Origin of the sequence: Paraburkholderia sp. SECH2, from assembly GCF_030464795.1 — a bacterium.
Classification (GTDB): domain Bacteria; phylum Pseudomonadota; class Gammaproteobacteria; order Burkholderiales; family Burkholderiaceae; genus Paraburkholderia; species Paraburkholderia aspalathi.
This window is the reverse complement of the sequence record NZ_JALPRH010000013.1, coordinates 173,014-222,060: the sequence shown is the minus strand read 5'-3', so window position 1 is coordinate 222,060 and position 49,047 is coordinate 173,014. Positions and strand designations below refer to the sequence as shown.

The 49,047-nt window shown below is 61.8% G+C and carries 49 protein-coding genes and 2 tRNA genes (1 of these 51 only partly in view); 23 read left to right on the top strand and 28 right to left on the bottom strand.

Annotated elements, in window-relative coordinates; genetic code table 11:
* Nucleotides 1-105 precede the first annotated feature (105 nt).
* Nucleotides 106-528 (bottom strand): hypothetical protein, encoded by a 423-nt coding sequence (locus M0D66_RS22110; RefSeq protein ID WP_093632601.1) that lies wholly within the window; start codon nucleotides 526-528, stop codon nucleotides 106-108.
* Between the two features lie 192 nt (nucleotides 529-720).
* Nucleotides 721-1,680 (bottom strand): LysR family transcriptional regulator, encoded by a 960-nt coding sequence (locus tag M0D66_RS22105; protein ID WP_093632600.1) that lies wholly within the window; start codon nucleotides 1,678-1,680, stop codon nucleotides 721-723.
* A 203-nt stretch (nucleotides 1,681-1,883) separates the two neighbouring features.
* On the opposite strand from M0D66_RS22105, the gene M0D66_RS22100 reads away from it, so the two are divergent.
* Nucleotides 1,884-3,296 carry a M20 family metallopeptidase gene (locus tag M0D66_RS22100; RefSeq protein WP_266211583.1) on the top strand — a complete coding sequence of 471 codons (1,413 nt, stop codon included), beginning with the start codon at nucleotides 1,884-1,886 and terminating at the stop codon, nucleotides 3,294-3,296.
* A gap of 72 nt (nucleotides 3,297-3,368) precedes the next feature.
* On the top strand, nucleotides 3,369-4,652 hold the full coding sequence (locus M0D66_RS22095; protein ID WP_093632598.1) for an MFS transporter: 1,284 nt from the start codon (nucleotides 3,369-3,371) through the stop codon (nucleotides 4,650-4,652).
* A 77-nt stretch (nucleotides 4,653-4,729) separates the two neighbouring features.
* On the opposite strand, the gene M0D66_RS22090 is transcribed toward M0D66_RS22095, so the two are convergent.
* Entirely contained in the window at nucleotides 4,730-5,782 is a 1,053-nt protein-coding gene (locus tag M0D66_RS22090) for an NADP(H)-dependent aldo-keto reductase (protein ID WP_093632597.1), read from the bottom strand.
* A 139-nt stretch (nucleotides 5,783-5,921) separates the two neighbouring features.
* Here M0D66_RS22090 and M0D66_RS22085 point away from each other — a divergent pair, with 139 nt between their 5' ends.
* On the top strand, nucleotides 5,922-6,134 hold the full coding sequence (locus tag M0D66_RS22085; RefSeq protein WP_006048800.1) for a DUF3820 family protein: 213 nt from the start codon (nucleotides 5,922-5,924) through the stop codon (nucleotides 6,132-6,134).
* On the opposite strand, the gene M0D66_RS22080 is transcribed toward M0D66_RS22085, so the two are convergent.
* From M0D66_RS22080 to M0D66_RS22070, 3 genes are all read right to left on the bottom strand, one after another.
* The gene (locus M0D66_RS22080; RefSeq protein ID WP_266211582.1) at nucleotides 6,120-6,779 is read right to left on the bottom strand and encodes a trimeric intracellular cation channel family protein; all 660 of its coding nucleotides are present in this window, start codon (nucleotides 6,777-6,779) and stop codon (nucleotides 6,120-6,122) included. The genes M0D66_RS22085 and M0D66_RS22080 overlap by 15 nt on opposite strands.
* Before the next feature lie 107 nt (nucleotides 6,780-6,886).
* Nucleotides 6,887-7,462: an adenylyl-sulfate kinase gene (gene cysC / locus M0D66_RS22075; protein WP_200620442.1), complete on the bottom strand. Its 576-nt coding sequence runs from the start codon at nucleotides 7,460-7,462 to the stop codon at nucleotides 6,887-6,889.
* Entirely contained in the window at nucleotides 7,459-9,051 is a 1,593-nt protein-coding gene (locus M0D66_RS22070; protein ID WP_266211581.1) for a sulfotransferase, read from the bottom strand. The genes cysC and M0D66_RS22070 overlap by 4 nt, the downstream gene beginning before the upstream one ends.
* A 351-nt stretch (nucleotides 9,052-9,402) precedes the next feature.
* Between M0D66_RS22070 and M0D66_RS22065 the strand changes: the two genes are divergently transcribed.
* The 3 genes from M0D66_RS22065 (at nucleotide 9,403) to M0D66_RS22055 (ending at nucleotide 11,041) form a co-directional block, all read left to right on the top strand.
* Nucleotides 9,403-9,750, top strand: coding sequence for a hypothetical protein (locus tag M0D66_RS22065; RefSeq protein WP_266211580.1), 348 nt, complete (start codon nucleotides 9,403-9,405; stop codon nucleotides 9,748-9,750).
* Between the two features lie 111 nt (nucleotides 9,751-9,861).
* Nucleotides 9,862-10,863: a tRNA dihydrouridine(20/20a) synthase DusA gene (gene dusA, locus M0D66_RS22060; RefSeq protein WP_200620440.1), complete on the top strand. Its 1,002-nt coding sequence runs from the start codon at nucleotides 9,862-9,864 to the stop codon at nucleotides 10,861-10,863.
* Nucleotides 10,864-10,965: 102 nt separating this feature from the next.
* Nucleotides 10,966-11,041 (top strand) — tRNA-His (locus M0D66_RS22055).
* 118 nt (nucleotides 11,042-11,159) lie between these two features.
* Here the strand turns inward: M0D66_RS22055 and M0D66_RS22050 are convergent.
* On the bottom strand, nucleotides 11,160-11,579 hold the full coding sequence (locus tag M0D66_RS22050; protein WP_054034585.1) for a type II toxin-antitoxin system HicB family antitoxin: 420 nt from the start codon (nucleotides 11,577-11,579) through the stop codon (nucleotides 11,160-11,162).
* Nucleotides 11,580-11,656: 77 nt separating this feature from the next.
* Nucleotides 11,657-11,842: a type II toxin-antitoxin system HicA family toxin gene (locus tag M0D66_RS22045; protein WP_054034691.1), complete on the bottom strand. Its 186-nt coding sequence runs from the start codon at nucleotides 11,840-11,842 to the stop codon at nucleotides 11,657-11,659.
* A 513-nt stretch (nucleotides 11,843-12,355) separates the two neighbouring features.
* Here M0D66_RS22045 and M0D66_RS22040 point away from each other — a divergent pair.
* Nucleotides 12,356-12,625 carry a hypothetical protein gene (locus M0D66_RS22040; protein WP_093632578.1) on the top strand — a complete coding sequence of 90 codons (270 nt, stop codon included), beginning with the start codon at nucleotides 12,356-12,358 and terminating at the stop codon, nucleotides 12,623-12,625.
* Between the two features lie 135 nt (nucleotides 12,626-12,760).
* Here M0D66_RS22040 and M0D66_RS22035 read toward each other — a convergent pair whose 3' ends face one another.
* From M0D66_RS22035 to M0D66_RS22025, 3 genes are all read right to left on the bottom strand, one after another.
* Entirely contained in the window at nucleotides 12,761-13,141 is a 381-nt protein-coding gene (locus M0D66_RS22035; protein ID WP_093632577.1) for a glyoxalase superfamily protein, read from the bottom strand.
* A gap of 77 nt (nucleotides 13,142-13,218) precedes the next feature.
* The gene (locus M0D66_RS22030; protein ID WP_093632576.1) at nucleotides 13,219-13,461 is read right to left on the bottom strand and encodes a DUF6566 family protein; all 243 of its coding nucleotides are present in this window, start codon (nucleotides 13,459-13,461) and stop codon (nucleotides 13,219-13,221) included.
* A gap of 107 nt (nucleotides 13,462-13,568) precedes the next feature.
* The gene (locus M0D66_RS22025) at nucleotides 13,569-13,766 is read right to left on the bottom strand and encodes a hypothetical protein (protein ID WP_054034588.1); all 198 of its coding nucleotides are present in this window, start codon (nucleotides 13,764-13,766) and stop codon (nucleotides 13,569-13,571) included.
* 140 nt (nucleotides 13,767-13,906) lie between these two features.
* On the opposite strand from M0D66_RS22025, the gene M0D66_RS22020 reads away from it, so the two are divergent.
* Entirely contained in the window at nucleotides 13,907-14,188 is a 282-nt protein-coding gene (locus tag M0D66_RS22020; RefSeq protein ID WP_093632574.1) for a hypothetical protein, read from the top strand.
* Nucleotides 14,189-14,235: 47 nt separating this feature from the next.
* Here the strand turns inward: M0D66_RS22020 and M0D66_RS22015 are convergent, their stop codons facing one another.
* Genes M0D66_RS22015 through ssuD form a run of 4 tightly spaced genes read right to left on the bottom strand, consistent with a single transcriptional unit; the run spans nucleotide 14,236 to nucleotide 17,573 of the window.
* On the bottom strand, nucleotides 14,236-14,451 hold the full coding sequence (locus M0D66_RS22015) for a molybdopterin-binding protein (RefSeq protein WP_054034589.1): 216 nt from the start codon (nucleotides 14,449-14,451) through the stop codon (nucleotides 14,236-14,238).
* Between the two features lie 49 nt (nucleotides 14,452-14,500).
* Nucleotides 14,501-15,502 carry an ATP-binding cassette domain-containing protein gene (locus tag M0D66_RS22010; RefSeq protein ID WP_266211579.1) on the bottom strand — a complete coding sequence of 334 codons (1,002 nt, stop codon included), beginning with the start codon at nucleotides 15,500-15,502 and terminating at the stop codon, nucleotides 14,501-14,503.
* Nucleotides 15,499-16,356 carry an aliphatic sulfonate ABC transporter permease SsuC gene (gene ssuC / locus M0D66_RS22005; RefSeq protein ID WP_054034591.1) on the bottom strand — a complete coding sequence of 286 codons (858 nt, stop codon included), beginning with the start codon at nucleotides 16,354-16,356 and terminating at the stop codon, nucleotides 15,499-15,501. The genes M0D66_RS22010 and ssuC overlap by 4 nt, the downstream gene beginning before the upstream one ends.
* A gap of 56 nt (nucleotides 16,357-16,412) precedes the next feature.
* Nucleotides 16,413-17,573, bottom strand: a complete 1,161-nt coding sequence (ssuD, locus tag M0D66_RS22000; protein ID WP_211701668.1) for an FMNH2-dependent alkanesulfonate monooxygenase — start codon at nucleotides 17,571-17,573, stop codon at nucleotides 16,413-16,415.
* A gap of 508 nt (nucleotides 17,574-18,081) precedes the next feature.
* Here ssuD and M0D66_RS21995 point away from each other — a divergent pair.
* Entirely contained in the window at nucleotides 18,082-18,507 is a 426-nt protein-coding gene (locus tag M0D66_RS21995; RefSeq protein ID WP_097392287.1) for a hypothetical protein, read from the top strand.
* Between the two features lie 19 nt (nucleotides 18,508-18,526).
* On the opposite strand, the gene M0D66_RS21990 is transcribed toward M0D66_RS21995, so the two are convergent.
* On the bottom strand, nucleotides 18,527-19,663 hold the full coding sequence (locus M0D66_RS21990; protein ID WP_266211578.1) for an enoyl-CoA hydratase/isomerase family protein: 1,137 nt from the start codon (nucleotides 19,661-19,663) through the stop codon (nucleotides 18,527-18,529).
* Between the two features lie 46 nt (nucleotides 19,664-19,709).
* Complete coding sequence (locus M0D66_RS21985; protein ID WP_211701669.1) at nucleotides 19,710-20,621, bottom strand: TetR/AcrR family transcriptional regulator; 912 nt, start codon at nucleotides 20,619-20,621, stop codon at nucleotides 19,710-19,712.
* 135 nt (nucleotides 20,622-20,756) lie between these two features.
* Between M0D66_RS21985 and M0D66_RS21980 the strand changes: the two genes are divergently transcribed.
* Complete coding sequence (locus tag M0D66_RS21980; protein WP_266211577.1) at nucleotides 20,757-21,767, top strand: NAD-dependent epimerase/dehydratase family protein; 1,011 nt, start codon at nucleotides 20,757-20,759, stop codon at nucleotides 21,765-21,767.
* Between the two features lie 73 nt (nucleotides 21,768-21,840).
* Here the strand turns inward: M0D66_RS21980 and M0D66_RS21975 are convergent, their stop codons facing one another.
* Entirely contained in the window at nucleotides 21,841-22,125 is a 285-nt protein-coding gene (locus M0D66_RS21975; RefSeq protein WP_200620433.1) for a DUF1488 domain-containing protein, read from the bottom strand.
* Between the two features lie 266 nt (nucleotides 22,126-22,391).
* On the opposite strand from M0D66_RS21975, the gene M0D66_RS21970 reads away from it, so the two are divergent.
* Both M0D66_RS21970 and M0D66_RS21965 read left to right on the top strand, forming a co-directional pair.
* Entirely contained in the window at nucleotides 22,392-22,583 is a 192-nt protein-coding gene (locus M0D66_RS21970) for a hypothetical protein (protein ID WP_093632567.1), read from the top strand.
* Nucleotides 22,584-22,647: 64 nt separating this feature from the next.
* Nucleotides 22,648-23,031: a hypothetical protein gene (locus M0D66_RS21965; protein ID WP_200620432.1), complete on the top strand. Its 384-nt coding sequence runs from the start codon at nucleotides 22,648-22,650 to the stop codon at nucleotides 23,029-23,031.
* A gap of 14 nt (nucleotides 23,032-23,045) precedes the next feature.
* On the opposite strand, the gene M0D66_RS21960 is transcribed toward M0D66_RS21965, so the two are convergent.
* Together M0D66_RS21960 and M0D66_RS21955 are read right to left on the bottom strand one after the other, a co-directional pair.
* Nucleotides 23,046-23,384 (bottom strand): multidrug efflux SMR transporter, encoded by a 339-nt coding sequence (locus M0D66_RS21960; protein ID WP_154561341.1) that lies wholly within the window; start codon nucleotides 23,382-23,384, stop codon nucleotides 23,046-23,048.
* Between the two features lie 4 nt (nucleotides 23,385-23,388).
* Nucleotides 23,389-23,886 (bottom strand): heme-degrading domain-containing protein, encoded by a 498-nt coding sequence (locus M0D66_RS21955; protein ID WP_200620431.1) that lies wholly within the window; start codon nucleotides 23,884-23,886, stop codon nucleotides 23,389-23,391.
* Nucleotides 23,887-24,146: 260 nt separating this feature from the next.
* Here M0D66_RS21955 and M0D66_RS21950 point away from each other — a divergent pair.
* From M0D66_RS21950 to M0D66_RS21920, 7 genes are all read left to right on the top strand, one after another.
* Nucleotides 24,147-24,223 (top strand) — tRNA-Met (locus M0D66_RS21950).
* Between the two features lie 322 nt (nucleotides 24,224-24,545).
* Nucleotides 24,546-25,091, top strand: coding sequence for an NUDIX hydrolase (locus tag M0D66_RS21945; RefSeq protein ID WP_093632565.1), 546 nt, complete (start codon nucleotides 24,546-24,548; stop codon nucleotides 25,089-25,091).
* Between the two features lie 9 nt (nucleotides 25,092-25,100).
* Nucleotides 25,101-25,838 (top strand): leucyl/phenylalanyl-tRNA--protein transferase, encoded by a 738-nt coding sequence (aat, locus tag M0D66_RS21940; RefSeq protein ID WP_054034598.1) that lies wholly within the window; start codon nucleotides 25,101-25,103, stop codon nucleotides 25,836-25,838.
* A 119-nt stretch (nucleotides 25,839-25,957) separates the two neighbouring features.
* Entirely contained in the window at nucleotides 25,958-26,779 is an 822-nt protein-coding gene (locus M0D66_RS21935; RefSeq protein ID WP_200653635.1) for an arginyltransferase, read from the top strand.
* Nucleotides 26,780-26,865: 86 nt separating this feature from the next.
* Nucleotides 26,866-27,927, top strand: coding sequence for a quinone-dependent dihydroorotate dehydrogenase (locus tag M0D66_RS21930; RefSeq protein WP_266211576.1), 1,062 nt, complete (start codon nucleotides 26,866-26,868; stop codon nucleotides 27,925-27,927).
* A 123-nt stretch (nucleotides 27,928-28,050) separates the two neighbouring features.
* The gene (locus M0D66_RS21925) at nucleotides 28,051-28,845 is read left to right on the top strand and encodes a cystine ABC transporter substrate-binding protein (RefSeq protein ID WP_054034599.1); all 795 of its coding nucleotides are present in this window, start codon (nucleotides 28,051-28,053) and stop codon (nucleotides 28,843-28,845) included.
* Nucleotides 28,846-28,952: 107 nt separating this feature from the next.
* Nucleotides 28,953-29,612, top strand: coding sequence for an amino acid ABC transporter permease (locus M0D66_RS21920; protein WP_054034600.1), 660 nt, complete (start codon nucleotides 28,953-28,955; stop codon nucleotides 29,610-29,612).
* 42 nt (nucleotides 29,613-29,654) lie between these two features.
* On the opposite strand, the gene lepB is transcribed toward M0D66_RS21920, so the two are convergent.
* From lepB to M0D66_RS21895, 5 genes are all read right to left on the bottom strand, one after another.
* A complete protein-coding gene (lepB, locus tag M0D66_RS21915; RefSeq protein ID WP_200620430.1) occupies nucleotides 29,655-30,353 on the bottom strand; it encodes a signal peptidase I in 699 nt (232 codons plus the stop codon).
* A gap of 118 nt (nucleotides 30,354-30,471) precedes the next feature.
* On the bottom strand, nucleotides 30,472-31,470 hold the full coding sequence (locus M0D66_RS21910; protein WP_266211575.1) for a Gfo/Idh/MocA family protein: 999 nt from the start codon (nucleotides 31,468-31,470) through the stop codon (nucleotides 30,472-30,474).
* Nucleotides 31,471-31,612: 142 nt separating this feature from the next.
* The gene (locus M0D66_RS21905) at nucleotides 31,613-32,329 is read right to left on the bottom strand and encodes a FadR/GntR family transcriptional regulator (RefSeq protein WP_093632559.1); all 717 of its coding nucleotides are present in this window, start codon (nucleotides 32,327-32,329) and stop codon (nucleotides 31,613-31,615) included.
* Between the two features lie 348 nt (nucleotides 32,330-32,677).
* A complete protein-coding gene (locus tag M0D66_RS21900) occupies nucleotides 32,678-34,258 on the bottom strand; it encodes a mannose-1-phosphate guanylyltransferase/mannose-6-phosphate isomerase (RefSeq protein ID WP_266211574.1) in 1,581 nt (526 codons plus the stop codon).
* Between the two features lie 304 nt (nucleotides 34,259-34,562).
* Nucleotides 34,563-35,096: a GNAT family N-acetyltransferase gene (locus tag M0D66_RS21895; protein ID WP_200620444.1), complete on the bottom strand. Its 534-nt coding sequence runs from the start codon at nucleotides 35,094-35,096 to the stop codon at nucleotides 34,563-34,565.
* Between M0D66_RS21895 and M0D66_RS21890 the strand changes: the two genes are divergently transcribed.
* Entirely contained in the window at nucleotides 35,092-35,568 is a 477-nt protein-coding gene (locus tag M0D66_RS21890; protein ID WP_266211573.1) for a hypothetical protein, read from the top strand. The genes M0D66_RS21895 and M0D66_RS21890 overlap by 5 nt on opposite strands.
* A gap of 687 nt (nucleotides 35,569-36,255) precedes the next feature.
* The gene (locus M0D66_RS21885) at nucleotides 36,256-36,990 is read left to right on the top strand and encodes a Crp/Fnr family transcriptional regulator (RefSeq protein WP_200620428.1); all 735 of its coding nucleotides are present in this window, start codon (nucleotides 36,256-36,258) and stop codon (nucleotides 36,988-36,990) included.
* 324 nt (nucleotides 36,991-37,314) lie between these two features.
* Here M0D66_RS21885 and M0D66_RS21880 read toward each other — a convergent pair whose 3' ends face one another.
* From M0D66_RS21880 to M0D66_RS21870, 3 genes are all read right to left on the bottom strand, one after another.
* Complete coding sequence (locus M0D66_RS21880; RefSeq protein WP_266211586.1) at nucleotides 37,315-37,422, bottom strand: group II intron maturase-specific domain-containing protein; 108 nt, start codon at nucleotides 37,420-37,422, stop codon at nucleotides 37,315-37,317.
* Between the two features lie 8 nt (nucleotides 37,423-37,430).
* Entirely contained in the window at nucleotides 37,431-38,327 is an 897-nt protein-coding gene (locus M0D66_RS21875; protein ID WP_301772952.1) for a glycosyltransferase, read from the bottom strand.
* Nucleotides 38,328-38,563: 236 nt separating this feature from the next.
* Entirely contained in the window at nucleotides 38,564-38,806 is a 243-nt protein-coding gene (locus tag M0D66_RS21870; RefSeq protein ID WP_200620425.1) for a hypothetical protein, read from the bottom strand.
* Nucleotides 38,807-39,023: 217 nt separating this feature from the next.
* On the opposite strand from M0D66_RS21870, the gene M0D66_RS21865 reads away from it, so the two are divergent.
* A complete protein-coding gene (locus tag M0D66_RS21865) occupies nucleotides 39,024-39,734 on the top strand; it encodes a 4'-phosphopantetheinyl transferase superfamily protein (protein ID WP_266211571.1) in 711 nt (236 codons plus the stop codon).
* Nucleotides 39,735-40,273: 539 nt separating this feature from the next.
* Nucleotides 40,274-49,047, top strand: partial view of a non-ribosomal peptide synthetase/type I polyketide synthase gene (locus tag M0D66_RS21860; protein WP_266211570.1) — the 5' portion only. 1,123 nt of this gene lie beyond the right edge of the window; the window shows 8,774 of its 9,897 coding nt (coding positions 1-8,774); the start codon lies at nucleotides 40,274-40,276; its stop codon lies beyond the right edge, outside the window.

Genomic DNA, 49,047 nt, shown 5'->3' with positions numbered 1-49,047 from the left:
CCGCCCCGCACAGGGGCAACACTAATAGACCACTAACAAAACAAGGAAAGGCCAACGCCCTAAGCACACTGACAACAAGCGTCGCGCAGACAAAAAACCCAACCATCAATCCTCATCATCCGTCCAAGGAATATCAACATCAGAAATAAAAGCGACCGTCGCAAACGGCCCCCCATCCTGACGCCCGATCTTCCCATCAGCCCGTTGCCATTCAACCCTGAACACCGTCGCCGGATCATCGGCGATCAACCGCACCGTCCGAATCTCATCCGGGTCCTGCTCCTCAACAGGACCATCAAGCGACACTTGCAATTCCTGTGGCCACAACCCATCAGTCGGATCGTAAATCCTGTCGCCGTCCGGGATCAGCGTGAATGCCTCTACGCCAATCGTCGCCGATGCCTCGACGATCATCTTGCCCAACGCGCGCAGCAACGCCGTCGCCCGTGCCGAGTTGGCCTGGCGAATTGCAAGATCCCCGCGCGTCAGCGCCTGCTCAAGTTTTGGGTTTGTTTTTTGTTGCGCCATTCGATGTCCTGAGTCCTATCGCTCTGTTGTGGGCGGCACGCCCATTCATCGCGCACCGTGCTCCATTTTTCGGGCTGAATCCTACCACTGGTATGGGCCACAGCACCGCCAGCCGTGCAGCAGAGGCCGACCAGCCCGCCCCGTCCCCACAGTTTAGGTCGTGATTCGCCGTCCGGCAGGGAGATTTGCCTTTCAACGCGCTTCGCCGCGCTTTCGACCTGGCTTTGGCACTGCAGCATTCGTGGGCCTGGCGCCGCCGATTTCTGCGATCAGGTGGTCGCGGAACGCCTTCACCGACGGCGGCAACTCCCGTCCGGCCATCGTCTGCACCTGAATGCTGCGCTGGCGCAACTGCGGATGCGTCAGCGGCATCGCGACGAAGCCGTCGCCGGCGTAACGGTCACGCACCGACAGCAGCCCCGTGAACATGATCGCGCCGGACTTCTGCGCGTAACGGTACATCGCGCCGCTATTGTTGCAGGTGAGATCGGGCTCGAGCAGCACGCCTTCAAGCGCGCAAGTGATATCGATCAACTGCCGGATCGTCGTGCCAGGCTCTGGCAGCACCAGCGGATAGCGCTGCAGGTCGGCGAGCGACACCTTCGCTCGCCCGGCCAGCGGATGATCGGCGCGCAGCAGCGCCAGCACCGGCGCGCGCTCGGTGTGTTCAACCTTGACGCCCTTTTCCGGCGCGAGACTGAACGTCAGCGCGAGATCGGCATCGCCATCGCGCACCCGGCGAGTGGCCTCGCCCGGTGGCATCACGGAGAGCGTGAAGTCGATCCCCGGGTAGTGGCGACGGAACGCAGCCATCGCGCTGGGCAGGAAATCCGCGGCAAAGCCCTCCGAACTGGCGACCTTGATCATGCTGCCATGCAAGGCCTCGAGGCCGCCGATCTCCTTCATCACATGCTCCGCCTCGAGCAGGCTGCGCTGTGCATAGGCGAGCAGACGCTCGCCCGCTTCGGAGAGCGACATGCCGCGCGGCCGCCGCTCGAACAGCGCAACGCCGAGGTCGCTTTCGAGCCGCGCGATCTGCCGGCTGATCGCCGACACGGCCACATGCAGCCGCGCGGACGCATCGCTAATCGAGCCGGTGCGCGCCACTTCGACGAAATAGCGCAATGCGATGCCGTGTAATGAAAGTGCCATGAGCGACGCCTTTTGCAAGCGGATGTGGCCGTGTGCCAGTGTATCGAGCTTTGCCTTTTCGGCAACGCAAGCTTCGAAAGATGATCATTGTGACAAAAATATCGGCCTCCTAGAATCGTTTCGAAGTTGATGGCCGCGAACCCGACGTGCCACGCACGACGCCGCGTCGCCACTATCCCCCGCACCCCGCATCGGAGACAGATATGAGCCGCAACCAGGCCATCGAACACGCAACGCATCATTTCGAATCAGGCGCTTTCCTCGAGAACCTCAACCGGCGCGTCGGATTTCGCACGGAAAGCCAGGAAAACGATCGCGCGGCTACGTTGCTGTCGTATCTGACCGATGAGATCACGCCCGAAGTCGAAGGGCTCGGCTTCAGCACACGCATCGTCGATAACCCGGCGGAAGGATTCGGGCCGTTCCTGTTCGCCAATCGTCACGAAGACGACAGTCTGCCCACCGTACTGATCTACGGCCACGGCGACGTCGTGCGCGGCTACGACAGTCAATGGCGCGCGCCGCTGACACCTTGGGCCGTGACGATCGAAGGCGAACGCTGGTATGGCCGCGGCACCGCCGACAACAAAGGCCAGCACACCATCAATCTCGCCGCGCTGGCGAGCGTGCTGGCCGCGCGCGACGGCAAGCTCGGCTTCAACGCAAAGCTGCTGATCGAGATGGGCGAGGAAACCGGCTCGCCGGGGCTCGACGCGATCTGCCACAAACATAAAGAAGAACTGGCCGCGGACGTGCTGATAGCCTCCGATGGCCCGCGTCTCGCCGCGCGCCGCCCCACCGTGTTCCTCGGTTCGCGCGGCTCGGTGAACTTCAAGCTCTCGCTAAATCTACGCGACGGCGCGCATCACTCGGGCAACTGGGGCGGTTTGTTGCGCAACCCGGCCACCGTGCTGGCGAACGTACTTGCAAGCCTCGTCGATGCGCGTGGCGTAATCGCTGTCGACGGCTTGCGTCCGCCGCCGATTCCGGAAGCGGTGCGTCGCGCATTGGCGGATATCACGGTAGGTGGCGGTCCGAACGATCCGGCCGTCGACGATAACTGGGGCGAGCCCGGTCTCACGCCGCCAGAACGTGTGTTCGGCTGGAACAGCTTCGAAGTGCTGGCGTTCAAGGCTGGCAATCCCGAGAACCCGGTCAATGCCATCCCGTCATCAGCGTTCGCGCATTGCCAGTTGCGCTTCGTGGTCGGCACCGACTGGGAAAACCTGGAACAGCACCTGCGCAAGCATCTGGATGCGAATGGCTTCTCGTTCGTCGAGATCAGCGTCGAGCGCGGTGCGCCGGCCACGCGTCTGAATCCCGACGATCCGTGGGTCACGTGGGCCATCGCTTCGCTCGAACAGACCACCGGCAAGAAGACGGCCGTGCTGCCGAATCTCGGCGGCACGCTGCCCAACGAAGTGTTCGCCGACACGCTCGGACTGCCGACCATCTGGGTGCCGCATTCGTACCCGGCCTGCTCGCAGCACGCGCCGAACGAGCATCTGCTCGGACCGGTGGTGCGCGAGGGTCTGCAGATCATGGCTGGGCTCTTCTGGGATCTCGGCGAGAACTCGCCGCGCTCGACCGCAACGACCCCACAAGCCGCGGCCTAAGCGATCAACGCAGTACGCCTGCCGCCAACCCGCAGTTAACTGTTAGCCGCATCCGCCACGAGACACGCCACGATGAGCACGTCCACCTTGCAAGCCAGCGCCGCGCGGCCGTCCGCCGCAAAGGTCCATCGCATCATTCTCGCGGCGTCGATCGGCAATGCGCTTGAATGGTTCGACCTCGTCGTCTATGGATTTTTCGCGGTGACGATCGCGAAGCTGTTTTTCCCGGCGAGCACCGAAGCAATTTCGTTGATGCTCACGCTCGGCACCTTCGGCATCTCGTACATGATCCGGCCGCTCGGCGGACTCGTGCTCGGCTCGCTCGCGGATCGTGCGGGGCGCAAGGTGTCGCTGCTGCTGTCGATCGGCTTGATGATGATCGGCACGTTGACGATCGCCGTGATGCCGCCGTACGCCGCGATCGGTCTATGGGCGCCAGCCGGCATCATGCTGTCGCGACTCGTTCAAGGCTTCTCGGCGGGCGGCGAGTTCGGCGCTTCCACCGCGTTTCTGGTCGAGCATGCACCCGAGCGGCGCGGCTTCATGGGTAGCTGGCAGTTCGCCAGCCAGGGCATGGCGACGCTGCTCGCCTCCGGCTTCGGCGCGTTGCTGACAAGCCAGCTCACATCTGCGCAACTCGAATCGTGGGGCTGGCGTATTCCGTTTCTGTTCGGCCTCGCGATCGGCCCGGTCGGCTTCTATATTCGCCGCTACGTGGACGAAGGCGCCGAGTTCAACACGGAGCCGAAAACCCGCACGCCGCTGCGCGATCTGTTCGGCACGCAGAAGGTCCGCATGCTGCTCGCGGTCGGTTCGCTGGTCATTTCGACCGCGGCCAACTACATGATTCTGTACATGCCGACCTATGCGATCAAGCAACTGCATTTGCCCGCTTCGACCGGCTTCTCAGCGACGCTCGCAACGGGAATCGTGCTGACGGTGCTCACACCGTTCGCCGGCCACCTGTCCGATAGCCTGGGACGCATCCGCATCATGGCCGTCGCCGCGACGTTGATGCTGCTGACGGTCTATCCGACCTTCGTGTATATGAATGCGCATCCGTCGTTCGCCACGATGCTGCTGGCGTTGATCTGGATCGGCGTATTGAAGGCGACGTACTTCGGCGCACTGCCCGCGCTGATGTCGGAGATTTTCCCGACGCAGACACGCGCAACCGGTCTCGCGGTCAGCTATAACATCGGCGTGACGGTGTTCGGCGGCTTTGCGCCATTCGTGATCACGTGGCTGATCGACGCGAGCGGCAACAAGCTCGCGCCCGGCTTCTATCTGATGTTCTGCGCGGTGGTGAGTTTGCTGGCGCTCAATGCGGTGCGCTCAACGCTGAAGATCCGCTGAGCGAGCCTCGGCGACGTTGATTGAATTCGAGGCAAGCAAGGCGCGGATCAACTCGCCTTGCCGCCCCGCCAGCTACATCAAGGCGCCGGATTAGGCTGCAATTCATGCAGCTTATCGATCTCCGCGAGCACTTCCGGCGAAAGTTTCACCTCGGCACTGGCGATGTTTTCCTTCAACTGATCGAGCGACGTCGCGCCGATCAGATTGCTCGTCAGGAACGGCCGGCTATTGACGAAGGCCAGCGCGAACTGCGCGGGCGACAAACCGTGACGCTTCGCCAGTTCCACATAGCGCGTGGTTGCCTGAATCGCCTGCGGCTTGCTGTAGCGTTGAAAGCGCTCGAACAGCGTGATACGGGCGCCGTCCGGACGCGCGCCGCCTTCATACTTGCCCGACAACCAGCCGAAGGCCAGCGGAGAATACGCAAGCAGACCAATGTTGTCGCGATGCGCGTATTCGGACAGACCCACTTCGTACGTGCGGTTCAACAGGCTGTACGGATTCTGGATACTGACGATGCGCGGCAAGCCGAGCTTCTCCGCCGCGCGCAAAAACTGCGCGACGCCCCAAGGCGTTTCGTTCGACACGCCGATATGGCGAATCTTGCCTGCCTTGACGAATTCGGCGAGCACCGACAGCGTTTCTTCGATCGGCACCGTATATTCGTCATCGACCCACGGATAAGCCGGACGGCCGAACGTCATCGTGCTGCGATCCGGCCAGTGCAACTGATACAGATCGACGTAGTCCGTTTGCAGACGCTTCAGACTATCGTTGAGCGCTTCGGTCAGGTTCTTGCGGTCGAACTGATTGCCCTCGCCGCGAATATGACGCGGATTGTGCGGCTGACGCGCCGGGCCGGCGATTTTGGTGGCCAGCACGATCTTCTCGCGCGCGCTGCGATGCTGCGCGATCCACGTGCCGATATAGCGCTCGGTCGAGCCTTGCGTCTCGGGACGTGGCGGCACCGGGTACATTTCCGCGGCGTCGATCAGATTGACGCCATGATCGAGCGCGTAATCGATCTGCGCGTGCGCTTCCTGCTCGGTATTCTGCTCGCCCCATGTCATGGTGCCGAGACCGATCAGGCTAACCTTCACATCCGAGTCGCCGAGTCTGCGGTATTCCATCGAACCTGTCCTGTTGATTGTGAAAACGGAAAACGCTGACGTTACCATGCCGGCGCAATGCCTGCAGCGCAGCTAAAATGCTGCTTCAGCGAGCGCTCGCACCACCTCGCCCAATGAACTTTCCGTCGACCCACTTGCGATGAATCCCGAACACCTCGAACTGCTGGTCACGCGCGTGATGCCTTACGGAAAATACAAAGGCCGGCTGATCGCGGATCTGCCCGGCCACTATCTGAACTGGTTTGCGAGCCAGGGCTTTCCACCGGGCGAAATCGGCCGTCTGCTGGCGTTGATGCACGAGATCGATCACAACGGCCTGTCCTCGCTGATCGAGCCGTTACGCAAGCGCTGAGAGCGACGCCTTCGGCAAATGCCAGCCATAGGTCACTGCCAGTACGCGCAAGACGAAGCACACCGCGCCGCCTGCTAAAGCCGCGACGCCCGGCGGCAAGCCGGCACGCCGCGCGACCACCACAACGAATGCGCCGGCAAAAGCAGCGGTCGCATAGATGTCGGCATGCAGCACCAGCGGCACGCGCGCCATCAGCACGTCGCGGATCACGCCGCCGCCCACACCGGTGACGGTGCCCATCAGCATCGCGATAAACGGACGGATTCCGAACAGCAGCGCTTTCTCTACGCCCGCGACAGCAAAGAGCGCGAGACCGGCGGCGTCGAGCACGGTAATCAGCGCGACAGGAAACTGCTGCACTGTCGAATGGAAAATGAACGTGAGCAGACCGGTGACGAACGTCAAGGCCGGATAACGCCAGTCGCGTATCGCGTTAGGCGGTGAGTCGCCGATCAACAAGTCGCGGATCACCCCGCCGCCGAGCGCCGCGACAAACGAGATCACCATCACGCCCAGCAGATCGAGACCGCCGCGCATCGCGCTCACCGCGCCCTCGATCGCGAAAACAACCGTGCCGGCCAGATCGGCCGCGAGAACGAGCGTTTCGACTTTCGGCTTTATTTTTTGTATCGACAATGTCGGCATCGACGCATCACCCTTTCTGTCTACGAGTAGGCGAAAAGGTATAGCGAAATGCGCCGCGCCGGGTGGAAAATTTGCGCGGCCGAATACAGACGCATGCCACGCGCCGACTATTTCGCGAGACGAGGTCTGCCGAGCCCGCTTTCTTCCCTCGGCAGGCAACCCATGGCGCTCAGATGCATCAGCAGACGGCCTACTGCCTCTTCGATCGACATCCGATCGGTTTCGATCATGACATCGGGGTCGAGCGGCACATCGTACGGTCCTGAAACACCCGTGAAATTGGGTATTTCACCGCGCCGCGCACGCACGTAGAGGCCTTTGACATCGCGCGCTTCGCACACGGTCAGCGGCGCATTCACGAACACTTCGACGAAACCAGCGCCGACGATCTCGCGAGCCATGCGCCGATTCTCATGCTCGGGCGAAATCACCGCGGCAATCGCGATAAAGCCCTGTTGCATGACCAGCGCCGCGACGTGCGCGATCCGCCGCAGATTTTCGGCGCGGTCTTCGGGCGTAAAGCCGAGGCCCGCGGTCAGGCCGCGCCGCAGCACGTCGCCGTCGAGCACGATCGAGGCATGTCCGGCTTCTTTGAGACGTTGATGCAAGGCCTCGGCCACGGTCGATTTACCGGCGCCGGATAAACCGGTCATCCAGATGACGGCTCCACGCGTTGCGCTCACGATTTCCGCTCCGTCCCGTTGCCCGCTGTCCCGGCATCTGCAAGAAGCGCCCGCCCCTGCCGGCTGACGCTGCCGGCGGGCACCAACTCTGGCCCCAGACCGTCGAACAAGGGTTGCAGCAACGCCTGCTGCGGCTGCCAGCGTTGCAGCGCCGTCCTGTAGAGCGGACGGCGCACCTGTGCCGCGCTTGCCGTGTTCACCTGCCGCGTAGTCTCGTGAAACGCCAGACAGCGCTCGTCCCAGTCGAGCCCGCAATGCGCGAGCAGGCGGCGGACATTCCCTTCGAAATCTTCGATCAATTCTTCGTATTTGACTTCGATCATCGTGCCCTCGGGTAACACGCGTTGCCAATGGGCCATCAACGCGCCGTACGCACGATAGTAGCGGCCCAGTTCACCAAGATCGTAGCTGAACGGCACGTCATGAAAAATTCGAGAAAAAATCGACAGACAAGTTTGCAATGGCGAGCGGCTGCTATGAATGAAGCGCGCATTCGGCAACGCCAGATGAATCAGCCCGACGTTGATGAAATTGAACGGGTATTTGTCGGTGAAGCGTGCGTAGCCTCGCGTTGCGTTTTGCATTTCCGGCAGTGACGTCCGCATGCGGCGCAAATAGTCGGCGCCGAGCGTGCGCAATTGCGCGGGGCCGACGCCCTGCAAGGCTTCGATATCGATACGCAAGGGATCGTCGAGATCGCGGCCGATACAGTTCACCAACGCCTCGCCGAATTCCGTGCGCTCACCCGCGCCGAAAACCTGCGGATGACTCGCGAGAATCTGTTCGATCAGTGTCGACCCCGAGCGTGGCATGCCGACGATAAAGATCGGTGCGTCCGACGCATCGCCCTGACCGCGCCTCGCCGCCAGCACCTCTGAAGTCAGGAGTTCCGGCAAATGCGCGAACAGACCGAGCGACGCGGCTTCGTCATAACGCACGCCGGTGCGGTACAGCGCGTTGCCCTTCAGGAAGTGTTCGAACGACGCATCGTTGCGCCCCAAATCAGACAGCGCCTGACCATACGCGAAGTGGATCTCCGCCTGATTGGCGGGTGTCAACGAGGCGGCATCGCCGACGAGTTGCTCCAGCGCGGCGAACACCGGATCGTCGGCGCCAAGGCGCCTGGACTGCACGAAGTTGCGGTAGTACAGCGGCACCCGCGGAGCGGCCTCGATCGCGCGGCGATAGGCTTCGTGAGACTCGTCGAAACGACCGAGAGACTGCAAGCAGTTGCCCATGTTGTTGTACGAACCATCGGCTTTGGGATTCAGCCGGACTGCTTCGCGATACGCGTCTACCGCCTGCTCGAGTCGATGCATCTGTTCGAGCGACCAGCCGAGGCCGTGACGCAAATCGGTGTTGCGCGGATCGAGCCCGATCCCTTCGTGATAGCGAACGACGGCTTCGGGAAAACGGTTCAGCGCAGCGAGCGTCGCGGCGAGACGCTCAAGCACGACGACATCAGCGGGATCGAGCGAGCGCGCTGCGTCGAAACATTGGAGTGCGGCCTCAAGATCGCCGCGAGCGGCACAGGCGTCGCCTTCGGCGCGCCATGCTGATGCGGTCGCAGGCTGTGGATCGTGCTTCATTGACGGCCAGGTTCTTGCAGGCTTCGCATCAAGCGGCCCGGGCAATGTGGAGTGCGTTCTTCTTCGTCCAGCGTCAGCAGCAGCATGAGTCTGGATTCAAAGGGAAATTGTCTGACGGGAAAGTATCAGGCGCGCCCTACAGTTACGTTGCGAAAATTTAACCAACTGTTACAGCACGATGAATCCGTCATAGTCTGGAAGGATCGCGTAACGGGCGACCGCTATGGCGTTGGGTTGCGGTGCATGCGTCGCGGAAGCCAGGCGGTAAATGCGGGCAGTAATTTGCGGACACAAATCCTGCTGAACTCCCGGGTGCGCCGTTTTTCTCATTCACATACGTGGGAGAAAATCGTGAGCAGGCTTATTGCATCAATCGCGATGTTAGCTGTGGCGGCAAGTCTCACCGGGTGCGTGGTCGCGCCAGGATACGACTATGCCTATGCGCAGCCCTATTACCCCGGCTACGGTTATGCCTACGGGCCGGCGTATGGACCGGCTTACGGTGCGGTCGACATCTGGGGTGGTTGGGGTGGCTCGTGCTGTTACTACCATGGACGTGGCGGGTACTGGCACGGCGGAGGCTGGCATGGTGGGGGTTGGCACGGAGGCGGCGGCTGGCATGGCGGCGGGGGCTCCCACGGCGGCAGCGGGGGCAGTTCGTGGAGCAGCGGCGGCCATAGTGGGGGGCATGGGCATTGATGCGGTGAGCGGCAGTTGACCTGCCCTCGCCTTGCCCAATCTGCGGACCGAACGGGAGATTTTATGCCTTGCGGTAAAATCGGGTTTTGATTGATGCCGTCCGTCCGCCCCATGTCTTCAGCTCAAACTCCCAGTCCACGCCGCGTTTCCGTCGCGCCCATGATGGACTGGACCGATCGCCACTGCCGCTCGCTGCATCGCGTGATATCGCGTCATACGTGGCTTTACACCGAAATGGTCACCACCGGCGCGTTGCTGCACGGCGATGTGCCGCGCCATCTGGCGTTTACGCCCGAAGAAGCGCCGGTCGCCTTGCAACTCGGTGGCAGTGAGCCTGACGACCTTGCGCGCTCGGCCAAGCTCGGTGAGCAATGGGGCTATGACGAGATCAATCTGAATTGCGGCTGTCCGTCCGAGCGCGTGCAGCGCGGTGCGTTCGGCGCTTGCCTGATGAACGAGCCGAAACTCGTCGCCGATTGCGTGAAGGCGATGCGCGACGCGGTGTCAGTACCGGTGACTGTCAAGCACAGAATCGGTGTCGATGCGGTCGAGGAATATAGCTTCGTGCGCGACTTCGTCGGCACGATCGCGGATGCCGGTTGCAACGTATTCGTCGTGCACGCGCGCAATGCGATTCTCAAGGGCCTGAGCCCGAAAGAGAACCGCGAGATTCCGCCGCTTAAGTACGACTACGCGTATCAGTTGAAGCGCGACTTCCCGCATCTGGAGATCATCATCAATGGCGGCATCAAAACGCTTGATGAGGTAGAGACGCATCTTCAGCATATCGATGGCGTGATGCTTGGGCGTGAGGCATATCACAATCCTTATGTACTCGCAGATGTAGATGCACGCTTCTATGGTTCGACAGATGCACCGCTCACGCGCGAGCAGATCGAGGCAAAGCTGATCGAATATTGCGCGGCTGAAATGGCACGCGGCACGTACCTTGGTTCCATCACGCGTCACGCGCTTGGCCTCTATCGTGGTGAAGCCGGGGCACGTGGATGGCGTCGCGTGTTGTCCGATAGCAAGCGTCTTGCGGCGCGCGATCTGACCATCTTCGATGAGGCAAGACAGCATCTGCGTGAGCCCGTCGAAATTTTTGAATAAAGGACTAGGCAAACGGGATTCTTGTTCGTATAATCTCGTTTCTTCATCGACGAGCCAAGTTTCTCAGCAATGAGTTGCCGGCAAGTCAAGCAGATGTCAGTGGTGGCTGTAGCTCAGTTGGTAGAGTCCAGGATTGTGATTCCTGTTGTCGTGGGTTCGAGCCCCATCAGCCACCCCAAAGAATTCAAGCAGTAAAAAGTTTGACCAAACGGCGTTGTGAGAAATCACAACGCCGTTTTTGTTTTACCTCGCGCTTTGCGACGCCGCGAGGGTTTCAATTGGGAAAGAGAAGCGGATCAAACCAGCCGCACTTCCAGGCGCCTGCCAAGAACGGCGAATGCAGACTCGACCATCTCGATCTTCGATGAATGGCGGAAATTCAAAAGACGATCGACCTGCACCTGGTTGACCTTCAATCGACGCGCCAACTCCGCCTTACGCACGTTCTGTTGCAGCATTTCGTTTGCAAGCAGGACCTTCGAGGTCACGAGAGCAGGAAGCGTTACGACTCGCTGGCCACGCTTTGCCTTCGACGGCAAAGGAATGAACCGCTTTTCCGAAAAGTAGATCTCAAGTGCGGCCTCCAGTGCGTCGAGGGCCTGCACGTCTGCATCATCTTCGTTCTCTCCAACGGTGATCGCTTCAGGCACGTCCGGAAACGTGACGAGGAGCGTGCCATTAGAATCCGGCGTCAGCTCGATGGGGTACGACAACATTACGGTTCTCCAGTGGGACTGCTTCAAGAAAAACACAAAGCCTGCGATTATCGGGAGAGGCCGTCCGCCTCTCCTGCTCATTTAATACCAAGCTGCCTCTTGATCGCCGCGACGAGATGGGTGCCCATTTCCTTGGCGCCGTGATCCGGGAAGATGGTTGTCTTGCCGTTGAGCGTGACCCGGTAGTGACTTGAGCCGCTCCTGTGCTTTTCAAAAGTCGCACCTTGTTTCTTCAGCCACTTCCTAAACTCGCTGTACTTCATGTTCCTCCTCTTGTTGAGCAAGACGAGGAAGAATACAACACAAATGTTGTATCAAAAAACTAAAAAACACAACATCTAAGTTGTATCTTTTTGGGACGTAAGCAGGGCACGAAAGGGAACATCGGGCTTGCGCAATAACTGCAAGCGGCATCGGCGTGCGCTGCGGCCATGATGCAGCGGCGTGATACGAATCAGCGCATTTAATGGCCGGGCGGCAGGCATCCCAAGCGTCGAATCCAAGCGCGGTTGGCTAGTAAACACCACCAATAATCCGCCCTCCCAACCGGGTCTTTGCCCGCCGAAAACGCTTGACAGACGGGGTCGGACCACCGCTGACGCCTGTCGCACAGCCCTCCGCTCGATTATTTCAATACCGAGAATAGTAATTTCAGATTATCGGTACAAATTTTCAATAGTAGGGGTATACACTGCTTTCCATCGACGTTGCAGACACACCTCACCGGCTCCTGCGACGCCTTCCTGAATGAAATCGAAACTTATCGGAGTCACACCATGAAGACCAAGCTCATCGCCGCCCTGTTGGTTGCTGTTTCTGCCTCGATCGCTGCTCCCGCATTCGCTAGCGGCTACGGCCCGGCACCGTTCTACCGTCCGTCGGTCGGCGCACCGGCTTCGCAACAAGGTCAGAACGCGCAAACCGTTGCAGCTGAACGCGCTAATGCCGATTCGAATGCATACGGTGGCGTGAACACCGTGTCGTCGCAATCGGGTACGCGTGCACCGGCTGAATCGGGCCCGCAATCGGTTTTCTTCGGCCACTAATCGGTCGCCGTTGAAGGTTGCCGTTCACAAGACGGCAGCCGAACTGGGCGCCGCGCATGCAGCAATGCATGCCGGCGCCCAGTTCCGTTTACGAGGCGGCCCCTCCCGCGGCGTCAAGGCACGCCCCTTTCGTCATCACGCCTCGCGCACCTCCTCTCTCGGCGCTTCAGAAAAACGAATCCGGTTACCAAACGGATCAATCGTCTCCAGCTCTTTGCCCCACGGCACCTCCTCAATACCCGGTTTCCCGTACTTGTAATCTTTGCGCTGAAGTTCGGCATGCAACGCATCGATGTCCTGCACCCGCACGAAAATCGTCGAGCCCGGCGTCGCGTCGCCGTGATGCTCGCTCAGATGCAAAATCAGGTCGGAGCGGCGCACCTGCATGTAGAGCGGAAAATTGGCCTCGAAGCGGTGTTCCCAGTCGACGGTGAAGCCGAGAAAGTCCACGTAAAACTCTCTGGCTTTCTCTTCAGAAAAGATGCGGATGATCGGAATGGCAGGCGACAGGTGCACAGCGGTCTCCAGCAAGGCGAAAGATCGTCAGCTTAATCGAATGCGCTTGCCGGCCCACGTGCTTGTGGCGCTTGTGGCTATGAGGCGAACCCGGCATCGATCGTTTCGCGCGCCGCCTTGAAGCCCGCGAGAGCCGCGGCATGCTCGGTGGACCACAGCGTGTCGATGTGCACAAGCCGCCAGTCAACGACCACCGCATCGTTGCGCAACACCCGGAAATGCGCTTTGACGCCGGTGAGCACCTGTTCAACCGCGACTTCAATCTCGTAGTCCTGATAGCGCTCCTGGTAGTCGCCCATGTCGAGGCCCTTCGGCTCCATGATCGCCTCCTTGGTGTCTTGCGTGCCCTTGAATGTTGGCGGCCATACTTTTCCACCGGGCCGTCGTTACGGCTCGGAGCATGCACCGGCCCACCCTCGCCTGACGATCAGTCGCAATCGCCAGAAAGGTACTGCCGGCCGCTACAGGTGATTTCGACTTCGCCGCCGCTTGCTTCTGCAGCGAGCCCGTTTGTCAGCAACTCCGCCGTGACGGATTGCTCAAACTTCGGCATGGGCTGTCCGACGCCGACATCATTCAGGCGCCGCAACGCTTCAACCGCTTCCGGACTTAATGACTTCGACATGGCCGTCTCCGTCGTGGTGCTCAATTCATCCTAGCAAGTTTCGCGGATGCACGCAGGGGCGCGTCGAGGCATACGGGTTGCGTGCCGTACAGATGTGTCGCGTCAGCAAACCGGCAAGCGGTATCGGAAAGGAGGACGAGATGGAGCGAAACAGAAACAGAATGGCGGCGCTGACGGCGGGCGTCGCGCTCGCAATGTTTGGCGCAGTCGGCACGGCGGCGTTCGCACAAACGCCGAACCCGGCGCCAAAAACACCAGCGGCGTCGCAGAACGGCGGCGCCTCGATGGTCAAGCCGCCCGAGGCGGCCCCCGATTCAGGCGGTTCGAGCAATCCGGACAATATGCCCATCAAGCGTCCGCGCCAGGCGACCAACGACAAGATGATGCACGAGCCGCCCGCCAGCGGCGCCAACGCAAAATAGCGTCGGCGCGCGTGACGGTACGAGCAGCGCGACCAGTGCAGTCGCGCTTACAGGCGCGCGATCGACACCTCTGTCGACTTCACCAGCGCGACCACTTCCGAGCCGACCTTCAGGTCGAGTTCGTCGACCGAACGCGTGGTGATCACCGAGGTGACGATACCGAACGGCGTCTCCACATCGACCTCGGACACCACCGACCCGCGGATGATTTCCTTGACCTTGCCTTTGAACTGATTGCGTACGTTGATTGCGGAAATGGTCATATCGAGTGACTCCAGAAAAGCGATTGAAAACAGTCAGTCAAAAGGGATGTCAGACGGCCCAGCGGACGTCTGTCGGCCGCGTGAGGCGGCCCTCGTCACGTGCGTCGTAAGCGCGATGGGACAGCGCGTCGTCATTCGGCGCCGTCTTCAGTACGCGTTGCAACACATGTTCTTCCAGCGCGGCAAAACCGGCCGACGCACGCGCCCGTGGGCGCGCCAGCGGCACCGGCTGATCGAGCGCGATGCGCCCTTCTTCGATCAGCAGAATCCGGTCGCCGAGCGCGACGGCTTCGTGCACGTCGTGCGTTACCAGCAACGCGGTAAATTGATGTTCGCGCCACAGGCGTTCGATCAGCGCGTGCATTTCGATGCGCGTCAACGCGTCGAGCGCGCCGAGCGGTTCGTCCAGCAGCAGCAATTGCGGCCGATGCACCAGCGCACGCGCGAGCGCCACACGCTGACGCTGGCCGCCGGAGAGCTGCGCGGGCCAGTCGTTGGCGCGTTCCAGCAAGCCGACTTCGTCGAGCACGGCGCGCGCATCTTCACGAGCGCTGCGGCCGAGGCCGAGCATCACGTTTTGCAGCACGCTCTTCCAGGGCAGAAGCCGCGCGTCCTGGAACATGATGCGCGTGTCGAGCGGCTGGCCGTCTTCGGCGCGCTTTTCGAGCACGCCCGTCGTCGCCTTCTCCAAACCCGCCACCAGGCGCAACAAAGTCGATTTCCCGCAGCCGCTGCGGCCGACGATCGCCACGAAACTGCCGCGCTCAATCGACAAATCAAAATCGGACAGCACCGTGCGCTCGCCGTACTGCTTGCCGACGCCGCGCAATTCGACCGAAAAATCGCCAGAGCGGCTGGCGTCGTTGCGCGCCGATGCACCGGTCGCCGCAGGCACGGCATCAGCGCGCTGGCGATCGTGCGCCGGGTCCGCACGGTCGAAGCCGGCAGCCTCGTCCGCGTTGTGATCGACAGTACGCGGTTGCGCCAGTTCGGCTTCGAGATCGCTGCCCGCGATGCCGCCGAACGAGGTCGACAATGTCGTTGCGCTCATGTTTTCGCTCCTCTTTGATAGGCAGGATGCCAACGCAGCGACACACGCTCGAGAGTCTTGGCCAGCACGTCGGCAAGTTTGCCGAGCGCCGCGTACAGCAGGATGCCCACCACCACCACATCGGTTTGCAGAAATTCGCGGGCATTCATCGTCATGTAGCCGATGCCCGACTGCGCGGAAATGGTTTCAGCGACGATCAGCGTGACCCACATCAGCCCGAACGCAAACCGCACGCCGACCAGAATCGAGGGCAACGCCCCCGGCAAAATCACATGCCGGTACAGCGCGAAACCCTTCACGCCGTAGCTGCGCGCCATCTCGATCAGGTTGGCATCCACCGAACGGATGCCGTGAAACGTGTTCACGTAGACCGGAAAAAACACCCCCAGCGCGACGAGAAACACCTTCGCCTCTTCTTCGATACCGAACCACAGGATCACCAGCGGGATCATCGCCAGCGCGGGAATGTTGCGGACCATCTGCACCGTCGAATCGAGTGCGATTTCGGCCGGTTTGAAGAGACCCGTAGCAAGGCCGAGCACGAGTCCGATGCCGCCGCCGATCGTAAAGCCCGACACCGCGCGCCACGTGCTGACCTTCACGTCCGCCCACATTTCGCCGGACTGGATCAGCGACCACGCTGCCTTCACGACGGCAAGCGGTTCGGGCAGCACACGCGTCGAGAGAATGCCGCTGCGCGCGGCGAATTCCCACGCCAACAGAATCGCCAGCGGCACGAGCCACGGCGCGAGAGGCGCGCCGATGCGCCGCAATGCGCCGACGAGGCCCGCGCCGAAAGCCGCGCCCGAGCCTGCCTGTGTGCCTCGTTCCGCACTCACAGTGGATTGAGCCATGATGATTGTCCTCGTTGCTTATCGATGGGCGTCATTGCCGAACCGGGCGCAAGCGCTCAGCTCGAACTTGCCGCCTTCGGCAGATAGTTGTTGCCGACGATCTCGCCGAACGGTCCCGACAGCGGACCGCCGGCGACCTTGCTTTGATGACCCGGCAGCAGCGGGAACACCAGTTCAGCGAAGCGATACGACTCTTCGAGATGCGGATAGCCGGACAGGATGAACGTGTCGACACCGAGCGCCGCGTACTCGTTCATCAGCGCGGCCACCTGCTCGGGATTGCCGACCAGCGCCGTCCCCGCACCACCGCGCACGAGACCGACGCCCGCCCACAGATGCGGATATACCTCGAGTTCCGCGCGGCTGCCGCGCTTGCCGCCGTGCAACGCGGCCATGCGGCGCTGTCCTTCGGAATCCATCTTCGAGAACGAAGCCTGCGCACGGGAAATGGTTTCGTCGTCGAGCTTGCTGATCAGCTTGTCGGCGGCGGCCCATGCCTCTTCTTCGGTCTCGCGCACGATGACGTGAAAGCGAATGCCGAACTTGATCTTGCGGCCACGCGCTTCGGCGCGGGCGCGAATGTCGGCGATCTTCTTCGCGACGGCCGCGGGCGGCTCGCCCCACGTCAGATACGTGTCGATGTGATCGCCCGCAATGTCGTGCGCAGCCGCCGACGAACCGCCGAACCACAGCGGCGGATGCGGGTGCTGCACGGGCGGATACAACGCCTTGCCGCCCTTCGAGGTCAGATGCTTGCCGTTGAAATCGATCGCTTCGTTGGTATGCGCGGCGGTCAGCAGCTTGCGCCAGATATGCAGGAACTCGTCGGTGATTTCATAGCGCGTGTCGTGATCGACGAACACACCGTCGCCTTCCAGTTCAGCCGAATCGCCACCGGTCACGACGTTGATCAGGAGACGCCCATTCGACAGGCGGTCGAAAGTCGCCGCCATGCGCGCCGCCAGACCCGGCGATGAGATGCCCGGACGGATCGCCACCAGAAACTTCAGACGTTTGGTCGCGGCGATCAGGCTCGACGCGACGACCCATGCGTCTTCACACGAACGACCGGTCGGCAGCAGCACGCCCTCGTAGCCGAGCGTGTCGGCGGCGACGGCGATCTGCTGGAAATAGTCGTAATCCGCTGCGCGTGCGCCTTGGGACGTACCGAGATAGCGGCTATCGCCGTGAGTCGGAATGAACCAGAACACATTCATTTGCTGCTCCTGCTTGTTCGAAACTGGATTGAATGGAAACGGTGCGTCGAGTGAACGCGCGTACGCCGGCCGCGCGCATCCCTCCGGCACAAGAGCCGGAGACGCAGGCGCAAAAAAGGAACGGAAAAACTGCGGCGAAAAGCGGACTAGTTCCGACAGCGCATCCGCAAGCGCGTGTGTGCCATGGAGCGGCTGAAGATCGGCATCAGGCAGGACATCGCGACGGCTTCCCTCGACCAGACGTGCGCGTGATGCGCTCGATTAAATGGGCGACGGCGGCAAACACCGTCTGCATGGAGAAACAGTCTATGGATCGAGGCGCGGCTTTTGAACGATTTTTTTTAGCTTAGGTTTTCCACTTTCGTGATTAGCCCGACGCTAAAGCATACGGATGTTGCGCCTTACCTACGCTGGAAGCGGGGTACCCCTATATATAATGGCGCCACGTTTCCAATAATCCGGTGCAGGCCGCGTGAACCACGCCGCCTGATCTCTCGCGGTGCAATGCATGCAAAAACTCATCCTGCCGTTCGTCGCCGGTTTTCTGGCTTCTCTGTTTTTTCATGAATCGACTCTGGCGCTGCTGCACGCAGCCGGTCTGATCGACCCAACCGGTTTTTCAACCGCGCCGTTTTTGCCGCTCGGGCTGCCGGAGTTTATTGCCAATGCGATCTGGAGCGCATTCTGGGCTGTGCTCATGGCGTGGCTGTTGCGCGTTGCACCGGGGCGCCGCGCGCCGTGGGTGCCCGCCTTCGTGTTCGGTGGTCTCGCGTTGACGGCGGCGAGCGTGTTTGTGGTCGATCCGTTGCGCGGCATCTGGCCGAGCGGCAACATGCTGCCGCGCCTCGCGGTGGGTTTCGCGGCGAACGCGATGTGGGGCTGGGGCGCGCTGGTGTTCATGCGCGCATTCATGGCGAGCGAAGACGAAGACTGAGGGTCTTACTGGTGCCTGCTTAACCGCGCAGATCGTGCAACGGGTGTTCGTTTGCCGGCCACGGGCTTTCGAACATCTTCGCCACATCGGCGGCGCTCACGTCTTCGATGCGTGCAAAACGCCAGCGCGGCGCGTTGTCCTTGTCGATAATGCGTGCGCGAATCCCTTCAATCGTGTCGCCATGCGCGAAGCACGTGCGCGTCAGATCGAGATCGCCGCGCAGCACGTCGGCCATCGAACCCTCCGCGCGCGTCACCACTTCCAGCGACACAGCCATCGACAACGGCGAACGTTCGCGCAACACGGCAATCGTCTGCTCAGCCCAATCGGCAGAATCGCCGCCGTGCTCGCGTTCCTGCTCCAGCGACGCGAGAATCCGCGTCATGTCGGGTAACGCGAAATGCCGATCGATCAACGCGCGCGTGCTCGCGAGCGGTGAAGCGTCGGGTTCCGGTACGACCTGATGCCTGGCGGCCTCACGCTCGATACACGCCACCACGTCTGCACCTCGTTCAAACGGCTCGCTGCGCAATGTATCGACTAGCGCGGGCAATGCCGCGTCGTCGATATAGGCGTCGGCGAGACCTGCGTAGAGGGCGTCTGCTGCGCCGATCGTCTCCCCTGTGACCGCCAGATATCGGCCGAGCGCGCCCGGCGTGCGCGCCAGAAACCAGCTCGCGCCGACATCGGGAAAGAGGCCAATGCGGGTCTCCGGCATCGCCATCTTCGTCGAGTTTGTCACCACCCGCAGGCCGCCGGTACGATGCGCGCCCTGCGAAATCCCCATGCCGCCGCCCATCACGACACCGTTCGTCAAGGCGATATACGGCTTCGGGTACGTGAAAATCGCGTGATTGAGCCGGTATTCCTCGGTGAAAAACGTATCGCGCGCATCATGCTCGCCGCGCTGCGCCGACTCGTACAGAAAGCGCACATCGCCGCCCGCGCAAAACGCGCGCGGATGCTGGCTGCGCACTACTACGGCAAGCACGTCGGGATTTTCGCGCCACTGCTCGAGCGCCGCGTGCATCGCGAGAATCATGCCGGTAGACAGCGCGTTGAGCGCCTTCGGTCTTTCCAGTTCGATGAAGCCGATGCCGTTGGCTACGTAAGTCGCGACTTCGTCGCTGACGGCGGGCGAGGCGGAAATAGACATGGAGAGCTTGGCGCGATGGCGCGAAATGAACCGGAACTGAACGTTATCACGCGCTCGCGGCTTTGGGCTTGGTGGCGGGTTTGACGCCCGTCTCAGCGGGCGATTCTGCGTGCGCTTCGGAGTGCGATTGCGCTGGCGCTTCAGCGGACTTTTTCTTGCCGGCACGCGTGGATTTTGCGGCGCCTTGCGGTTGCCCGGCGGGTTGCGTACCTAGCCAGGTATCAAGCGCGACGCCCACCACCGTATCCAGCGGCGCGCTCGGAAACACGGGGCATGTGAGGTTGAGCGCGACGATGCCATGCAGGGTCGCCCAGAACGCCTCCGCCCACACGGCCACGTCCATCGATGCAGACAAGCGCCCTGCTGCTTTCAACTCTTCGAGCGCGCGCAGCATGATGTGTAACGCGGCATCGCCGGGGTCGTCGTCTGATTTCGCGGGCGCGAGGTTCGCTTTTCCTGAGGCGGTTGTTCCTGCTGCGGCTGTCCCAGCGACCGTAGCCTCCGCCGTTTCGTTCGCGGCACCAGCGCCTGCATCCACGACCGCTGCCAGCGCCCCATCCACACCCTTGCGAGCCGCACCAGCCGCCCCGCCCAGCGCCGCGCCCGTGTAGCTCGGGTCTTCCATGAAGATCAGCCGGTAGGTTTCCGGATGCGCAACACCGAATGCCACATACGCACGCCCGAGCGCCTTCAGGCGTTCAGCCGGATCGGCGATCTGCGCGAGCGGCACGAAGGTAGCCAGCAATTGCGCATAACCTTCAGCACACAAGGCCTGCGCAATTTCATCGCGGCTCGCGAAGTGAAGGTACAGCGTGGCGGGTGAATACTCGATGGCGTCGGCAATCTTGCGCATCGAAAGCGCAGCAAAGCCTTCGCGCATCACGATGCGCCGCGCTGCATCGAGGATGCGTTCGCGCAGCGCCTGTTTCTGACGGCTTTTTCGTTCGACGATTCCCATGCCGCGCATTTTCGGCTTGACAAACTGAAAAGTCAAATTAAACTGAACACCGTTTACTGAACAGTGTTCACTAAATTCTCATCGATCAGACAAGCTCATCCAGGCGCGATGCGGCGCCGTCTTCAGGAGTCGTTCATGCAAGCTACAGGGAAAGTGGGTTTATTCGGTGCTGCCGGCGCCGCCGGTCAAATCATCGGGGCGGCGCTGAGCGCGGCGGGCCGGGATTATCGGGTAGTCGGCCGCTCGCGCGCGCCGCTCGAGGCGGCCTTCGGCCACGACCCGCATGCGGAAATCGTCACGTGGAATCCGGACGACCCGGCTTCGATCAGCGCCGCTGCGGCCGGTTTGCAGACGGTGATCTACCTGGTGGGCGTGCCCTACGATCAGTTCGCCTCACATCCGCCTCTCATGCAAAAAACCCTCGACGGCGTGACGGCGGCAGGCGTCGAACGCTTCATTCTGATCGGCACCGTGTATCCGTACGGCCGCGCGCGCAGCAATCCGATTAACGAAGATCATCCGCGTGAGCCCCATACGTTCAAAGGCAAGATGCGGCTCGAGCAGGAAAAACTGGTGCTGGCGGCACACGGACGCGCGAGCGGGTCGACCAGTTTGTCGACCCTGGTGCTGCGCCTGCCGGATTTCTACGGCCACTGCATCGAACGCAGCCTGATCAACGGCATATTCGAGGGCGCGGCGCACGGCAAGCGCGCGCAGGTGATCGGGCCGGTCGATGTGCCGCACGAATTCATCTACCTGCCGGATATCGGCCCGGTGGTCGAGAAACTCACACGTACGCCGGAAGCGTACGGCCGCTGGTGGCATCTGGCCGGCACGGGCACGATCACGCAGCGCGAAGTGGCGAGACAGGCCTATGCGCTGGCGGGCCGCGAGCCGAAACTGATGGTGGCCGGCAAGACGCTGCTGCGCGTGTTCGGCCTCTTCAATCCGATTATGCGAGAACTGGTGGAGATGAACTACCTGATGACCGAGCCGGTTGTGCTCGACGACTCGGCACTGACACAGTTGATCGGCCCGATCGCCAAAACCTCGTACAAAGACGGTATCCGGCAAGCGTTCGACGCCGCGCGCGCAGCGGCATCGGTGAATACGGACACGCACCGGGACGCCGCGAAAACCGCCTGATTGTCGATGTGGACGGCTTTCGCAAGCGAGCGGATGTGAAGCGCGTGATTCGTGCGTGTGCGAACGAACAGGATCAGCCCGCCATATTGCCGGGCGGAAAGTGGCCGCTCTTGAGCAGGACAGGCGTGCCATTGCTGATCTGCAAATGTTCGCGCGCAACCGCCTCGATGCGCGGACGCCCGGCGTCGAACGCGCGCATCCAGCCGTCGAGATCCTCGGTGTACGCGCCGAAGTGGTCTTCGAGCGCCTCGACGGAGATCGCGCACGGCACCGGTTCGCCGTCCACAAGCGCGCGAAAGACCACCGTCAGATTGGAGTCGCGGTAAGCGGGCGCGTCCGCGGGAAACCGAATTTCCATGGTCGCCTCATCAGAAGGATCCGGCAGGAAATGGACACCGGGGAGAACCGGCCGCCCCCGGATATGCCCGATATGTTACTCGCGCGCCTGGACCGCGGTCCACCCTCCAGCGTCTGCCCGATCAACGGCGCGCGCCCCATGCCCGTAAGCTACGGATGCAAATCGACACACCGGATTGCACTTGTGCCGACTACCCCTGTCGAACTGGTTCACCGGCACGATCCGTGCTGACGCAATGACGCCATTTCGAGGTCAACGAGCACAGTATGGGAAAATATTTTCTGCAGAACCACGAACTGCCTGAGCCGGATGCGGCAAACACCTGGTTTGCCTATGCCGAAAGCCACGGCATCGACATTCCTAAAGCCATTAGCATCTGGGAAGACGCAGCGACCGAAAGCGGCTCGGAAAGCCGCCAAATGGTCCGCGCGGCAGGCATCACGATCGAAACGCCTTAACCTTGTGGGCACACCGCCGGTGTGCGTGGCGAGTCTCGATACCTATTTGAAAGGAAACATCACGATGCATTTCATGACGCAACTGCGCCGCTCCGGCCGCTTCCGACCCAGCAGCGCCGCGCTTGCTCTCGTGCGCAGGGCTTCCCTGTCTGCCGCGCTGCCCGCCGCTGTGCTGCTCGGCGCGGGTCTCACCGGCTGCGCATCGTCGAACACCACCTCGCTGATCAATCTGCCGAACGGCCAGACCGGCTTTGCGGTGAACTGCAGCGGCGCCGACGCCGCGTCCAGTTGGGCTTCCTGCTACGTGCAGGCCGGCAAGGCATGTGGCGCAACCGGCTACGACATCGTGTCGAAAGACAACGACGAAGGCGGCACCGCGGGCGGCAGCGTCACGAACGTTGTCTCGGCCAACGTGAAAAACCGTTCGATGATCGTGCGCTGCAAGTAACGCTCAGTGGGCGCTCAGTGCGCCTGCATCTTCGAGAACATATTGAGCACGGCGACCCCGGCAATGATCAGCCCGAGTCCGATGATGGCCGGCACGTCCGGCACTTGCCGGTACATCACGACCGCGACCAGCGTGATCAGCACGATGCCGGCGCCTGACCACACGGCGTAGACGATGCCCACCGGAATAGTCTTCAGCGTGAGCGACAGGCAATAGAACGCGATGCCGTAGCCGATCACCACGACCGCTGCGGGGAGCAGCCGCGAAAAACCTTCCGAGGCCCGCATCGCGGAAGTCGCGATGACTTCGGCAACGATCGCAATAGCGAGCAATGCATAAGGAGGCATCCGCATCGCCTCAGGCCTTTGCAAGCGCGAGCTTGCTGTAGTCGTGGCCGAGGTGCGCGCACAGCGCTTCCACCACCAGCTCATGATCGGCGCGTTGCGGCAAACCGGACACCGTGATCGAGCCGATCACACCGGCGCCCGCCACCGTCAACGGAAACGCGCCGCCGTGGGACGCATATTCCGTGACCGGCAAACCGTGCTTGTCGGCGAGCGTGCTGCCCGCCTGTTGCATCTTCAAACCGATCGCGTACGAGCTGCGGCGGAAATGCGCGACCGTGTTGCCCTTGCGACGCGCCCAGTCGACGTTGTCCGGCGTCGCGCCTTCGAGCAAGCTGAAGAACAGCGGTTGACCGAATGTGCGCACGTCGATAGCCGCTGCAATGCCGCGTGCTTTCGCGACTTCGTGCAGATAGGCGCCGATCTGCCATGCACGGTCGGTATCGAATTGCGGGAACACCAGCGCTTGTTCCTGAGCGGCAATCACCTGTAGATCGTGAGCGATATCCATGGAGTTCTGAACAAGGTAAGAAGTGAAGCGCAGGCCGTTGCACATGCATCCCGGCGCGCGAAGAGAACCTGGATTCTAGCGCAGCGCGCTACGCGGGCCTTCCGGCATACGACGCTGGCAATTCATGCCGCGACTTTGGAGGCTGCTGCGCTTTGGCGTTCCGCTTTAAGGTCCACACCCCAGCGATGCGTATTGAAGTCGCTCCTTAACTAGCTATTGCGTTGGTCTCCGCTTTGTTCTATAATCTTTTCTTCGACGGACGCGGGGTGGAGCAGTCTGGCAGCTCGTCGGGCTCATAACCCGAAGGTCGTAGGTTCAAATCCTACCCCCGCAACCAAGTAGCACTAAATTGGTTCGAAGACGTCGAAAAAACTTCAAAGGCTTGCCCAACCGGCAGGCCTTTTTTGTTTTCTGCCTCCTGCTTTCCGCTTCGAGATTGCGCGTGCTCACACGCCCGCTCGTGCTTTGCACTCGTTGATCCGGACTCCAAACATATCCGCATTTTTCCTCTGCGGTATTCGCAATACCGTCGCGTCGACGGGGCGCCTGATCAGCGAAATCTCCTCACTCCGCACCGACTGGCAGACACCGCCATGGCCCGCTGCTGACAAAGCGCGCCCCAGTGATAAACTCCCATCACCCTTTCTCGTCCCCTTCCTATGAAATTCTGTTCTGTCTGCGGCCACGGCGTCAGCCTGAGCATTCCGCCGGGTGACAACCGCGAGCGCTTCGTGTGTGGAAGTTGCGGCACGGTGCATTATCAGAATCCGCGCAACGTGGTCGGCACCGTCCCGGTCTGGGACGACAAAGTGCTGCTGTGCCGTCGCGCAATCGAACCGCGCTACGGCTACTGGACGCTGCCGGCAGGCTTCATGGAAATGGGTGAAACCACCGCCGAAGCGGCTTCGCGCGAAACGCTGGAAGAAGCCGGCGCGCGCGTCGAGGTGCAGAGCCTGTTCTCGCTGCTGAACGTGCCGCACGTGCATCAGGTGCATCTGTTCTATATGGCGCGCCTGCTCGACCTCGACATCGAAGCCGGCGAGGAAAGCCTCGAAGTCAAACTCTTCGAGGAACACGAGATTCCGTGGGACGAGATCGCCTTCCCCACCGTCGGCCAGACCTTGCGCTTCTTTTTCGCCGACCGTGCGGCCGGTAGTTACGGCCTGCACACGGGCGACATCTTCCGCTCGCTGCGCGAAGGTTGAGCGGCGCGCATGGTTCCCTGGCTCGGACCTGACGATCCGTTTCCCTCCGTCGAGCGCGCGCTCGGCGCGGCAAGCGGCGCACCCGGCCTGCTCGCCGCCAGCGGCGACCTGCTGCCGTCGCGGCTGATCGACGCCTATCGGCGCGGCATCTTCCCATGGTATTCGGACGGTCAGCCGGTCTTGTGGTGGAGTCCCGATCCGCGCATGATCCTGCGCCCTGCCGAGTTCAAACTCTCGCCGTCGCTGCGTAAAACGCTCAAGCGCGTGCTGCGCGAGGACGCGTGGGAAATCCGCGTCGACCATGATTTTGCCGCCGTGATGCGCGCCTGTGCGCAGGCGCCGCGGCGCGGCCAGCGCGGCACGTGGATCACCGCGGACGTGGTCGAAGCGTATTCGTCGCTGCACCGGGTCGGCGATGCGCACAGCATCGAGACCTGGTTCGAAGGCAAGCGTGTAGGCGGTTTATACGGGGTGTCGTTCGGCCGGATGTTCTTCGGCGAATCGATGTTCGCCGAGGTCACCGATGCGTCGAAAATGGCGCTGGCCGCGCTTGTCGGACACTTGCGCTGTCACGAAATAGAAATGATAGACTGCCAGCAGAACACGTCGCATCTGGCGTCGCTGGGCGGTCGCGAGATAGCGCGCAAAGCGTTCATCGCGCATGTTCGCGCGTCTGTCGACGCACCGCCGATTCCCTGGCGTTTCGACAAGACCGTCTTGCGCGATGTCGTCGCGCCGGCGGCGTAGGAAGAATCAGGCCGAATCCGGATCCGTCGCCTACCGAGCCGCGGGTCACGAGCCGCGGGTTTCAAACCGCAAGGCGCCGGGTTTGCAATACCAGAGACGCTTCGACGAGAGCTGCCAACGTGACTCATCCCAACGAGCTGCCTCTTTCTCCGCTTTCCGCGCTGCAATTTTATGCAACGGCGCCCTATCCCTGCAGTTATCTGGATGGACGCATTGCGCGTTCGCAAGTCGCCACGCCCAGTCACCTGATCAACTCCGACGTCTATACCGATCTCGTCAAAGCTGGCTTCCGTCGTTCGGGCGTGTTCACTTACCGCCCGTATTGCGATGGCTGCCGTGCCTGCGTGCCGGTGCGCGTGCCAGTCGATCATTTCGAGGCGAACCGCACGCAACGCCGGGTCTGGAAGAAGCACGGCGAGCTGATCGCAACGGTCGCCCCGCTGCACTACGACGAAGAACACTACGCGCTCTATATGCGCTATCAGTCGGCACGGCATGCCGGCGGCGGCATGGACCGCGACAGCCGCGACCAGTACGAACAGTTCCTGCTGCAGAGCCGGATCAACTCGAGGCTAGTGGAATTCCGCGAGCCGCTGCCGGACCATCCGTCAGCGCCGGGCATTCTGCGCATGATCAGCATGATCGACATCCTCGGCGACGGGCTCTCGTCGGTGTACACGTTCTTCGAGCCGGGTCTGCCGCACACCAGCTTCGGCACCTACAACATCTATTGGCAGATCGAGCAGGCGCGGAGCCTCAAGCTGCCCTACGTCTACCTCGGCTACTGGATTCGCGAGAGTCCGAAGATGGCCTACAAGGCGAATTTCCGGCCGCTCGAAGGTTTGATCGATGGTGTCTGGAAGGTGCTCGATCCAGCCAGCATCGATCTGCCGCCGGTCGATCTGGCGATTCAGGGCAGGCGCGGGCCGCTGCGGCCTTAACCTGGCAATAACGTAGCCATAACGTGCACAACCTGGCCACGTCAGTCCCTCCCCGTTAGTCTCATTAACGCCCTAAAGCCGGTAAAATGGCGGGTTCCCATTTTCCGGCCGCCCGGCTTCGTCCCGTGTTCAGTTCCCTCTACCCGCTCGTACGCGCCCAACTCTTTCGCATGGACGCGGAAGACGCTCACCACCTGACTTTGCGTGCGCTCGGCGCCGCGGGCCGCACCGGCCTCGCAAGCGCGCTCGCGCCACGCGTGCCGGATTCGCCACGCACCGTAATGGGGCTGACGTTCAAGAACCCGGTCGGACTTGCCGCGGGTCTCGACAAGGACGGCGCGTGCATCGACGGTCTGGCGGCGCTCGGCTTCGGCTTCATCGAAGTGGGCACGGTTACGCCGCGCGCCCAGCCGGGTAATCCGCGCCCACGCATGTTCCGCCTGCCCGAAGCGAATGCCGTGATCAACCGGATGGGCTTCAACAACGCGGGTGTCGACCAGTTCGTCAAGAACGTGCAGGCCGCGCGCTATCGCGGCATTCTCGGGCTGAACATCGGCAAGAACGCCGACACGCCGATCGAGCGCGCCGCCGAAGACTATCTGTACTGCCTCGAACGCGTTTACCCGTTCGCGAGCTACGTGACGGTCAACATCTCGTCGCCGAATACGAAGAATCTGCGCCAGCTGCAAGGCGCGGGCGAACTCGACGCGCTGCTCGCCGCGCTCAAGGACAAGCAGCAGCGTCTCGCCGACATGCACGGCAAGCTGGTGCCGCTCGCCCTGAAAATCGCACCGGACCTCGACGACGAACAGATCAAGTCGATCGCCGATACGCTGTTGCGCCACAAGTTCGAAGGCGTGATCGCCACCAACACCACGCTGTCGCGCACCGCCGTCACCGGCATGCAATACGGCGACGAAGCCGGCGGTCTGTCGGGCAAGCCCGTGTTCGACGCGTCGAACGACGTGATCCGCAAGCTGCGCGCCGAAGTCGGCGAAACGGTGCCGATCATCGGCGTGGGCGGGATTTTCTCGGGCGAAGATGCGCGCGCCAAGCTCGCGGCAGGCGCTTCGCTGGTGCAGCTCTATACCGGCTTCATCTACCGCGGACCCGCGCTGGTGGCCGAATGCGCGCAGGCGCTGCGCTAAGCCGCCCCAATCCGCCCAAGCCGCGCCCGCAATATAGACATAAACAAACGGTATTTAGGTTTCGATAGTCTGCTTTGTTATGCTTTCGTCTGTTAAAACGCCAGACGAACAAAAAGGAACTCGATGAAATTTGGCTTGCTGAAAAAGATGCTCGTCGCCGGCCTGATCGGCGCGTCGTTCACTGCGCTCACCGCCCACGCGGACGACCTGCTTGACCAGGTTAAACAGCGCGGCACGCTGCGCATCGGCCTGGAAGGCACCTTCCCGCCGTTCAATTCGAAAGCGCCGTCGGGCGAACTGGTCGGCTATGACGTCGACATCGCCAAGGCCGTTGCCGCCAAGCTTGGCGTGAAGCCGGAATTCGTCACGACCGAGTGGAGCGGCATCATCGCCGGTCTGCAGGCAAACAAGTTCGACGTGATCGTCAACCAGGTCGGCATTACGGACGCACGCAAGCAGGCACTCGACTTCTCACCGGCGTACACGTATTCGGCCGCACAACTGATCCAGCGTAAAGACGACACGCGCCAGTTCAAATCGCTCGACGATCTGAAGGGCAAGAAGCTCGGCGTCGGTCTGGGCACGAACTACATGGACATGGCGAAGTCGGTGCCGGGCATCGACGTGAAGACGTATCCGGGCGCACCCGAATACCTGCGCGATCTGGCCTCCGGCCGTCTGGATGCGGCGCTGAACGACCGCCTGATGCTCGCGTATCTGATGAAGAACTCGCAACTGCCGCTGCGCACGGGCGCAACGGTCGGCGCGGGCAACCCGTCGGGCATCCCGTTCAGAAAGGGCAACCCGAAATTCGCCAAGGCGATCGACGACGCGATGACCCAGCTCGAAGCCGACGGCACGTTCTCGAAGATTTCGGACAAATGGTTCGGCATCGACGTCAGCAAGCCGATCAAGTAACGCACGCTGGATGAAACGAAGGGCGGCATCGTCAACGATGCCGCCCTTCGCTTTTGTCTATCATGTGCGCCCATGCGTACTCTGCGCGCCAACCTTACCCACCGCTCATGTCCACCACTTCCCTGCTCGTCCAATCGCTTCCTGTGCTCGCACAGGGCGCCGTCCTGACGGTCAAGTTCGCGGTTCTGTCGATGATCTTCGGCCTGATTGCCGGCGCCGTGCTCGCGGTGATGGGCGTCAGCCACAACCGCGCGCTGAACTGGATCGCGCGTGTGTATGTCAGCGTGTTCCGCGGTACGCCGCTGCTGGTACAGATCTTCGTGATCTATTACGGCTTGCCGAGTCTCGGTATTTCGCTCGACCCCACGCCCGCGGGCGTGATTGCGTTGTCGGCGAACGTGGCGGCGTATCTGTCGGAGAGCATGCGCGGCGCGATTCTCGGCATTCCCAACGGCCAATGGCTGGCCGCCTATAGCCTCGGGCTCTCGCGCCGCCAGACGCTGCGCTACGTGATCGCGCCGCAGGCCTTGCGCATCGCCGTGCCGAGTCTGTCGAACAGTTTGATCAGCCTGATCAAGGATACGTCGCTGGTGTCGGTGATTACCGTGACCGAGTTGCTGCGCAGCGCGCAGGAGATCATCGCGTCGACTTATCAGCCGCTGCCGCTGTACCTCGCGGCCGCCGCGGTCTACTGGGTGCTGTGCCAGGTGCTCGAGTGGGTGCAGCACTGGTACGAAAAGCGCCTGGCGCTGCCGTCACGTCACTGAAGTGAACTGGACCCAGCTGAACCCGTAACGCCGCCGCGCGGCCTACCGGCTGGCGGCTAGCGACGCCGCATCCAGCGGTGCGCCGAAGCGCTCGAAGCGCGGTTTGTAGTAGTGGTCCGGGTCGAGCGAATACGCGACATGACGCGTGCGGCCCATCAGTTCCTTGCGCGGAAAGAAGCCAAAGTAACGCGAGTCGGCGCTGTTGTCGCGATTGTCGCCGAGCATCAGATACTCGCCTTGCGGCACGACCACCGGGCCGAACGAATTGCGCGGACTCGGCGCGTCAGGCGCGAGCCGCACCGTGTGCGTCACGCCGTCGAAGCGTTCGGTCAGATAGTCGCCGGGAGATGTCGCATCGCCCGGCAGCGGCTTGAGTTTGAGCGGCTGATAATCAGCCCGCACACCGTTCACGTACAACACGTTGTCGCGCATCGCGACGCTGTCGCCGGGCAAGCCGATCAGACGCTTGACGATCAACTCATGCGCAGCCGAAGAATCGATCGTGACGATGTCGCCGCGCTGCGGATCGTGCAGATGCGCGATCGTGATGTGCGTGAGCGGCACGCGCAGATCGTAGGCCATCTTGTCGACGAAAATCCGGTCGCCTTCGCGAATCGTCGGCAACATCGAGCCGCTCGGCACGACGTTCCAGTCGGCCACGGCGCTGCGAAACAGCACCATCAGGAATAGAAAGGCGACGAGGCTCTTGTTGTCGCGCCACAGTTTTCCAAGCATGCGCATCGCAGGCGGCTCCAGTGGAAGGTGATCGAAAGCTGTGGGTACGCGGCCCTTTTTTGTCGAGTCCACGTGCCCGCGCAAATCGTACCACCGCCGCGGAAAGCAACGCAGCGACGGACTCTCACTCCCCGGCGAACTTGAGCCCCAACGCGGCGCGCGCCGCATCGGCCATTTCGATCATCTGCAGCGACTTGCTGTGCGGCATCAGCGGGCTCTCAATCTGCCCCGCCCGAATCAGTTCGCAGAAATGCGCGGTCTCGTAGTTCAGACCGCCGCCTTCGAACGGCTCGTCGAGCTCGACCACACGACCGTCGCCGTAGCGGATCGTCGCACGCGACGGATTCCACCAGGGTTCATGAATCGTGACATGGCCGCTCGTGGCCATCAGCAACGCGTCGCCCTTGCCGTGCAGATCGAGTCCGCAGAACAACTGGGAGATACCGCGTTCATGCTGGCTGTTCAGGCTCGCGAACATATCGACGCCGGTCGAGCCGAGCCGCCCGAGCGTCTGCACCTCACGCGGGGCACCGAGCCAGTCGACCGCGAGAAACATCTCGTAGACGCCGATATCGAGCAGCGCGCCGCCCGCATGCTCGAACGACAGCGACGGATGATCGTCCGGCACGCCCGGCACCGAACAGCCGGCGCGCACGAGACCCACCTCGCCGATCGGTTCGACATCCAGATGCGCGCGCAACTTTCTGTAGAGCGGATAAAACGGCGGCTTCATGGCTTCCATGAAAAGCCGTTGCTCGGCGCGCGCGACCTCGAGCACACGCTCGAGTTGCGGCTTGTTGATGGTGGCGGGTTTTTCGCACAGCACGTGCAGACCGGCTTTAAGCGCGGCGATCGCGTAATCGGCGTGACTGTCCTGGACGGTGGCGATATAAAGCGCGTCGATACCGCTCGCGAGCAGCGCGTCGAAACTCGCGCACACGTCGCCGCCGAATTCCGCGGCGAAGGCCATGGCCGGTTCGGCGCGGCGTGACCACAGCGCGCTCAGCGACGCCTGCGGCACATGAGTGAGCCCTTGAGCGAAGCGACGGGCAATGCGGCCCGTCCCGACGATCCCCCAGCGAATCGTGCCGCCCGCGGGGGTTTCCTGCGTTGCAATTGTCATCGTTCCTTCGAGTCCGTGCAGTTCAGAACAGGCGCTATTGTGACGCAAGCCACGCGCGCATGCGCGGGCATGCTGTCGCGCCGTTCGTTATGCAAGGTCCCCTCGCAGGAAGGCACCTCCGTCGCCGCCGTAGCGGCCGTGCTCAGCGCACCGGGGGTTCCGACGTAAAGCTGCTGCCGATCTCTTCCGCGGTGTAGTCGATCATCGCCAACGAGGCGATTTCGGCTTCCTTCGGATCGCGCCGTTCGATCGCTTCGACCACACGCTGATGCGTGCTCACGGCCTTCTCCCACATCCCGTCCTTCTGATTGACGATCGGGTTGACGGTCGACAGCGCGCCGCGAATGATGGCCGCCATCTGCTTGAAGAACTGATTGCCGCTCGCCACCACGATGCGCGCATGGAACAGCTCGTCGGCGGCCTGATAGCCGGACTCGCCCGGCCGGATCGCGCGGAACGCGTCGAAGGCCTCGCGAATCGCCGCGATGTCGGCCGCACTACCCCGCGCGGCCGCCTGCGCCGAGGCGCGCGGTTCGATCAGGATGCGGAACTCGATCACGTCGCGCAAAAACAGCGGATCGGGCTTCGCGCGAAAACGCCAGTTCACGACGTCCTCGTCGATCATTCGCCAATCGCTCATCGGCCGGATGCGCGTGCCGATCTTAGGCCGCACGTCCAGCATGTCGCGCGCGAGCAGCATCGACAGCGCCTCGCGCATGACGGTGCGGCTGACGTCGAACTCCTTGGACAGCACATCCTGCGGTGGCAGGATGGCGCCATACTTCTCTTCCACGATGCCGGTCACGAGTCCATCCATGACCTTGCTGACCAGCGATCGATCCTTGTTTGCCTGTTCCATTTTGATACTCTCCCCGAAGCGGTGTTTGCCCCCGCGTAGCCTGTTGATCAAGCAGCCCTCATGTGTCGTTTTATGTAGGTGTAATTGTTCTTTTACGATACGTTGCTAGCTTCGAAACGGTTGCGCCAGTTGGGAAACGTCCTGAGAGGGTTATCCCTCTGAAGAATTGTTTCGTTCATGTAACGCCGCATGTTTTGACGGGCCAAAAGCTTGCGTATCAAGCGTGCCTGCGTTGCAAAATTTGCATAGTGCGAAGACGCACGTAGTGAATCGATTTGTCTGATCCGCAACACGAGGTGGGGAATGGGCCGGCGGCCAACCGGCGCGCCAGCCGACTTCTGTGGGTTACTAGCTGGAAATGCCCGGGCCTGCTTTGCCGGTCTCCTGGCCGCGGCCATACTGATCATCGAAACGCACGATGTCGTCCTCGCCGAGATAGCCGCCTGATTGCACCTCGATGATTTCCAGCGGCGTCTTGCCCGGATTCTCGAGCCGGTGCGTGACGCCGAGCGGAATATAGGTCGATTGATTCTCCGACAGCAGAAAGGATTCCTCGCCGCGCGTGACACGCGCCGTGCCGCGCACCACCACCCAGTGCTCGGCGCGATGAAAGTGCATCTGCAATGAGAGCCGGCCACCCGGTTGCACCACAATGCGCTTCACCTGAAAGCGTTCGCCGCGGTCGATCGAATCATAAAAGCCCCAGGGCCGCTGGACCTTGCGGTGCTCATGGACTTCCGCACCATGCTCCGCTTTCAGACGGCCGACAATTGCGCGCACCTCCTGCACGCGTTCCTTTGCGGCGACCAGCACCGCATCGGCCGTTTCAACCACCACGACGCCTGTCACGCCAACGCATGCGACCAGTCGGCCGTCCGAATGCGCAAAGCTGTCGGTCGAGCCTTCGAACACCACCCGGCCGCGGCCGACGTTGCCATCGGAGTCCTTCTCGGACAACTGCCAGACCGCATCCCATGCACCGACGTCGGACCAGCCGGCGACCAGGGGCACGACTACACCGGTCAGCCGCATGTCAGAACCAAGATGCTCCATCACTGCGTAATCGATCGAATCGGAGGGACATGCATCGAAAGCAGCGCGATCAAGATGAAGTGCGCCGGCGCCGTCAAGCGACGCCCGCGCAAACGACTCCGCACATGTCGAGGCGATCAAGGGACAGCAACGCGCGATCGCAGCTAGCCACACCGAAGCACGCACAATGAAAATGCCGCTGTTCCACCAGTACTCGCCGCTGGCGACATATCGCTCGGCCAGTTCTCGATCCGGTTTCTCGACGAAGCCATCGATCGCACGCGCCCCCTGCCGCCCGACCGGCACACCGGTGCGGATGTAGCCGTAGCCCCTTTCCGGCCGCTCGGGCGGCACGCCGAGTGTCACAATCGCGCCCTGCGCGGCATGAAACACAGCCTGCGCGAGAGCAGCGACGAACGCGGCGTTATCAGCAATCATGTGGTCGGCCGGCATCACGATGAGCACGGGGTCCGGGCCGTCCGGCATATCGGCTTGCGCGGCGAGCGCGGCGAGCGCGGCGAGCGTCAGCGCGGGCGCGGTATTACGCGGCGAAGGTTCAAGCAGGAGGCGAGGCCCACCGTCGCACCGCTCGAGCCGTTCGACGGTCGCGAGGCGCAGTTCGGCGCCGCACACGACAATGGGCGCCGCCCGCTCGAAACGCGGTGCAGCGTGCGTGTTGGGCTCCCGCGCAAACAGACGGTCTAGCCGATGCACTGTCGATTCGAGCAGCGACTCGTCACCGAACAGGCTGATCAGTTGTTTGGGGCTTTGCTCGCGCGACAGCGGCCATAGCCGCGTGCCCGAGCCACCCGCGAGAATCACCGGCTGGACGGTGCAATACGCCAGCGCCTCGTGTGCCAGCGCCTGCTGCGTGACCGGCAATGCAAAATCGTTCATTCAAATCTCTCCCAATGCAGAAGACTCCGGGCCCCTCGCAACGAGGATTGAACCCGGCACAGCAAGCATTACATGTTGATTGGAGCATGCATCAGCGGCCTATATCTGTTCGCACCCCAACACTGCCACGCTGGCGTGCCAAGCGTTCATCGACTGGAACGCCCTGAAGGATTTTTGACGCAACTTTCACTCATCCATGGATTACGCTCAGACATTGAAATTAATCAATATTCCTAACTGACTGAACAGGCCGTGAACGGGTGGTATCCAGACGGCACGCCGGATGCGAGCCAACCCAGCGAAGTTACAGTTTCTCGAACGTACAAACGTCCGGCAATATGCCACGCTGGCGCCGCCCGCAGGCCAGCGGCGCACGATCGCTACGCGCCCTGCATGTCAAACCGACGGATAGCACTCCGTAGTCGAGGAACGGCCCTTCTACCTTGCGAAAGCCGAACTGTTCGTAGAAGGCACACAGGCTGACTGGTGCATTCACTCGTACAACGGTTCCCGGCCAGCGCTCCGCCGTCGCCCGTAGAACCCGCTCGATCAACACCTCAGCCGTGCCGTCGCCGCGCCTCGCCGGACTTGTCAGCACCTTATCAAGCACCACCTGCGGGTACTCTGTATCGCCAGGCCGGACCCGTGCGTATGCAATGATGGGCATCGGGCGAGATATATCTTCGGCCGCAAAAATATGGAGTGCGCATTCGTCGCGCCCATCGGCATCGAGACACAAATGTGACTGTTCGATAACGAATACCGCGCTACGTGCACGCATGATCAGATACAACTCACGTACCGTGCACTGTTCGAATTCGAGCGTTTTCCAGTTGATCACGATTTCCCCAGCGATTCGACAGAAGCTGGCCGTTGCCATGCACGCAAGGTACGCCGGCCAACCTGTCAAACTCGGTGCGCAAGCGCACCGTCGCGAGCGCAACGTGAGCTCGTATGCCAGAGCAACAGAGTTGATCAAGGTTGCATCGGCAACCCGCACGATCGGCCTCACGCCGCGCAGTAAACAGTGCATCAGCGCCACCGACTGTCTCAGACAGTTCTTCGACTTGACCTACGCATGCTGCTTCGGCCCGCGCACGCATGGCGTCACAATTGCGACACTTCGCGATCCAGCCAACGCACGGACCTGGTCGCAAGCGTTCCGTCTGCAGAATCAAGGCCCTATTGAACGCCACCACACCCGCCTCACGGCGACGCTCGGAGCGACCGCTGGCGGCTGGCGGCTGGCAACTAATCGCCGAAGCAACGCGCGTTATGTGTCCGGGAACGATCCCACGGGCGCCGTTTAAAGCGGACGATACAGAAGCCGCACCCGAACGCGAGGTGGGCGGAATCAATACTGACGCACCGTTTTTCCACCGCTGACGCTATCCGCTGGACCGCCCAACTGGCCCGGAACGCGCATAAAACCTCGCTCTATACGTTTCTTTCCGGCCACCCCGAAAAGGTTGCGTCGACATCGAATAGCTCGCCAAAAATCGCTTCCGTGCGTCAGCCCACTCAACCCGTGGAACACATCTGAATCATTTCTGAACCATCCTGGACGACCGGGCTTGATGCCCGTCCAGCTAGCGTCCAGGCGTTGATTCGCGCCGCGCCGCCACCTGTCTGACACGTGCTATCCCAATCCGATCAATGACTTGGGCCAGGAAAATACCTCCGGCGAGGAACCGGGCAGGCGGGGGCCTGGTGCAGAACTGAAACAAAAACGCATATTTTGCAGCGCGACACGTCATTGTTTGCTTCGCTGCGCCGCACCAGTGCTCGATTCCGACCTCACTGGCACAATCCTCGCTAAATGAGAAGCGCAACACGAGCGCCAGCGTACACAACCCAAAACAACGTCGGCGCACAAAGGCCATACGGGGCCCGCACTGCGTATCCATAGCCGCTCGCCAGGCGGCAGCACGACACGGACGCAGCGACGGGTAGAAAATCAGGGGGCTGCCTCACGCGGCTCCGCGCGAGGACCAATCATGCTCACACTTCAATCCGATCTGCACGGCAATCATTTGCTTGGCGCACTGCCCTCCTACGAGTGGCAAGCAATGGCCCCTCATCTCGAACTCGTTCATCTGCGCACTGAGCAACTCCTGTGCGACTCCGGGCAACGTATCCATCACGTCTATTTTCCGACCACCGCGATCATCTCGATGTTGTCGACAATGGAAGACGGTAGCTCGGTCGAAATTGCTGCGGTTGGACGAGAAGGTATGACAGGCGTTCCGGTATTGACGGGTGGCGAAACCATGCCTAACCGCGTGCAGGTGCAAAGTGCCGGTTTCGCTTACCGTATGACAGCGCAAGCGCTCCGCCAGCATTTCACACGCTCCGACCTGGTGCGCCGTCTGATGATGCTCTACATGCATGCGCTGTTGACCCAGGTGGCACAGACAGCCGCGTGCAATCGCCATCATTCGCTGAACAAGCAGTTGTGCCGCTGGCTGCTGATCGAGATCGATCGCGTCGCCTCAAACGAGTTGACCGTCACGCAGCAATTGATCGCGGATATGCTTGGCGTACGCCGTGAGGGCATCACCGAAGCAGCGGGCAAGCTGCATGACGAAGGCCTGATTCATCACAGCCGCGGCCATATCAAAGTGCTCGACCGCAAGGCGCTGGAATCGCGCGCATGCGAATGTTATGGGCTCGTGAAGCGCGAGTTCGACCGGCTGCTGCCGCGCCTGCAACAAGCCGAGACGGCGAGCTAGGCGGTAAAGTTCGTCTTTCGTCAGGCGCCGCAGCGAAGCCGACATCATGCCTGTCGAATATTGACTTCAATATCCTTGCTTCGCAGGGGGACGCCCCTGTCCCCGGACGCAGCCATCAGGCGAGTACCCGTTGCAGGAATGAACGTGTGACTGCCTACTGGCCGCGTTCATAGGGTTCGCGCTAGCGTTCCACCAGGGATCTCGGCCATTGTTGGCCGATTTCCACGACCGCAGCGAGTCCAGCCCGCGAACCTGTAGCGTCCTGTTTCGGGTAGCCGGGAGCGTCCGTTGCCGCCATCGCAGGCAGCGCAGTTTGCGTCGTATTCACCCGTCCAAATCCTGCAACACCCCTTTGACCTCCGTTAGCCGGAAGTACGCGGTCCAGCCCCGTAGCACCGGATTCAGCGTTGCGATCGCGTCGCCGCGCCTCACGGCAGCGGTCACGACCTCGGAATCTGAATTTTCCGCCTCACCTGTTTTATTAAATTCACACCACCCCTTCCGATAACCAAACGCACAAACGACAACATCCACCCCTTGCTCGGAATTCTTATCTCCCTCAATATTATTCTTCCGACGATATTAAGCCTTAAGACAATACTCAGGTTCTTGTAAATCAGAACATTAAACACCAATGAAGAAACATGCCCATTTGACATAAATTTATTATATTTTTCAAAAAACGCCAGACTTGGCTCACAATTAGTCGCTCCCGATATTCTATTCGCACCCCCACTCAAAGAATACTCCACCAGAGGATCGTGCAAATATATGAATACGCAGCCAGCCATTTCAGCGTTAATGGCAAAATCCCAATCTTGATGACGACGCAAAGATGCATCGAAGCTAATTAACGGATATTGATGACGCCACATCATGATAGAAGAAGTTTGAATATACCCTCCCTCCAATAAAATGAAATCAAGCATCGATTGACCATGATATGGAGACCGGTTGCCCACCGTGCGCCGGTTTCCGTCGGTTAGCATCACGTTACTGAACAACACCTTCGCTTCATTCTCGGGAGGCTTGGGGCCGAACGCCGCGATGCATCGTTCAAGCTTGTTCGGAAGCCATCGGTCATCCGCGTCTACAAAAGCAATCAGATCACCGGTAGCTTCCTCAATGCCTCTGTTTCGACACCACGCCGCCCCACGATTCACGGTCTCGCGAATCAAACGCAATGCAATCTCATCTCCACAATGACTCGGCAACTCGAACTGCAACCCCGATGCATCATCTATAACAATAATTTCTCGCGGAACAACTGTCTGGCTAGATATTGATTCTATAGCCACCCAAAGCAAATCAGGGCTATTGTAGTGCGGAATTATCACACTAACACCATAGACATCATCACAATCACGCCCCATCCCACACCTCGAATCTAAATTTCGAAAAAATCCTCACACAAATAAAAAATATCCGGTTTCACCTGGCAGGCAGATTAATTACACTTGCCATTCCAATATTTTACGAATTACAAAATAAATACTGTCAAATCGCTTTCCAGTACTGAGTTTCGACCCCGTTCTTCTCGAACAACATGGTGCTGACATAGTTCAATGCCGGATTAAGCCCTCGTGTGCGAGTGCATCGACCAGCTCATCATCTGCCTGCTGAACAGGTCGATGGCGACGACCAGGTACGTCAAGAATGAAGTGCTCTTAGGGAAAGCCAGCGTTCGGTCGCCGCCACGCAGGTGATGTAGCCCGTCTATCGCGATGAAGTTGCGCGCCAGCAGATTCGGCGCGACCGGCAAGCCATGATTCGAGTTCGTTGTCGCAACGTACTTGCGCTCGTTCGAGCGACGCAAGCCGTGCAGCGCCGTCGCGGCAACTGGCGGCGCGATACGCTGTGACGAATCGTAAAACGGTCTCCCCGCAACGTTCCGTGGGTTGCCCAACAATCCCGCGTAAATTGCGATCGACGGGTCGCGGTTGAAGACTGATCAACATCAGGGGGCACGCCGCCCGCTGATGTTGATCCTGTAGAATCAGGAAGCCCCAGCGCCAGTCGAATCCAGGCTCTCAATGTCCTCTTCTCTCCTTACACCGCCCTCTGCGCAAGAAGTGCATGTCTGGCAGTGGGATCTCGATGTCTGCAGTGGTGATGTTGACCAGTACTGGGAAATGCTATCGGCGCAAGAGCGCGAGCGCGCCGACAAATTCCGCTTCGAACGGCATCGCCGTCGCTTCGTGGCAGGACGCGGCGAACTCAGGCGGCTCCTCAGCCGCTATCTCGGGCTATCACCGCGGGAGATCGCCCTAGCTTATGGTTCGGACGGCAAACCTTTCTGCACGAGCCAGCCTCCTGGGTGGAGGATCTGCTTCAACCTCAGTCACAGCGAGAACGCAGCAGCTCTCGCAATCTCGAGCGGTTTCGAGGTCGGCATCGACGTAGAACAACTCCGCCCAATCGAGGAGAGTATGCCGCTCGACGTATTCTCCACCCGGGAGCGCGCGGAGTTCACCGCGTTGCCCGATACAGAACGGCAAAATGTCTTCTTTGAAAGCTGGGCGCGCAAAGAGGCCTGCTTGAAAGCTCTCGGCACCGGCTTTATCCTGCCACCGGCCCATTTCGAGTTCGATCTTTCCATCCGTGGCGACACGACGCCTCGCTTCGTCGGCGGCGAGGCGGAGGAAGCGACGCATTGGCGCATTTGCACCCTGTCATCCAGTCCGACTTGCGCAGGAGCGGTAGCGGCCCGACGCACGGACTGGTCGATTGTCGAAATGAATTGACGGACGGCATCTTCGTCAGAGAAACGGCCCGCCCTGCGAAGGCGCCTCAATAACCTGCACTGGCGCGCATAGTTAGAGCCGTATACGCCACAGCGCGCCACGACGCATCTACTTGCGCCATATCGAGCGGCTTAGCTCCATTCTTCTTCCGAAACGTGACGCGAATATCGCGTGCGGTCTGTCTTCCCGCCACATTCCAGGTTTAAGCGAAAGTGCCCGACACGCTCTGGGCGCGCGAACTCTTCGGGGCGATGTGTTGTTGCATCGTCCGTGTGTGCGACGGCGTACGGATAGGCAAGCCGCGGAAGATTAACTTCCACTTACAGCAAATTTCGCGTTTTGAGACGCGGATCTGGCACGGATGGCCTCGTGCTGCTTGCGCCTCCTGTGACTGGCCGCCGCTAAGTACGCTCGCTGCGCGCTTAACGCCAGGCGTAGCTCAGTACAAGGCCTTCACCTAAATTATTGGAGATCGGCAAATGTCACACAGAGATGGATATTTAGGCGACTTGCCGAGCGGGCCGGATCATGTACCTGGTGTGGCAGAGCGCTTCGATGCCGGATGTGCGGCGTTTGGCAATCATCTTGCTGCGATCGACGCGACGGGTGAAGAAAGTTATGCCGCGCTCGGCGAACGTTCGGCCCGTCTTGCTACCGTCCTGTACCGTATGGGACTGGAGCGAGGCGACCGCTGCGCCATCATGGTTCCGCGCAGTCGGGACACGCTGGCTTTGATCCTGGCGATCCTGCGTCTGGGAGCCGTCTATGTGCCGCTGGATCCGGCCTATCCCCGGGCGCAGCTCGATTTCATCGTTGCCGATTGCTTGCCCAAGCTCATCGTCGCAGAAGAGGCTGCTCTCGCCAGCGTTGGCGACCTGAATGGGGCGTTGGTCGATCTGGCGGATCTCGTGGCATCGTCGGAGGCTGCCGATCCCGCTGTGCTCCAGGCTTCCGGTGGCAACGACCCTGCCTACATCATGTACACCTCCGGCTCGACCGGCAAACCCAAGGGCGTGATCGTGCCGCACCGCGCGATTCTGCGCCTGGTGCATGGCCAAACCTTCGCTGACCTGTCGTCGCAGACGCGGTTCCTCAACCTCGCACCGCTCGCGTTCGATGCAAGTACGCTGGAGATCTGGGGGCCGCTACTGAACGGTGGCTGTGCCGCTATCATCAACGAGGTTCAACCCTCGCTTGACACCGTCGCCTCCGAGATTGCGCGACTCGGCGTGACGAGCGCCTGGTTCACGGCCGGCCTCTTCAACGCGCTCGCCGACTATCGGCTGGAAGCCTTTCTTCCGCTCAAGGAGGTGCTGACTGGCGGGGATGTGCTGTCGCCCGTCCACGTACGCAAAGTCATGGAGGCCCATCCCGGGCTGCAGATCGTCAACGGCTATGGTCCGACCGAGAACACGACCTTTTCCTGCTGCTACCGCATTCCGCGCGGCGGCGAGGCCCTGGCAAATGGCGACGCCATTCCCATCGGCGACGCCATCGCGGGCACGCTCGTCTACATTCTGGACGACAAGTTTGTTCCAGTCGGCGAGGGAGAAGTGGGTGAGCTCGTCGTGGGCGGTGAAGGCGTTGCGCTCGGCTACCTCAACCGTCCCGAACTGACGGCGGAGAAGTTCGTCGACGACGTCTTCACCCCCGGCGCCAAGCTCTACCGCACCGGTGACCTGGTCCGCCGTCGCCCGGACGGAGCCATTGATTTCCTGGGTCGCAACGATCGGCAAATCAAGATCGCCGGCAAACGCATCGAACTCGATGAAATCGAACATGCCCTGCGTGCGGCTCCCGGCGCAGCCGATGCGGTCGCGGTAGCGTTCGAGAGCCGCAGGGGAAAGTCCATCGCCGGCTTCGTAAAGGCCGATGTGGCGACCGCCGCTGTCTTGCTGGACGGAATACGCGCTTATCTCAAGGCTACTTTGCCCGACTACATGATGCCGGCGGAGTTGCGAATCCTACCGGCCTTTCCTCTGACACCGAATGGCAAGGTCGACCGCAAAGCCCTGCTTGCGGGGCTCGATACACCTGCCGCGGCATCGGCCGCACCCGAGCCGATGGACGACCCTATCGCCGCAAAGCTGGCGGCTGTGTTCGAGGGGCTCCTCGGCAACCCTGTCGATCGCCGGTCGAATTTCTTTGATCTTGGATTGCGCTCGCTAGATCTGATGAAGGCGCACGCCATCATCATGCGCGACGTGGCGGCCAAGGTTGCGCTGGTAGATCTGTTTCGCCATCCTAATGTCGAGGCGCTGGCCACGCATCTGCGTGCCACGCTCGGGGTGGTGAAGGATGAGGCAATCCGGCTGCGCCGGGACACGCAAGGCGGGGCCGTTGCAGTCATCGGCATGTCCGGACGGTTTCCAGGTGCGCGCAATGTCTCCGAGCTTTGGGCCAACATCCTCGCGGGACGCGACTGCATTACGCATTTCGACGTGACGGAACTGGAAGACAGCTTCGACGAGAGCGCTCGCCGCGAAGAACGTTATGTCAAGGCGAAGCCGATACTCTCTGACGTCGACCGCTTCGATGCCGGTTTTTTTGGGATGCTAGCGCGCGAAGCGGCACTGACCGACCCACAGCAGCGCCTTTTCCTCCAGATCGCCTGGGAGGCGTTCGAAGACGCCGGATATGATCCGGCGACGATCGCCGGCGCCGTCGGGGTATTCGCCGGCACCTCGATGAATACCTACTTCCTCAAGCATGTCCTGTCCGATCGTGGCGTCATCGACGAGTTCACGAGCCAGTTTCAGATCGGCGAGTATCAAAAGCTGGTGGGGGCCGGTGATTTCGTCGCTACCCGCACCGCCTACAAGCTCGGCCTCACGGGGCCGGCCATATCGGTACAGACGGCATGCTCTACCTCGATGACCGCGATTGGCCTGGCCGTAGAGAACCTGCGATCGGGACGCTGTGACATGGCGCTGGCCGGCGGTGTGTCGGTCACCTTCCCGCAGAAGCGCGGCTACTTCTATGAGGAAGGCGGAATGGGTGCGCCCGATGGGGTTTGCCGCCCGTTTGATGCCGGGGCCAGCGGCACGGTGTTCGGTAGCGGCGCCGGTGTTGTCTTGCTGAAACGTCTTGAGGACGCCATCGCCGACGAGGATCCGATCTATGCCGTGATCCGTGGTGTTGGCATCAACAACGACGGTTCCGACAAGGTCGGCTTCACCGCTCCCAGCGTCGATGCGCAGGCTCGCGCCATTGCCATCGCGCACGCCGAGGCCGGCATCGATCCCGCCTCCATTGGCTATGTCGAAGCCCATGGTACGGCGACGCCGCTTGGAGACCCCATTGAATTCGCAGGCCTGGTGCAGGCATTCCGCCTGGGCGGCGTCGAGGGCGGTCAATTCTGTGCCCTCGGCTCGGCGAAGGCCAATGTCGGACACCTTGATGCGGCTGCCGGCGTGACGGGTTTCATCGCGGCGGCGCTCGCCTTGCGCGACCGTGTCTTGCCGCCGCTCCTGCATTTCCGTTCGCCCAATCCGGCCATCGACTCGGCTAACAGCCCCTTCTTTTTCAACGCGGCTGCGAGTCCCTGGGCCGATGGCCCGGCACCGCGTCGCGCTGGCGTGAGTTCCTTCGGCGTCGGCGGTACGAACGTCCATGTGGTGTTGGAGGAAGCGCCCTGCCGCGCCAACGCCGCCTGTGAGTCGCAAGAAGCGCCGCAAGAGGGACTGCAGATATTGCCGCTCTCGGCGAGGAGCGCGGCAGCGCTCGAACGCACCAAGGCCCATCTCGCCAGCCATCTGGCAGCCCATTCCGGTCTCTCGCTCGCCGACGTGGCCACGACGCTGCAAACGGGCCGCCGCTCCTTCACCCACCGCGCCGTGGTCATCGCCGAGAGTCTCGATCAGGCTCAGGCGAAGCTCCAAAAGGGGGCCATCGAAGCCCAGGCCCCTCAGGCCGCGCCCGCGGTGGTCTTTATGTTTCCCGGCCAGGGCGCCCAGTATCCGGGCATGGGCGAAGCGCTCTATCGCACCGAGCCGGTGTATCGCCAGTGGATCGATAAGGGCGCCGAAGCGCTGGCTCCGCATGTCGGACTCGATATCCGGACCCTGCTGTTCAGCGATACCCCGGAAGGCGACGACACGCCGCACCCCATCCGTTCGACGATCTACGCGCAGCCGGCCCTGTTCCTGGTCGAATATGCGCTGGCGCAACTGTGGATCTCACGCGGCATCAAGCCGACGGCGATGATCGGCCACAGCGTCGGCGAACTGGTCGCAGCCTGCGTGGCCGAGGCGATCGCTTTCGAGGATGCGCTGTACCTGATCGCCCGGCGTGGCGCGCTCATGCAGTCGGCCGAACCGGGCGCGATGCTGGTCGTGCGTCTGTCGGAGGCCGATCTCGTGCCCATCCTGCCCGACGATGTCGACCTCGCCGCAGTCAATGCGCCGTCGCTCAGCGTAGTGGCGGGCCCCTTCGCTGCCATCGAGGCTTTCGAGGCCACGCTGAAGGCAAGCGATATCGAGCATCGACGTCTGCATACCTCGCATGCCTTCCACTCGCGCATGATGTCCGGCGTCGTTGAAGATCTTGCCAGGCTTGCGGACACCCTTTCTTTCGCCAGGCCGAAGATCCCGTACGTGTCCACCGTGACCGGCGAGTGGGCGGCGATGGATCAGCCGGTGCCCGGACGTTACTGGGCCAGTCATTGCCGCAACGTGGTGCGCTTCAGTGACGCGCTGGCCACGGTGACAGCGCAGGACAAGCCCCTACTCCTCGAAATCGGCCCTGGCCGGACGCTGTCGACGTTTGCCATGCAGGGATTGCCCAAGGACCGATATGTGGGCGCGATTGCCTCCCTGCCTGATTTCGCAATGCGCGACCGGGAACTTTCCGTCCTGGCCGAAGCGACCGGGCGGTTGTGGCTGAACGGTGTTACGCCGAACTGGAAAACCGTCCAGGCCGAAGCCGCCCACCGTGTTTCGCTACCGACCTATCCGTTCGAACCGGAACGGCATTGGATTGACGCACCTGCAACTGCCTCTTCAAGCCACCTGACAACGGCCACGGCGGCGATTGCCGCTCCAGTCTCGTCCGACGCCATAACCCACATTGCCCAGACCGCCATGACCCAAGCCGTCCAAATCGACCGCAAACCGCGTCTCATTGCCGAACTGGCGTCACTTCTCGCCGAGATGTCCGGCGAAGCGCCGGATACGTCCAATCCGGACGTGACCTTCTGGGATCTCGGTTACGACTCTCTGTTCATGGGACAAGTCTCCCGGCAGCTTCGCCGCCGCTACGACGTCACGATCAGCTTCCGGCAGATCATGAGCGACTACCCGACGCTGCCCGCCCTGGCGCAGTTCCTCGATGGCGCGTTGCCGCCTGATCCGGAACCGCAAATCGCGCCTGCCGCGGCCGAGGCTTCGCCAGTTGCCGTTGCCGCATCAGCCGCTCCCATCGCGGCTGCGCCGGTCGCCGTCGCGGGACAGGCCGCTCCCATCATGGCCGCTGCCCCGGCCACGGGTGACATCCAATCGGTATTCCGCGACCAGCTCGCTGCGATGCAGTCCCTGATGTCGCGTCAGCTCGAGGTGCTGCAAGGCGCGCCGCTGGCGGTCCAGCAGCCTGCAGCGGCAATCCAGGCCCCCGCTCCGAGCGCCGCGCTCGCGTCGACCGCGTCGGCCGCACTGGCCGCACCGGCCGCGGCTTCCGCGCAGCCCACCGGCCCCGAGATCAAGTTCGAGGAGAACCGGCCGACGCGCTTTAACGCGTACAAGCCTGGCGCTACGAGCTCGGCGCAGATCACCGATGCCCAGACGGCGTTCATCGCCGATCTGTCGGCTCGCTACTCGGCGAGGACTGCCACCTCCAAATCTCGTACGCAATCCTACCGTTCTGTGCTTGCCGATCCGCGTACCGCCAGCGGCTTCCGCGAGGAATGGAAGGAGCTTGTCTATCCCATCGTCGCCCAGCGCTCCAAGGGCTCGAAGATCTGGGATGTCGACGGCAATGAATATATCGATGTAGTCAACGGCTACGGTCAGACCGCGTTTGGCCATACGCCGGATTTCGTAGTGGAGGCAGTCAACGCGCAGATGGCGGAAGGCTTTGCCATCGGGCCGCAGTCCCCGCTTGCGGGCGAGGTCGCCCAAATGTTTGCCGAAATGACGGGGCATGAGCGCGTCACCTTCTGCAATACCGGTTCGGAAGCCGTGATGGCAGCGATGCGTCTCGCGCGCACCGTGACAGGCAAGGAGAAGGTCGTCTGCTTCGACGGCGACTACCACGGCCAGTTCGACGAAGTCCTCGTCAAGCCCGGCAGCGAGGCGGGCGTCCCGCGTGCTTTCCCGCTCGCGCCCGGCATCCCGCAGAGCTCCGTGGGCAACATGGTCGTGCTGCCCTACGCCAGGTCCGAAAGCCTCGAGTGGATCAAAGCCAATATCGACGATATCGCCGCTGTCCTGATCGAGCCTGTGCAGTCGCGCCATCCGAATCTGCGACCGAAGGAATTCGTGCAGCAATTGCGCGAAGTCACCGCGGCCAACGAATCCGCCCTTATCGTCGACGAGGTCGTGACGGGCTTTCGCGTCCATCCGGCCGGCATGCAAGGCTATTGGGGTATCAAGGGCGACATGGCGACCTACGGCAAGGTGGTCGGCGGCGGCCTGCCCGTCGGCGTGCTCGCCGGCACCGCCCAGTTCATGGATGCGCTCGACGGCGGCCAATGGCAATTCGGCGACGCCTCGGTTCCCGAAGTCCCGCCGACCTTCTTCGCCGGCACTTTCGTGCGCCATCCCGTAGTGTTGGCCGCGATGAAAGCCGTCCTCCTGCACCTCAAGGAGGCCGGCCCGGCGCTGCAGGAATCGCTTGGCGCCCGTATGAACGGCCTCGTCCAACGCATCAATGCCCACCTGGAGAAAGTCGGCATCGCCACGCGGGCGGAATCCTTCTCGAGCTGGTTCTATATCAGTTTTGCAGGCGAAGACCGCCTGGGCAGTCTGTTCTATGCCTATATGCGCTACCTCGGCGTCCACATCATGGAAGGCTTCCCATGCTTCCTGACGACCAGCCATTCGGATGACGACATCCGCAAGATCGGCGATGCCTTCGTCGAAAGTATTTCCGCACTCCAAAGCGTAGGTATTCTCGGCGGCACGAAGGACGCCCTCGCTTTGACATCGCCGGCCGGACATCAGCCACTCGTGGAGTCTCCGCTCACCGAGCCTCAGAAAGAAATCTGGATGTCGGCTCAACTGGGCAATGAAGCATCGCTCGCGTTCAATGAGTCCTTCACCCTCGAGCTCACGGGCCACCTGAACGAGGCCGCTTTCGAACGCGCCTTCGCGGCGACGATTGCCCGCCACGATGCGTTGCGCGCTCGCTTCTCACGCGTCGGCGACAAGATGTTCGCGGATGCTGCGACGACCGTTCCGCTGGAAAAGATCGACCTTTCCGGCCACCCCGATGCGACCGGAGAACTTCAGACCTTCATCGATGCGGAAGCGCGTGAGGTCTTCGATCTCACTCGTGCTCCGCTGGTGAGCGCCGCGCTGGTGCGTCTGGAAGCCCAGAAGTGGGCCTTCGTCTTCACCGCGCATCACATCGTTTGCGACGGATGGTCGATCAACATCATCCTGCGCGACCTGGGGGCCCTCTACGCGGCCGGGATTTCGGGCAAGGAGCCCGAGCTCGACGAGGTGCAGAGTTTTCTCGCTTTCGCCAAGGCGCAGGATGAGGCCGGTGTCGACAAGGAGACGCGGGACTTCTGGCTGAACCTCCATCGCGACCCCGCGCCGCAGCTCGACTTGCCCGGCGACCGCCCGCGCCCGGAGTTCAAGAGCTTCCGCGGCGCCTCGACGACACGCCAGCTGGGTGCCAATCTTCTCAAGCAGGTAAAAGCCGCTTCGTCGAAGCAGGGCTGCTCGCTGTTTGCCACCCTGTTGGGCGCCTTCCAGGTGTTGTTTGGCCGTCTATCCGGTAATGACGATGTCGTCGTCGCCGCACCGATGGCTGGCCAGTCTCAAGCCGGCGAGGCACTTCTGGTCGGGCACTGCGTCAATTTCCTGCCATTGCGCGTCAGGTTCGACTGCAACAAGCCATTCGCCGCGCACATGAAGGCAGTGCGTGATCACGTCTTCGACGCTGGAGACCGGCAGAACTACACCTATGGCGCGCTGGTTCGCGATCTCGGTATCAAGCGTGATTTCAATCGACTGCCGCTGACTGATCTGCAGTTCAATCTGGAGAAGGTCGACGAACTGCTCGACATGGCCGGCGTGGCCACGCACTTTACGCCGAACGCGAAGGCCTACAGCAACTTCGATCTGTTCCTGAACGTGATCGAATCGCCCCAGGGTCTTCGTCTGGATTGCGACTTCAACACCGACGTCTATAACGAGTCGACGGTCGGGCGTTGGCTCGGCTACTACGAAACCTTGCTCGCGGCGATCGCCCACGATGCCACAACGCCGGTTGCGGCACTGCCTCTGTTGAGCGAAACCGAGATTCACCACCTTCGCGACGAGCTGAATGCGTCCCAGCGTGACTACGATCTCTCGCAGACGGTTCCGGCGATGATCGCCGCGCAGGCCCGCCAAACCCCCGATACGACGGCCGTGTCGGATGAGGCGGAGAGCCTCGCCTATCGCGAGCTCGATGCACGCGCCAGCCAGATCGCCCGCAGGCTCGTGGCAGCGGGTATAGCGCCGCGCGGACGCGTCGCCATCGCGATGGACCGCACTGCGATGACCGTGGCTGCCATGATTGGCGTGTGGCGCGCCGGTTGCGCGTATGTGCCCCTCGACATGACGATGCCCCCTGCGCGCCTGCGCCAGATCCTCGATGGTGCTGACATCGCCGCCATCCTCAGCGATGCGGGAAGCCGGACGGTGCTGGAACCGGGTGAACATCGCGTGCTGGAACTGGAGGCTCTCCTTGAGGAGTACGACGACGATGAGGACAGCGGCGACGAGGCCGTGACTTTGCCCGTCGTGTCGGATGCAGATTCGGCCTACGTAATCTTCACTTCGGGCTCGACGGGCCAGCCCAAGGGTGTGGAGATCGGCCATCGCGCGCTGAGCAACTTCCTGTTGTCGATGGCACAAGCGCCGGGCTTTACGGCGAGAGACCGCGTCGTCGCGGTCACCACGTTCTCCTTCGATATTTCCGGCCTCGAGTTGTTCCTGCCGCTCATCGTCGGTGGGCAGACCTTCATCGCAGGCCATGCAGAGGTGCGCACCGGCTACGAGTTGGTGACCCGGCTCAAGGACGAGGCCGCCACCGTTCTCCAGGCCACGCCATCGCTGTGGCGCATGCTGCTGGAGGCCGGCTTCAAGGCACCGAAGGGCTTCAA

Coding starts and splice junctions, on each gene's coding strand:
- M0D66_RS22110 (WP_093632601.1), bottom strand. CDS start 528: ATGGCGCAACAAAAAACAAACCCAAAACTTGAGCAGGCGCTGACGCGC.
- M0D66_RS22105 (WP_093632600.1), bottom strand. CDS start 1,680: ATGGCACTTTCATTACACGGCATCGCATTGCGCTATTTCGTCGAAGTG.
- M0D66_RS22100 (WP_266211583.1), top strand. CDS start 1,884: ATGAGCCGCAACCAGGCCATCGAACACGCAACGCATCATTTCGAATCA.
- M0D66_RS22095 (WP_093632598.1), top strand. CDS start 3,369: ATGAGCACGTCCACCTTGCAAGCCAGCGCCGCGCGGCCGTCCGCCGCA.
- M0D66_RS22090 (WP_093632597.1), bottom strand. CDS start 5,782: ATGGAATACCGCAGACTCGGCGACTCGGATGTGAAGGTTAGCCTGATC.
- M0D66_RS22085 (WP_006048800.1), top strand. CDS start 5,922: ATGAATCCCGAACACCTCGAACTGCTGGTCACGCGCGTGATGCCTTAC.
- M0D66_RS22080 (WP_266211582.1), bottom strand. CDS start 6,779: ATGCCGACATTGTCGATACAAAAAATAAAGCCGAAAGTCGAAACGCTC.
- M0D66_RS22070 (WP_266211581.1), bottom strand. CDS start 9,051: ATGAAGCACGATCCACAGCCTGCGACCGCATCAGCATGGCGCGCCGAA.
- dusA (WP_200620440.1), top strand. CDS start 9,862: ATGTCTTCAGCTCAAACTCCCAGTCCACGCCGCGTTTCCGTCGCGCCC.
- M0D66_RS22050 (WP_054034585.1), bottom strand. CDS start 11,579: ATGTTGTCGTACCCCATCGAGCTGACGCCGGATTCTAATGGCACGCTC.
- M0D66_RS22045 (WP_054034691.1), bottom strand. CDS start 11,842: ATGAAGTACAGCGAGTTTAGGAAGTGGCTGAAGAAACAAGGTGCGACT.
- M0D66_RS22040 (WP_093632578.1), top strand. CDS start 12,356: ATGAAGACCAAGCTCATCGCCGCCCTGTTGGTTGCTGTTTCTGCCTCG.
- M0D66_RS22030 (WP_093632576.1), bottom strand. CDS start 13,461: ATGGAGCCGAAGGGCCTCGACATGGGCGACTACCAGGAGCGCTATCAG.
- M0D66_RS22025 (WP_054034588.1), bottom strand. CDS start 13,766: ATGTCGAAGTCATTAAGTCCGGAAGCGGTTGAAGCGTTGCGGCGCCTG.
- M0D66_RS22020 (WP_093632574.1), top strand. CDS start 13,907: ATGGAGCGAAACAGAAACAGAATGGCGGCGCTGACGGCGGGCGTCGCG.
- M0D66_RS22015 (WP_054034589.1), bottom strand. CDS start 14,451: ATGACCATTTCCGCAATCAACGTACGCAATCAGTTCAAAGGCAAGGTC.
- M0D66_RS22010 (WP_266211579.1), bottom strand. CDS start 15,502: ATGAGCGCAACGACATTGTCGACCTCGTTCGGCGGCATCGCGGGCAGC.
- ssuC (WP_054034591.1), bottom strand. CDS start 16,356: ATGGCTCAATCCACTGTGAGTGCGGAACGAGGCACACAGGCAGGCTCG.
- ssuD (WP_211701668.1), bottom strand. CDS start 17,573: ATGAATGTGTTCTGGTTCATTCCGACTCACGGCGATAGCCGCTATCTC.
- M0D66_RS21995 (WP_097392287.1), top strand. CDS start 18,082: ATGCAAAAACTCATCCTGCCGTTCGTCGCCGGTTTTCTGGCTTCTCTG.
- M0D66_RS21990 (WP_266211578.1), bottom strand. CDS start 19,663: ATGTCTATTTCCGCCTCGCCCGCCGTCAGCGACGAAGTCGCGACTTAC.
- M0D66_RS21985 (WP_211701669.1), bottom strand. CDS start 20,621: ATGGGAATCGTCGAACGAAAAAGCCGTCAGAAACAGGCGCTGCGCGAA.
- M0D66_RS21980 (WP_266211577.1), top strand. CDS start 20,757: ATGCAAGCTACAGGGAAAGTGGGTTTATTCGGTGCTGCCGGCGCCGCC.
- M0D66_RS21975 (WP_200620433.1), bottom strand. CDS start 22,125: ATGGAAATTCGGTTTCCCGCGGACGCGCCCGCTTACCGCGACTCCAAT.
- M0D66_RS21970 (WP_093632567.1), top strand. CDS start 22,392: ATGGGAAAATATTTTCTGCAGAACCACGAACTGCCTGAGCCGGATGCG.
- M0D66_RS21965 (WP_200620432.1), top strand. CDS start 22,648: ATGCATTTCATGACGCAACTGCGCCGCTCCGGCCGCTTCCGACCCAGC.
- M0D66_RS21960 (WP_154561341.1), bottom strand. CDS start 23,384: ATGCGGATGCCTCCTTATGCATTGCTCGCTATTGCGATCGTTGCCGAA.
- M0D66_RS21955 (WP_200620431.1), bottom strand. CDS start 23,886: ATGGATATCGCTCACGATCTACAGGTGATTGCCGCTCAGGAACAAGCG.
- M0D66_RS21945 (WP_093632565.1), top strand. CDS start 24,546: ATGAAATTCTGTTCTGTCTGCGGCCACGGCGTCAGCCTGAGCATTCCG.
- aat (WP_054034598.1), top strand. CDS start 25,101: ATGGTTCCCTGGCTCGGACCTGACGATCCGTTTCCCTCCGTCGAGCGC.
- M0D66_RS21930 (WP_266211576.1), top strand. CDS start 26,866: ATGGCGGGTTCCCATTTTCCGGCCGCCCGGCTTCGTCCCGTGTTCAGT.
- M0D66_RS21925 (WP_054034599.1), top strand. CDS start 28,051: ATGAAATTTGGCTTGCTGAAAAAGATGCTCGTCGCCGGCCTGATCGGC.
- M0D66_RS21920 (WP_054034600.1), top strand. CDS start 28,953: ATGTCCACCACTTCCCTGCTCGTCCAATCGCTTCCTGTGCTCGCACAG.
- lepB (WP_200620430.1), bottom strand. CDS start 30,353: ATGCGCATGCTTGGAAAACTGTGGCGCGACAACAAGAGCCTCGTCGCC.
- M0D66_RS21910 (WP_266211575.1), bottom strand. CDS start 31,470: ATGACAATTGCAACGCAGGAAACCCCCGCGGGCGGCACGATTCGCTGG.
- M0D66_RS21905 (WP_093632559.1), bottom strand. CDS start 32,329: ATGGAACAGGCAAACAAGGATCGATCGCTGGTCAGCAAGGTCATGGAT.
- M0D66_RS21900 (WP_266211574.1), bottom strand. CDS start 34,258: ATGAACGATTTTGCATTGCCGGTCACGCAGCAGGCGCTGGCACACGAG.
- M0D66_RS21885 (WP_200620428.1), top strand. CDS start 36,256: ATGCTCACACTTCAATCCGATCTGCACGGCAATCATTTGCTTGGCGCA.
- M0D66_RS21865 (WP_266211571.1), top strand. CDS start 39,024: ATGTCCTCTTCTCTCCTTACACCGCCCTCTGCGCAAGAAGTGCATGTC.